The sequence below is a fragment of the Lewinellaceae bacterium genome (assembly GCA_020636105.1).
Lineage (GTDB): Bacteria > Bacteroidota > Bacteroidia > Chitinophagales > Saprospiraceae > BCD1.
Genome location: JACJYL010000002.1, coordinates 2,022,058 through 2,079,381 on the forward strand (window position 1 = coordinate 2,022,058; position 57,324 = coordinate 2,079,381).

Consider the following 57,324-nt stretch of genomic DNA (forward strand, 5'->3'; position numbering starts at 1 on the left):
TCGGTATCCATGACCCAGATGTTATCGCCGCCGCCGGCGTCGCTGGTAAACAATATTTTCTTACCATCCGGACTAAAACGGGGTTGGACTTCCCAGGCCAGGCCCTGTCGCAATACCGTCGCCTTCCCGCCAGCAACAGGCATTTTATAAATATCCCCCAGCAGATCAAAAACAATGGTTTTTCCGTCAGGGCTGACATCCAGGTTCATCCATGTACCCTCGTCAAGATCAAATTCCACCTCCTTGTAATTTCCTGGCGGATTGTTGACGTCCCACTTTTTTTTGTCTTTTTTGTCCTGGCTAAAGCCGAAAAAAACCATAAGCAATAATAATCCGGTAAGCAGTGTTCTGATCATGTTTCTTTTTTTTAATGGTTAAGTTGGTCTGGTTCAAAAAATGCTGATCAAAAATAATTAAGAATGGGATAGGGAGGTAACAGTGCGTGAATGAAATAATCCATAAAATTGGAAAGAAGGTTTTTTTGAAAATTTATGTTTCATCTATTTTTAATTTTAAATTAATTGTATTATTTTTGAAGCACTGAATATTTAACCCATAAAAATTCGAAATGGAAGAACAAAACAAATTAATCGTATTTCAAGAAAAAGGGATTCGTCGTGTATGGCATGAAGATGAGTGGTGGTTTGCGGTGGCAGATGTTATTGAAGCATTAACAGATTCGAACGATGTTAGACAATACATCAAAAAAATGCGAAAGAGGGATGACCAACTGAATACCAAATGGGGTACAATTTGTACCCCACTTGAAATGACTGCCAAAGACGGAAAAAAAAGAAAAATAAATGCCTCCAATATTGAAGGGCTTTTCCGCATCATTCAGTCTATCCCTTCTCCGAAAGCTGAACCTTTCAAACAATGGCTTGCCAAAGTTGGATATGAACGTATACAGGAGATAGAAAATCCTGAGTTAGCAGCCCAAAGAGCACGAAATTACTACAAGGAATTAGGATATAGTGAAGCATGGATTGAGACTCGCCTAAAGAGCATTGAAATAAGGAGCAAACTAACAGATGAATGGGACGAACGGGGAGTGAAAAAAGGCAGAGAGTATTCTATTTTAACGGCAGAAATTTCTAAAGCTACTTTTGGATTAACACCTTCGGAATACAAAAATCATAAAGATCTAACCAAGGAAAATCTTCGGGATCACATGACTGACCTCGAGTTAATTTTTACAATGCTAGGCGAAACAACTACTCGCGATAAAGCTATTGAAAAAGATGCCCAGGGATTTGATAAAAACAAAGATGCGGCAATTGAAGGAGGTACTGCTGCCGGTAAAGCCCTTGACGCCTATGAAAAAGAAACACAAAAAAAAGTTGTGACGGACAAAAACTTCAAACACCAAATTGCCGAAGCTAAAAATAAAAATTTACCTCCAAATAACAGTTAGCTCAACCGATAATACACACTTTTCAAATAAGCCCCTTCAGGGAAACCAACCGGATGATCGATATCATGATATGTTTTTTCGAGCTCTTCGAAACCGCGCCCAGAGTTTTGTATCTCCCGAAGCACCAGGTCGAAATATTCATCGGCCTTGATGCGGCTGGAGCAGGAAGCCATCAGGAGCACGCCGTTTGGGGCGACGAGATGAATGGCCAACTGGCACAATCGGCTGTAGGTGTTTAAAGCCCGAAGGCGTTCACTGTCTCTTTTGGCAAAAGAAGGCGGATCGACGATGACAATATCAAAGGTTTTGCCTTGCGAGTGCAACTGTTGCATCCCTTCAAAAGCGTCAACAGCCATGATTTGGTGGTTTACTTTTTTGAAATTTAAGGCCACATTGTCCTGGGCCATGGAAAGCGCCTGGGCACTGATATCCAGGCTGATGACCTCCCGGGCTCCGCCGCCTAATGCATGGACGGAGAATCCTCCCGCATAGGCAAATATATCCAGCACGCTTTTCCCTTCGGAAATTTGTCCGATCTTCTTTCGGTTGTTGCGATGATCGAGGAAAAACCCTGTTTTGTGCCCCTGGATGACGTTGGCGGAAAATTTCAGTCCATGCTCCCTGAAAATGACCGATTGATCAGACAAAGTTCCCATTAAAACCTGCCCGTCCTTTAGCCCGTAAATGGAATCTCCTGCCTGCTGCATGGCGCGGCTCAACCTCAAAACGAGTACTTTGCTTTGGCTGACTTCAACCAGTTTAGGCAATACTATTTTTAAATAAGGCAGCCAGATCTGGGAATACAATTTCACCACCAAAACGCCTGCATATACATCCGCAATGAGCCCCGGCAACCCGTCGTTTTCTCCGTGGATGAGGCGATAACTGTCTGTTTCCGTTTCCAACAGGGGCAGGCGGAGGGTATGGGCTGTTTTTATTCTGGCTTCAAACCAATCGGCATCGATTTGTGCAGAAGTATGAAAATGCAGCACCTTTATGCGAATGGGCGAAAAGGGATCGAATAATCCGGCAGCGAGGAATTTATTTTTTTTCTGATCGTAAATAATGGCAAGGTCACCAGGGTTCCCTTTTATACTTTGCTTCCGGATGGCTTCCTCAAATACCCAGGGATGCCCCTTATGGATGGCTTTCTCAGCAGCAGGTTTTACCTTTATGGCAATTCTTTGAATGGGAATATCCGGGAAATTTTCCAGCACTTTGATTTATTTTTTATTCCTTATGTTTTGCGAAAGCCCTTGCGATCATGAACTTACCCGACAAAAGTAACAAATTTACCCAAGTCGCTTTCCATTTTCACCCTACTTGAATCTGTGATCTTCATTTGAATTTCAAGTAAAAAAGATGTTCCCGACAGGCTAATTTCATAAATTCCTGTGAGGGAAAAAAATCAGAACTATTCCATTTCTTCCAATTCAATGTCTCAAAGGTGCCCTACAATTCAAAAGAAACCTTAATTTTGAGCCGTGAAACTTACTCAACAAGCATCGAGCAACCAGCATCAAGTAACCAGCAACGAGTATCAAGCAACCAGCAACAAGCAACAAGCAACGAGTATCAAGTAACCAGCAACAAGTAACCAGAAACAAGCAACAAGCAACCAGCAACAAGCAACGAGTATCAAGTAACCAGCAACCAGCACCATGTCAAAACAAAAAAAATTAGCACCTTCCATTTTATCTGCAGACTATGTCAACCTCGAAAGAGACATCACGATGATCCAGAAGGCAGGAGCAGACCTGTTGCACCTGGATGTAATGGACGGCCATTTTGTACCCAACCTGACGATCGGCCCACCCATCATTAAGGCCATCAAACGGATAGCTACGGTTCCCTGTGATGTGCACCTGATGATCACCAATCCCGGGGATTATGTGGATGCTTATTGTGATGCCGGAGCGGATTATCTTACCGTACATGTGGAAGCAGCAACGCATCTGCATCGCATCATCCAGCACATAAAATCGAGAGGGGTTAAAGCCGGAATTTCCCTAAATCCGCACACACCGCTCTCTTCCATTGAAGAAGTGCTCGGTGACCTGGACCTCATTCTCATCATGTCGGTCAACCCTGGTTTTGGTGGACAGTCTTTTATCCCCAACACCCTCGACAAGGTGCGTCGGTTAAACAAAATACTGGAGAAACGCGGGTTGCAACACATTGAAATAGAAATTGACGGAGGGGCCCATTACGACAACATGGCCGAAATCCTGGAGGCCGGAGCGGATATTATTGTCTCCGGATCTGCGGTTTTTAACGCGGAAAACCCGACAGAAATGGTGCATAAAATGAAGGCCTTATTGGCGAAATATTCTTAAATCAACCTTTCCATGGAAGAAAAACAGAAGCAGCCTTCACTGGTCAAATCATCCTTGTTTTTCGCAGGACTGATGTATTTGTGCTTGACGGTACTCTTTCCTTTGGCCATCGGAGACGAACTCACCATGCGCAACCTGCTCATCGGCATTCCCTTATGGACAGCCTTTGGTTTTGGACATGCATACCTAATGAAAAAATATCCTTATAAACCCCAATATCCACAGAAGAAAAAGTAGGGTTTCATCAAAATATCGGGACTGTCCAAGGTTTCATGTTCAAAGTTCAAGTTGAGCGAAGCGAAATCCCGTACCGCAGGTCGGGGTTGTTATAGATTATCAAGAATTTAGAGGCTCTAAGCATCAAATCATTTTAGCATTGCAGCATCAAACCATCGTTGCATTGTAGCATCTTACTATCAAACCATCGCAGCATCGCAGCATCGTAGCATTGTAGCATTGTAGCATCGTAGCATTGTAGCATCGTAGCATCGTAGCATTGTAGCATTATAGTATCAATACCCCATCGCCGCTCCATCCTTCCTCGACTCTGACGCCCCGTAATACACCTTATTCACCGGATCCCACTTGATGGCCTGATAGCCGCCATAACCTCCTATCGAAGATCCCAGTTTATGGCCTTTGCCCATCAATTCACGTCTGACGAGCGGACTAAACCCTTCCTCAAGATTTAGCACTCCTCCATCGGTCATGATCTCCCCGGTGGGTTGTGAAGAACCTTCATGGCGCATCCTCGGCGCATCCCCGGCTTCCTGGACATTCATTTCGAAATCTATGATATTGATGAGTACCTGGGCATGTCCCTGCGGCTGCATCGCACCTCCCATTACTCCGAAACTGAGGAAAGGTTGCCCGTCTTTGGTCACAAAACCCGGGATGATGGTATGAAATGGTCTTTTGCCCGGCGCGTATACATTATAATGGTTTTCATCCAGGCTGAAGAGTTCTCCACGGTCCTGGAGGATAAAGCCCAATCCCGTAGGCGTCATGCCTGACCCCATCCCGCGGTAGTTACTTTGGATCAGGGAAACCATATTGCCCCATTGGTCCGCCACGGTCAGGTAGATGGTATTGCTGGTTTCCAGGGCTCCGGCATCGTAGCGACGGGCCGCCCGGTTTGGATTGATCAGTTTTTGGCGTTCCTTGCCATATTCTTTGGAGAGGAGCACATTGTAATCGATGTCGTGAAAATCAGTATCCGCATAATATTTGGCCCGATCTTCAAAAGCCAGTTTCTTGGCCTCCGTCAACACATGAAGGTATTCGCTGCTGCCAAACCCCATAGCGGCAATATCGTATTGCTCCAGGATATTGAGCATCTCTAAAGTGGCAATGCCCTGTCCGTTGGGGGGAAGTTCCCATACATCGTACCCGCGGTAATTGGTGGCCATGGGTTCCACCCATTCCGATTTGTGAGAAGCAAGGTCTTCATACGACAAAAAGCCACCATTTTCCTTCATATACTGGTCGATGACACGAGCAATCTCTCCTTTATAAAACACATCACGCCCTCCTTTGGCAATTTTTTCCAGGGTATTGGCGAGGTAGGGATTTTTGAAAATTTCCCCCTTTTCAGGCCCTCTGCCGTCGATGGTGAAGATCTCTTTAAACCCCGGGTATTTCGATAAAAAGGGTGCCGATCTTGTCCAGTAATAAGAAATCAATTCGGACACGGGAAATCCTTCCCGGGCATACCTGATGGCCGGTGCCAGGATGTCTTCCATTTTCATGCTGCCGAATTTTCCATTCAGCTCAAACCATCCGTCCACACAGCCGGGAACCGACACGGGAAGCGGCCCGTAGGCAGGAATACTCTCGTAACCGTTGTCTTTGAACCATTGCAGGGTCAGGCTTTTTGGCGAGCGTCCGCTGGCATTCAGCCCGTACAGCTTTTTGGTTTTGGCATCCCAGACGATGGCAAAAAGATCACCCCCCATGCCGTTGCCGGTAGGTTCCATGAGGCCAAGTGTTGCATTGGCGGCAATAGCCGCATCAATGGCGTTGCCGCCCGCTTTTAAAATATCGATGGCTACCATACTCGCCAGTGGCTGGGAAGTACAGGCCATACCATGTTGGGCAATGACTTCCGAACGCGAAGCAAAAGGCAGTCCGGTGAGACGATCCTGGGCCATGAGGTTAAAATTTAAAATAAACAAAAAACTGGAAACGAAGAGGAAACGTGCCATGAGGGAAGTATTTTTCAGTGACTAATATCCAAATTAGGGAACCTCAAGGTAAGGAAAAAGCCCGAAATATAAAACAGATAATATTTCAGTCCATGCTGAGCATTAATGTCCATCCCCCAACACTTTAACCTTTAGTCTTTTTATTTTAGCCTTTACCGCCTAGTCTTTTCGGCTCACCAGCACAAAAGCCGGCGGGACATTGACGGGAATGAAATCAATCCTGACATTACCAAAAATGCTTTCGTAAGTCTTTTTGAGCATCAGGGAATATTGCATCTGGATAAAAAGCCCCCCTTTGACGAGGTTCTGGGCACACGTTTTTACAATGTTTTCGGTAACTTCCCTGGACATGGCCACAAAAGGGATGGCGGAAACAATAAAATCGGCTTTAGGCAAAGAGCGTTTTGTAAGATGTTCGGTAAGATGTTCGGCAGAGTCTTCGATCAGGATCATTCGATCATCCTCTATCTGGTCGCGTATCTTTTCGCAAAATTTCGGGTTGACTTCAAAAACGAGCAGTTTGGCATCCGGACGCATTTTCCTGAGAATGTGTTTGGTGATGACCCCGTCACCGGCCCCAAGTTCTACAAGGAGGGTGGCTTTTTCAAAATCCACGGGTTTGATCATGCCCCGGCACAAAAACTTGGAACTGTGGGTCACGGAACCTGTCGTTTTCATACTCCTGATACTCTCGCGTAAAAACTGAATCCTTCGCTTCATCGTCATTTTATTGTAAATGCAAATATAGTTTTTTTCTGGTTACTTGTTGCCGGATTGCCGGGTTTCCCAAGGTGACATCTAACCAGGAAAGGCATTCCAGACAGGGAAAAGTCGTCGGCTCTGGATGGCATGGTATGCGGTGTTCGTCACCGGACACCTGAAATTCACCTCCGTCAACGGTTCCTCTAAGGTACTCATAAATTTATTAAGGCGCTAATTAAAACAAGTAACCAGTAACAAGTAACAAGTAACCAGCAACAAGAAACCAGTAACCAGCAACCCAATCACCCCTTCAGATAATTATCCAGGTCAGGAAAGTTCCCGGCGTTGCGTTTGGCTTCGTTTTTATCGGCTCTTTTACCATTGATAAAAGGTACTACGTAGGCCCCGCTTTGCCCTTTTCGCTGCATTTCAAGGGCGAATGCTTTTGCAGCTTCGTATTGTTCAAAGGCGCCCAGGGTGTAACGATAATAAGCAAAATCAGGGGTTTTTTCGATCATGGGATAAGGCTGTTCATCTAAAACCGGTCGGGTCAGCTCCCTGGTGACGGAGGATATCTGTACTTTGTAAAAAAGGTCTTTCCCGGTGATCAACCCCGGTGCTTCGGAATGATAAGCCTCGCCGAGAACAGGAACCGTCCCATTTAAATCCGTGTTTTTTGTTCCCACAAAAGAAAATTCGATCACATAAGGTTTAGTATTTCCGACCTGGCTGCCGTCCAGCGCCCTCATGTAAATAGCCGTCGCAGGGACTCCTTTCGACTGGAGATAAGCTGCCGCCTCTTCCCCGTAATTGATCGCCCGGAATAATCGTTGGGGGACGACTCCCGGTTTCATCGTATAAGCTGTAATGATGACGGTTACCCCCGGATGATCCAGCAGTAAGGTGGCTATTGGATCAAGGTTTTGTTTTTGAGAATAATCAAGAGACGAACTTCCATCCAAATAAAGCGGGCCATAAGCGGCAACAGGTTTTTCTTCCGCTGCGGGACGTATTGAGGGGGACATTTGAGCAGGTGGAGGCTCAGGAGTGCTGAGCGGTTCCTCCTTCACAAAACCTGGTGACTGGCTTATGATTATTGGCTTATCGTACTCCCTGATCTTTTCCGCAGGAGGGGCATAAGCCACCACAGGGGCTTCGACTTCCGGCAGGTATTCCTGGAAATACGCAATATAAAGATCCCTCTTCCCAAAGCCATCTTTACGGGAAGAAGCCAGGAAAGCGGTAAACCCGTCACGGGTCAACCTGAAACCGGTATCATCCCCGGCGGAATTGAGAGGAATGCCCATATTGTAAAGCTCGCTCCATCTGGCGGCCTGCTGAACATAAACGGATTTAAAAATATCAAACCCGCCGATGCTCTTTCGGCTGTCGTTGGAACTGAAATAAAGTGTTTTTCCATCAGGAGCCAGGTAAGGACTCGTTTCATCATAAGCCGTATTGATCGCAGGGCCTAAATTCTGTGCATCACTCCAATACCCTTTCAGGAAAACGGACCGGTAAAGGTCATATCCACCATAACCGCCCTGCCGACGGCTGGCAAAGATGAGCAGTGTGTCATTGTATAAACAAAGTTCATTATCACCATTGGCAACATCCAAAGGAGCCAGAAAAGGGGTCGAATTCAAGGTGCGGTTATCGATGGTCTTAAAGGTGTCCGCAATGATTTCCCCACGACGCAAACTCCATCCTTTAAAGTAATACATGACAGAACCTTCTTTATCAAAATCGAGCAATACTTCATTCTGTGGGCTATTGAGCAAAAAGTGCATGGGAGCCGTATCCGACCATTGTCCGCCAGTCACACTGCAACTGAACATATCGCTCAAAAAGGATCCAAAACGTTCGTCAGCCCTGTTTTGCTCGTCCCTGGGGCCACCCGCATTGCCATAACGGGAAGAAGAAAAATACAACTTATTGGAAAGGTTTTTGCTGGGCACCGGAGCAAATTCATCCCCTACGGTATTTACATACATGCCCAGGTTTTCCACTATGGCCAGTGGTTGCCTGTATTGTACATCAATTCCATTCGCACAGCGCCGAATTTCCTCCCGCACCATTTGTCGGTGAGGGTGATCCGGCCGAATCGTCCGAAGGTAAAGTTTGTAATAATCGGCGGCTTCATCAAACTTGTGCATGGCATGTAAAACCTTGCCCAGGTAAAGCCAACATTCGGGGTAAGGTTCTTTTTTTTCAGCGGTGATCTCCAGTAAATTAGTCAGGGCTAGGTCCAGGTGATTGAGTTGATAATTGCATATAGCGATCAGCAACCTGGCTTCTTTATCCAGCCGTGATAACTTCCGGGAACTGTTGAGAATGGACAACGCCTCGGCATATTTTTCATGGTAGAAAAATTCTTTGGCCTCGTTTAATTTATGTTTGGTGTTTTGAGCATTGGAGACCGGGGGGGCGGCCATCAGCAAGACCAAAACACAGTATAATATTTTTTTCATGGGTCAATTACTTTTAAGGGGGCTTTTGAGGACGAACGGCCAACAGTAAACGGTTTGCCGGGGGTATTTTCATATACCGCCGGCCGAAATTGTTTAAAAATAACTATAACCCCTATCCAGGAAAGATATTAAACGGGTTGTCAATAGTTTGATTATATAGCCCTATTGGCCTCAAAAGCCTCAAGATAATCGCCCACCTTACGCAGAAAAGATCCGCCGAGGAATCCGTCGATCACCCTATGATCATAAGACAATGACAAAAACATCATTTGCCTGACCGCAATGAGGTCTCCGTAAGGCGTTTCTACCACTCCTGGTTTTTTACGGATTGCCCCTACTGCCAGGATTGCAGCCTGTGGCTGGTTGATGATGGGGGTACCCATCACGTTGCCAAAGGTGCCTACATTGGTAAGGGTAAAAGTACCGCCCTGGATCTCATCAGGCTGCAGTTTATTGATTCTGGCCCGGTTGGCGAGGTCATTGACTGCACGGGTGAGGCCCAGCAGGTTGAGGTTGTCGGCATTTTTGATCACGGGAACGATGAGGTTACCGGAAGGCAGTGCTGCCGCCATGCCTATGTTGATATTATTTTTACGAATGATATTGTTCCCGTCAACGGAAACATTGATCATAGGATAATCGCGAATGGCATTGACCACTGCCTCGATAAAGATAGGGGTGAAGGTGATTTTTTCCCCGTATTTAGCGGCAAATTCATCTTTGACCTTTTCCCTCCAGTTAACAATATCCGTCACATCTACCTCTACAAAGGAAGTAACGTGTGGAGAAGTATGTTTCGACATCACCATATGATCGGCGATCAGGCGGCGCATACGATCCATTTCGATGATCTCGTCCTGTCCTCCCATGGAAACGGCAGGAGGTGATTTTGAAGCGCCGTTGGTGGCAGGAACAGACTGAACCTGCGGAACTGCTGCGGGAGCCGTACGGTTTTCGAGATAGGCGATAATGTCTTTTTTAGTCACCCGGCCCTGGGCCCCCGTACCGTTGATCTGCTCCAGTTCTCCGGCACTGATTTTTTCTTCTTTGGCAATATTACGCACCAGGGGGGAATAAAAACGTCCGGAAGCGGGCGTTTCAGCAAATTCAGCCTTGGCCGTCATCTGTACCGGCTGAGGTTTAGCTTCCGGCTCTGGTTTAGCGACGGCGACAGCTTCAGCGGGTTGTGGCTTTTCTTCCACGGCCGGGCTTGCCGCAACATTTACGTCCTCCCCTTCTGTTGCTATAATGGCAATTACCTTTCCGATCTCCACCACATCCTCTACACTATAGAGAATTTCTGCAATGGTTCCACTAACCGGTGAAGGCACTTCAGAGTCAACTTTATCGGTTGCTATCTCAAGGATCGTCTCATCCTCTTCCACCTTATCTCCCACCTGCTTGACCCATTTGAGAATGGTAGCTTCCATGATACTTTCACCCATCTTGGGCATGATTAATTCAACCTTAGCCATAATTGATTTTATTTAGACTGCAAAAATACAGCTATAAACGCAGAAAATTGAATTTGAGGTTGGTAAACATTTTTCACCCAAATTAAATTTTCTGTTTTAATCTTCCTCTTCTTTCAATTTCCTGTCCTCCACATTCTCATCGAGAAATTTATTGATCTTGTCCATATCAAGGCTGGAGGTGATTTCCCCGAGTGCATTGATCTTTAGTTCAAGACCTTCCAGTTTTGATTTATTTTCGGTATTTTCTTCCTTATTCTCTTCGTTTTGTTTCTTTTCGTCCATCTTTTTTTTAGGATAAAGATAAAAAGGATTTGGTAAGTATCTCCATGAAAAAAAAATGGCTCTTTGACCATTTCCACGGGTTATGTACTAAATTCATGCTCTATTAAAATATATTTCAGCTAGTTGAAAATCGTTGCAAATCATTGTTTTTGAGCAACTTAAAACCATTTTGAAACCACGAACATTCAACGTAACGGAAAGATCAATGAGCGAAACATTTCCCCACAGGGTTTGTCTAAGAACCAAAAAATTCAATCCTCCACCTCCAGCACTCTGATTTCTACCCTTCGATTGGCTTCCTGTTCCTTTTCGGAGGTGGCCCGCGGAAAACGCATTTCCCAGTTGCCATAAGCATTATAAGACAAACGATCGGTGGAAATGCCGTTATCGATCAAATAATTATACACCAGTAAGGCGCGTCTTCTCGACAGGTCATAATCCCAGCTTTGAACAGATACCGGCGGTTCATTTGGACGATTGATATGGCCGGCAATTTCTATTTTAATATGGTCATTGATCTGGAGGAACTTGAGAATTTTTGGTAACTCCGGTTCGGATTTTTTCAAAAGAATGGCCTGGTTGCCCACAAAATAAAGGTTTTTGATATCTGCCTTTTCGCCTTCTTTGACAGGAGGCAGCTGTACATTCACCTCCACTTTTTTGCCCGGTGTCACGCGCATCATCTGTGATTCCAGGAAATAACCCTTCGCCCACACATCAATTCCGATAACCTCTCCTATAGGCACCAGCGATTCAAAATGTCCCATTTCGTCGGTACGCAGGGAGTCACTGCTATCCTTGCTGCGCACTACAATATCAGCTTCGACCGCTCCCCCCGTTTCTTTATCGACGATATCGCCTTCAAGGGGAATCATCTGTTTTATCTTGATGACCTCTATGGTTGCCCTTCTGTTTTTTTGCCGGCCTTCGTCCGTATTATTCCCGGCAACGGGGCGTTTTTCGCCAAAGACCGACACAATAAGGCTATCTGAAGTTATGCCTCCGGCTTTCAGGAAGGTTATGACGGCAGCGCCCCTCCTTTGAGATAAGGAAAGATTGTTCTCATCACTCCCTACAGCATCGGTGTGGGCGGTTATTTTGATGTAAAAAGAAGATTGTTCCCTGCAAAAGACAAGGAGTTCGTTCAAAACGGAGTCAGCGTCGGGGCGGATGTTGTCTTTTCCGAAATCGAAATAAATTTCCGAGGTGTGAATGGTCTGCTCGGTAATCCTTGGGGGCTGACCAAAAATCAGGCCCGCCATAAGCAAAGCAGCTACCAATAAAGGGATTTTTCTCATAGTATTGGGTTTCTAGTTCTATGAGTAATAACGGGAGAAAACAGGAAAGTAACTTAGTCAGAGCCTAAAAACAATGCTGCCAGCTTTGGCTCAAGTGAAGGGTTTACTACCTTCAAGCCATCACATGAGCGGACGATGTAACTCATAACGCCTGAATATCAAATTAACGACATTGGCCATACAACTCCCCCGAAGTTGTATGGCCAATACGATACTATTTTAAAAGCGGTTCTTTTACCATCTTATTGTACCACCAGCTTTTTAACCCAGACTGCTTTTTCTGTTCGGATACTCAACAGGTACAGTCCAGCGGGTAGTTGACTAACATCGATCTGGTGTTTGCTGTTTTCCAATTGGGAATAAAAGGAATTTTCTTCAAAAACCTGTCCTGAGATGCTGGTAAGCTGCATTTTAAAATTGCCTTTGAAAGGTACCTCTATGTCAACAAATTCTTTAGCAGGATTGGGGAACACCGAAAAATCGTTAAGCGAAATATCCGCTGTGGAAGATACGGTTTCTGGAGCCCAGTCCACCACAATATCCTTGTAATTGGTTTGGTCTGCCGGAGTGAGATGAACCATACTGGTTCCCTTGGTAAAGGTAAAAGAGGCCAGCGGCCCCTGGCCATGTTTTTCCGTAAATTCAACCCGTATGGTGTAATCTCCATCCGGGACAATACTTCCGGTTACATCCTTACCATTCCAATTGATGGTATGGGATTGGTGTGAGGAAATAGTGGCGCCCGTTATAGCATCCACTACGTTTTGGTTGGTCGCTGCTTTCCAGGTATAAAGGTATTGTTTCCTTGTCTGGGCTCTCAACAAATTGGTAATCACAAAACCATTGGCATCTTCGATCCATACTGCCAAAACATGTCTGGGTGCATAACTGCCGTTTGCAGTAACCGTTCTGACCTGAAAGGTGAGCGAACCGGCGGTGTATAAAACAGGGGGAGCATAATCCAGTTTATCAACCATTTGATCACTTGTTCCAAAATTGCTAAAACCAAGCAGACAAATCATTCCAAACAGGAATAGAATAATGTTTTTCATCATTAAAAAATTAAAATTAGGTGAAGTAGTTATTGTTTATTACAAACAATGTAGATGTTTTCTTCAATAATCCAAATTATTACCTTGTGAAAACACATTAGCTTACCCCAGGAAAGTCATACTAATGGGGCACTTTAACCCTATGCCACAAATCAACCGTTACAATTGTTTGAAACCGATATTGGGCATGCTTAAGTAGTGTGCAGCAAAAAATTAATTCTAATTTTTTGAATAGGTCGGCGTAGCTGAGTCTTCTGGTTTTAATCGTTTAAAATCGTCCTGTTACTACGCACTGGGCAAGCTTAATTTTATTTAAAGCGATAATTTTTGTTACTCAAAAAAAGGTGTGCAGGGGGGCATGGTTTTAATTGTTGCCTCGGAGGAAAATTTATTTTCCATCAATAATCCCCTTTTCCGATAGCAAAATAGCGATCCGCTTTGTCTGTTCAAACTGAGAAAATACAATGATCATAATTACCGTGATCGGCACACTCAGGATCATGCCCACTACCCCCCAGACTACTCCCCAGAAAGAAAGGGCCACAATGGTAACCAAAGGACTAATATTCATGGAACTTCCCATCAGGCGGGGTTCCAGGATATTACCCACAATGACCTGGATGAGTCCTACAAAAAGTAAAATCATCAGAAAAGGAGTGAGGGTTCCAAATTGCAGCAGGGAAAAAACAGCTGGAAATAATGTTCCAATCAGGGAACCAATAGTGGGTATGAAATTCAAAACAAAAATCAAAAAGGCCCAGAATTCAGGAGAGTCGACCCCAATAATTCGCAAAACAATATAACTCAATGTCCCGGTTATGACACTCACAAAAGTTTTGAGGCCCAGATAACTGGAAATAGATCTCTCTATTTTGTTGAGCATAACGTAAAGCTTCGAAAAATGTTCTTCATCGGGAAACAACATTTTTAGCTTATCTCTGAATTTAGCCTCTTCCAGCACCACAAACAAGGTGTAGATCAAAATCATAAAGGTATTGCCGATAATGCTTGAAAGAGAACTGAATATCGCTCCCAACAACGCTCCAAAATTAAAATCCCCAGCTTTGCCTTTTACATCTTCAATGATATTCAGATCGAATTTTTTGTTGATCAGCTGCACCACCGAATCGAAGTTGGCCCCATATTTTTGATAGGACAAGGACAATGCATTGATATTGGAAGAAAGTACCTCCACCAAAATGCCCGCGAGGATCAAAATTAAGGTCGAAGAAACAAGGGTTTTTAACCAGGAAGGGATTTTGTTTTTAATAAAAGGGACCATGTCAAGGACTGCTTTCATTTGTCTCATCACAAACCACAACAATAATCCCATCACAAAAGGAATGATTAGGTTTTGTCCGTAAATAAGGATGATTACGATGGAAATGGAAACGATAAAAAAATTGGCGGCCTTGTTGAGATTCATGCCTGAGTGGGTTTATTTAGGTGATTTTAAATAACTTCCTTCAAAATTGCCTGCTTATTGAAAGGTAAAACACCCCAACCAATGCCAAAGACATGGTTCTAAAGTATAAAGGTTCTTTTTTGAATACCTTCCTATTGCTCAATTACCTCCGTAATGAAATAATTGGTGTCGCCCTGCCAGGGCATAGATTTGTTGATCTCCTTGTATTTCAGGGTCACTTTTTTGCCTTCGAGGGTGCCCATTTTCTCATAAAGGTCCCTGTTTTTCAATGAAAACTCCCAGATATTGCCGATCACTCCGGTCTCGTCATCCGTTTTGAATCCCCCGAGGTTTAATTGTCCTTCATACGTTTTGAAGACATACCCTTTTTTGGAAATTTTGACCAGGTACCCCGTTCTCGATCCGGTGCTGTACGTCCAGTTGGAATAAACCATATACAACCCGCCGCCGACAACAAGTCCTAAGAAAAGAAAGATAAACAATTTGCGAAAAAACCTCTTTGTCTTTTTCATTCCTTTGTTGACGGATTCCTTAAACTGGTCTGTTTTCTCGTCAATGCTGTCGTTGATTTTTTTCTTTCCTTCTTCGAAATTTTCTTTGATGGAGCTCATGGTTGAATGTTTTGTTTTAGCGTAATCTTTGCTTTCTAACCGGATCGACGCAAAGGATTCATAAAATTAATAAATACCGGCTGAACGGATAATCAAAAATTCAGAATTATTCCCTGTTTACCCGCCAAAGACCTCCAATGATTTGCCTATCCTTTCAAAAACCTTTTCCTGCCCCAGCACGGCCAGCATATCAAATACGCCGGGACCGTGCATGGTACCCGACAGCGCAATACGCAACAATGGAAAAATATCCCCCATCTGCAGCTCATTGTCGGCCATGAAAGATTCCACCGTTTTTTCAATACTTGCCACATCGTATTTCGCCAATGCTTTTAATTGGTTATTGAGTTGACCGAACAAGGGGCCGAATTCAGGTTTCCACTTTTTCTCAAGGGTATTTTGATCGTATTCCAGGTGATCCTGGAGATAAGGTCCGGCCTGATGCACAAAATCCGTCAGGAAGGTGACCCGTTCCTTCAACAAGTCACAAACGCTTTCCAGGTAGGCCTGGTCCGGGTTAAGTCCTTCTTTTTCAATAAGCGGGCGAACGAGTTGCGCAAGCGTCGCCTTATCGGTGGACATGATGTATTGTTTGTTGTACCACTTGGCTTTGTCGAAGTCGAAGCGGGCACCGGATTTGCCTATTTTTTCGAGCGAAAAAGCCTCTGCCAATTCTTCAAGATTGAAAATTTCCTGTTCCGTGCCCGGATTCCATCCGAGGAAAGCAAGGAAATTATCGGTAGCTTCCGGCATAAACCCAAACTCGCGGAATCCGGAGAAAGCATCCGCAGGATTTTCCCCCTGCCAGTTCAGTGGAAAGACAGGGATACCCAGTCGGTCACCATCCCTTTTGCTTAACTTTCCGAACAAAACGCTTTTCATAAAGGTCTTGACGTCCTTTTGCAAATTGGATTCGTTGTCTTTGATCCTGAGTTTTTCGCCAAGGTTTTTGACATCCTGTAACAATTGATCGATCAGTCCGGTCACTTTACCTTCCTGGCCTTCATAGCCAGGCTGTGCCTTGACAAAACCAGCCGCGAATTGTTCGGTAAATTCCTGTTTGGTGCGTTTGTTGATATAAGAAGCCGGATTGGGTTTCAGGATCAGTGGCAAATGCGCAAACTGAGGAGCCTCCCATCCGAAAGCACGATATAACAAAATGTGCAGCGGCAGAGAGGGAAGCCATTCTTCGCCCCTGATCACGTGAGTGATCTCCATCAGGTGATCATCTACAATATTAGCCAGGTGATAGGTGGGCATCCCGTCAGATTTAAAAAGCACCTTGTCGTCAAGTTCCGAGGTTTGCACACTCATCTCTCCTCGAATAATATCTTCAAGCGGCAAGTCTTCATCATCAGGAATACGGAACCTGATCACATAATCTTCTCCTGCCGTTATCCTCTCCTTCACCGCCTCTGCCGATTCCGTAAAAGAGTTGTCCATTTCAAGCCTGGTAGAAGCATTGTAAGTAAAAGTCTTTCCTTCTGCTTCATAAGCCTGGCGTTTGGCATCCAGGCCTTCAGGCGTATCAAAGGCGACATAGGCATGACCGCTTTCGATCAACTGGTCGGCAAACTGCCGATAGAGATCTTTCCTTTCTGATTGACGGTAAGGTCCGTAATCCCCCCCGGCGGCAGGACTTTCATCAGGCGTCAGGCCACACCAATCGAGGGCCTCCATGATATAATCTTCCGCTCCGGGCACATAACGCGCCTGGTCGGTATCTTCAATTCTGAGAATAAAAGTCCCTCCCAGTTTTTTGGCAAATAAATAATTATACAATGCTGTCCTTACTCCCCCGATATGCAGAGCCCCCGTCGGGCTTGGCGCAAATCTTACTCTGGTCCTTTTTGTCATGATTGCTGTTTCTAGAATTGAAATCGATTAAATTTTGGGGGCAAAGGTAACGAGTAAAATGATAAATTTAAAATTTAAAAGAGCCATTCACCGGCATTTGGAACCGGGAAACATTCCGTTGAAGACTTCTTTTTGACGCCATCATGAAGTACTTGCTGTATCAAAAAAAAATATTTTGACATAAAATATCCCCAACGGCCAAAAACAAGTAAAAAAAGTCTCTATAAAACAATTTACTTACGTGAATTTAACCCCGAATTAGGGTCCAAAACACCCTTTTTGAAATAAAAATGAAAAAAAGTAAAAAAAAAAGCATTTAAACGCAGCATTTTCAAGGTTTTAAGCGTTGATATATAAACTAACATTCCAGCCAAAGTATCTCCTTTCAAAAGCCGGTTTTTATTACCTCTTTGAAGCAGGGAATTTGGGAAAACCTGTACGGCATTTATTTGAACAAAATAAATGCTATGGAAGCAAAACAGCTACCCGGAAATTAAAAAATCCGGCACAAAAAATAAACCTTCGAATGCGGGAACATTTACCTGTATTTAGTGATTAGTATAAGTATTATTTAATTTTTATCCATGAACATAAAAGAATACGCCAAAAACGTACTCTGATTTAAACCAGAAAACATGTATTTAGTAAAGACTCCTAATTTTATTCAAAGTCTGTTTCCCAATTTTACCTGGAAGATCCCTACAAACGAAAAAAGTATTTACCTGACCTTCGATGACGGCCCTATTCCGGAAGTAACTCCCTGGGTTTTGGAACAGTTGGAAAAATACGATGCCAAGGCTACTTTCTTTTGTGTCGGAGACAACATTCGTAAACATCCGGAAGTTTTCCGCATGGTCAAGGAACAGGGACATGTTACGGGCAACCACACGATAAACCACCTTGACGGCTGGACTACCGAAAACATTCCCTATTTCCACAATGTGCGCCGTTGTGCCCGTCAAGTGGACACAGACTTGTTCCGCCCGCCCTATGGCCGGCTTAAGCCACAGCAGGCATTATTTTTACAAAGACACTATCGGGTGGTGATGTGGGATGTACTGAGCGGCGATTTTGATCCTAATATTTCTGCTGAGCAATGTTACAAAAATGTCATTCGCAATTGCAGTCCCGGATCCATAGTGGTATTCCACGACAGCATCAAATCCTGGGATACACTGAAGCAGGTATTGCCTAAAGTATTGGAATACTTCACCGCTGCAGGTTATTCCTTTGAAGCGCTCCACGAGAAAAAACTCGTACAGCCACAATTGGTGAAAAGTATTGCCTAAGTCTTCAAAAAGTATTGCAATGTTATCCAACATAAAAAGCCGCTTACGTTTGTAAGGGGCTTTTGTTTTTTGGCTATTTATTTACTGATGTTAGGCCAACAAACAAAACAGGGGGTCAATTTGCCTGCTTGCAGATAATTGACCATTCTCTCCTACTTCACCATGATTTTTTTAACGTCCCCCAACAACCCATTTGCTAAAAACAGGTAATAGATCCCCGGCGACAGTCCTTGCATATCCAATTCAGTGGGAAGCCCTTCCCACTGATGGCAAAATTTTCCGGCAGCATCCAACAATACGATTTCAGTCGGTTGATTGCCCCCCTTAAAATCAACGTAAAGTCGTTCTCCGGAACCCACAGGATTTGGAAAAACATTTATGGCTGCGGCCTCAAAATCCGGTACAGACAGGCCTACTTCCACATTCTGGTGGATCACCCCGACGGCATCCAGGTCAAATCCTCCGACCGGAAAGGGGGTCGGAAAAGGATCGTTAATCAGATTTCCCGAAGCATCCCTGCTGCCCAACACAGGATCGACAGTGCCAATGACATCCACCACACGGACATGAGTGATATGATCAAGATCGAGCTGGCCGGCAAAGTCACTCAGCTCTTCCAGGTCAAAAGGAGTACCGAAACCGGCCCGGTATTTTCCGGCGAGGTTATTGATCATCGTCGCATCGGTTGTGCCAAAAGAAAGTGTCTGTTCGGAAGTATCGGTCAGGGAAGTGGCCGGGAATCGAAAGAAATCCGTGCCGTTGCTGCTGACTTCCACAAAGGCGAGTTCCAGGAAAAGATCATCAAACCCATTTTCAAAAACGACAAAGTCCCAGCCATCCCCGTTGCGCACCGGATGGTCAAAAATAACAGTGGCCATTCCGCCGTCGCCCAGACTTATCACCAGGTTATCTGCCGCTCCTGGAACGTTTTCGGCATCGCCATTGGTCGTAAGCCCCAGTTCCTCCATGAGGATATTTTGAAGCCCGCGGTCCGCTTCACAAGCTACCGCCCAGGCGATGATTTGGGGATCATCGGCAGGGATAGCCGTACTCCCCTCCTGTCCGGCAGGAGGAGCAAACTGGGCCGTAAGCCCTTGTCCCAAAAAGAACCAATAAAACAATAAAACCAATATCTTTTTAAACATAGTGGAAAATTTGGCTTCAAAATTAGCACTACCTTTCGACCGGAAAAATTAAATCCCCGCAAACTTTGAACTTTAACCCTCTTATTTTTGAATCATCCTAACCAGGACGCAACTCTGATTCAATAATTTCGTATCATTGCAGTAATATTTCATTCCCTGTATTTTGCCCGTTGAACTATTAAATGTGCACTATATCAGGAGTGATGATTTTCCTCCTTTTTCCACCCGGCTTATTTCCCTGACAAACAGGGAGAGGAGTTTTTCCCAGACCCATATTATCAAACATCCCGGATGTATCATTATTGATGTCATTAAATTTGTCAATTTTTTTTCAATGAAAAAATCAATTAAAGGCCTTGGTCTTCTGGTGATTTTGGGGCTGAGCAGTGTCGGTTATTTCTTTTATTACGATACGAGGGATCCGTATGTAAAGGACGTTGACCACAATGTGCCGGAGGATTTGATCCCCACTTTCAAGGAAATTCCGTTCAATTTTTTTCACAGCTTTGATCATAAAAAATCCCTGCCGCTGCTCGGAAGTTGCCTGATTGATATTGACGAGGATGGTACCGATGAGGTTTTTATAGGGGGCGGTTCCGAACAAAGTGATGTCCTATTTAAGTACAGTAACGGATATTTCGAAGACATCTCCGATTTGGTCAATCTTCCCGAAAAATCAACTGCCGTAACCCTGGGAGCCGTTTCATTTGATATGGATGATGATGGGTTTAATGATCTGTTGCTTGCCCGGGATGACGGAGTCTGGTTTTTGAAGAATAAAAACGGGAAATTTATCGCCAAGCGACTCAACATTCCACTCAGTGAAAGTTCGACCCCTATTGCTTTTGCCCTGGGAGATGTCAATAAAGACGGATTCATCGATATTTTTGTGTGCAATTATTTTCCACTCCAAGAGAAAAAAAGACAAAGGGTTTTCAACGAAAAAAATTATGGTGCTTCCAGTTTGCTGCTATTAAACAAGGGCAATGTCACCTTTTACGATGCCACCCGGGAGTACGGCCTGGATTACATTCACAATACCTTCCAGGCGGTGATGGCCGACCTCAACGAAGATGGATGGCTGGACCTCGTGGTGGCCTACGACACCGGAGAAACCAGGATATACAAAAACCGCGAAGGCACCTTTTTTGACCCTATGCCCAATCCGCTCTCAGGCAGATATGCTTATCCCAAGGGCATTGCAGTCGGAGATTTTAACAATGATACCAGGATCGACCTCTTTTTTTCCAATACGGGCTCTACGATTCCTAAATCGATTGCCCGGGGAGATCTTGAAGACGACCAGGAACTCGTAGTTCACTGGCTATTATACCGGAACGAAGGAGATTTCAATTTCACGGATATTTCCGAAGAAGCCAAAGTATCTGATTTTGAATTTGCCTGGGGTTGTGTGTTTGAAGATTTTAACCTCGATGGTCTGCAGGATCTGGCTGTAGCCGAAAACTCCATCAACTTTGCCCCGCATAAAGCCTTTAAACTGCCTTGTCGGCTACTGCTCCAGAGAAGCGACGGCACTTTTTCCGCCGTGGAAGAACAGGCCGGGGTAGTCAACAAGAATTATACCCTCACTCCGCTCACCAGTGATTTCAATGACGACGGTTATCCTGACCTTGTTTACATCAACCTCGATGGCCCCGTCAGGGCTTTCCTCAACGAGGGCGGTTCACATAATTACCTCAAGGTCAAAATACTCGAAACCAGCGCCAATGCAGGCACCAAGGCCACCGTTTATCTCAAAAACGGGATGACTCTTTCCGACATGTACATCATCGGCGAAGGCCTCACCGGCGACCAGAGCAACACCATGACCTTCGGCCTGGGCGACGAAACAGACGTCAATGCGCTCGTCATCAAATATCCTTCCGGTCAGCGTGATACTTTATTAAGTCCCGAAATCAACCACACCTATTTCTTTCCGGCAAGTGAGTTTTCTATTTTGGATTAGCCTTTTTAAGGAGGGTGAATGGGTATTGGTCGAAATTCTGAAAGTTGTTTCAAATCGTTTGAGATGGTTTCAAATTGTTTCACGTTTCAGTTTGTTAGCTGGGGAATGGTAATGTTTCCCAAAAACTTCGACATTCGGGGTTCTGGGTTATGAATATTCACGCTAATTTTAAATTCTAACCCCTTCAAAAAATGATTTTTTTAACCGCAAGGAACGCGGAGTAGGCGCGAATCTGTACCGCCAAAAGTCTGCATCGTACGCAAAGTGTTAGTGGGGAAACGCCAGGCCGGGAGGGCGCAGTACATTTTTCGATAATTCAAGGCTTATTATGGATTATCTTTTTGACAATTGTCTTTTCATTTCCTTTAAACAGCAGGATCAACAAACCATTTGGGAGTTCTTCTATATTTATGGAAGTATTGGCGGAAATTATCGATTGCTTAAACAATAATTGACCTGTTAAGGAATGGCATTCCAGCTCAAGAGGAAAAGATTTATCCTCTTTCCCAAAAGTAATATTTAATTGATCGCTTACCGGATTGGGAAAAATTCTTAAAGCTTCAGATGCTGCCTCCTCTTCTATTCCCAGAATTTCATCACAGTCTAGCATTTCAACATATAAAGGTTCTGCCCATCCTTCAGTGCATCTTGGAACAGGCCCTGAGTTAGCCTGACCATAGCCTTCGATCCAACCATCACAGGCACACGAAAGCGCAATGATCTTAGCCAGTACCCCATTGAATTGTGAGTAGTGCACCGAAGTTACTACAGGATTTATCCAATTGTGATACACAAAGGCTGTATCCCCCACTTCAAGGGTATAATCGATAAACAGGACCTCTTCCTGGCTACCATCAAGTTCCGGTAAATAGTAAAGTTTTCGTTCCGTAGTATCCTCCCGAACGTAATTAACTTCTCCACAACCTCCATATTGAGATAACTGTTTTAAAACTGTATAAAATTTTCCATTTACCTCAACCGTATCACACGTTTCCTGTACGGTAACGCCTATTTCACCCCAAATGGTCATAACCCATTTTTTCCCGGCTGCTAAAGTAGGGTGATAGGTGTTGTCCTGGCCAAACATGTCCATGAAAATAAAAAGGGCAAAAAGAATCGATAAGAATATTTTACGATAGGATGTTTTCATTTTCATATTGTTTTCATTAAAAAAATCAGCAAGAGAAAATAATGGTTTGGTCAGGATGTGAACGTAATGTACAAAAAAATGACAATAAATTATTAAGCCCTGCTGCTTAATACCGTGTAACAAATGTTTTTTTATTTTTTAATAAGAGTCCTCCAACAGAAATTTTTTTCGCGCAGATGGAACAAAGTGACATACCGTACCTCTGGTCGGTATTCCGGAGTTGGAACACCCCGTACCAACAGTCGGGGCAAAGCGCAGAATAAAAGGATTTTTCCTAAATATTTCAGCGATAATCTGCGAAATCAGCGTGACAAAAAAGTATCGGAATAGAACATTTAAACTATATAAATAAACTTTCGTTACAGTGTACTTAATTTTCCAACGCATGGAAATTGAAAACAGAAAAGAAACATTAAAAAAATGGTAAATTGAAGTTCCGGAGTAGAAAATTAATCCAATTTTTAAGTTACCTGATGGGGATAAACCCTAAACCCCCATCCTCCGCCCAACCTCCTCGCGAAAGGCGGCCCCCACCGGCACCCATTGCCCGGCAACCCGAACGCGTCCGGATTCCATGGCCTCGATGCGGGATATGGGTACCAGGTAGGACTTGTGCACCTGCATAAAATCGTTGGGCAGGTTCTCGAGCGCCTGGGTAACATTTTCTCTGACCAGTATCTTTTTGGCTTTGGTATAGTACACCATGTAGTTGCCGTCTTTTTGCAGGTAGAGGATGTCCTGAACGGCCACTTTCAGGAGCTGATAACCGCTTTTGAGGAGGAGGAAGATCTCCTGCTGGGCAGGCTTCTTTTCCTGTGATTCCAGCTTTTTGATGCGGTTGACAGCCTTCAGGAATCGCTCGAAGGTGATGGGTTTGAGCAGGTAATCGTCTACAGCAAAATCATAACTTTTGACGGCGTATTCTGCATAGGCGGTGGTCAGCACTACATGGGGGCGATCCTCCAGGGTTTCGAGGAAAGAGATGCCCGAGAGCTGGGGCATGTTGATGTCGAGGAAGATGATGTCTACGGGGTTCTGGTGGAGGAATTCCAGGGCCTGAAGCGGGTTGCGGAAGGCGGCAACACAATCGACAAACGGGATCCTGCCGATGTAAAGCTCCAGCAGTTCCAGGGCATTGGGCTCGTCGTCCACAAGAATGGCTCGTATCATGACAGTTTCAGTTTTAATGTCACCTTAAACAGGCCGCTTTCCTCCCCCACCACCAGCGTGTACCGATGGGCGTAGATCAGCTTCAGCCTTTTGCGGACATTCTCCAGTCCCACCCCGCTGTACTGACCAGGCATGGCCACACGCTGCTGTTCATGTATGGAATTGGTGATGTTGAAGGTGAGGGCGTTATCTTTAATATCCAGCGCCATCCGTACAAATGATTTTTTGTCCGCATCCAGGCCGTGTTTAAAGGCGTTTTCCACAAAAGGGATGAGTAGCGCCGGAGCGATCATTTGGTCTTCCATGGCTCCATTCACGTCAAAGCGAACCTCAATCGGATCCTCCTTACTGTACCGCAGCCCATTCAGCCGGATGTAATCGCGGATGAATTCCACCTCCTGCTCCAGGGGAATGAAATCGGACTGTGTATCGTAAATGATGAACCTCAGCAGATGCGACAGCCGGGAGATGCCCTCGGAAATGTCGGACTGATCGTGCCGCTCCGCAATGGCAAGCAGGTTATTAAGGGCATTGAACAAAAAATGCGGATTGATCTGTGAACGCATCAGCTGCAGTTCCGCCGACAGTTTTTCCCTGACCAGAAATTGCTGTCTTCGGTCCAGTTTTAGTTGTTGACGGATGGTGCCGTAAGCAATGGACACCGCGAGATAAAAGCCGTAAATGATGGAGATCAGTCTCAGATAAAGCCCGTCGAACAGTTGACCCGAAAAATGCAACACAAACAGTTCTATCCCTACGCAAAATGCGACAGCCACCGCAAGCATGACCAGATAACGGACCAGGCTGCGCCTCTGATAGAACAATGGAATGAGCCAAAAAGTATTGATATAAAACAAGATCGCACGTGGCGGTATCCCGGCAAAGGAGATGACCTGTATCGGTCCGTGGGTACGCGTTTCCCGATACAGATCGTTTTCTGTGATGATTTCTACCTCCGTCAGGTTAAAGCCTACCATGGTGGAGATGACCCAGGCGGTGACGAGCCAGAAAAGGATGTTCAGGAAGATTTCGGAGTATTTACCCACCGTTGATTATTAATTAAAATTAATCCCATTGAAACCATGGAGAGTCGCATACAAAGGATACATCACACCAAAAAACAGTGGCTATCAGCGTAATCGACGCCAAAAAGGTTTCCGATTAAGGAATAAAATTAATCAAATTTCATCACCGGTACTAAAACTTGTGATGAACGGGCGTTTTCGGGTATGAAATGGGATGGGAAGCTATTCAAACAGGAACAATCATCCTAAAGGGAACTTTTAGCAGTTAAACACAAGGACCACAAAGCAATCATAGCCTCATCTGCGATAAAATAGAAAAAAAACATCACAATCCAAAGCATTAATCTTTTCGGAAACGCCAGCATAGTCGGGAAAAAATACAGTATCTACCGTAACTTTAGGATTCATAACTCTTTTCGGGTGGTTCGTAACATTTTCTTGTTCGGTAATCATGCTTACTTTAAACTTGCAAAAAAAAAGATCATGCAAAAATTAAAAACTTCACTCATCGTGCTACTCGGGTGCCTCATTTTTCAACATTGCACTCCCTCGGCTGGCCCTGCCGAAGAAAAGGATACCGCAGACAAAATATCGGAATACCTCACCACCATTGAATCCCAGGGTTTTGACGGGGCCGTATTGGTCGCACAGAAAGGAGAAATACTGGTTTCGGACGGGTATGGTTTGAGCGATGTGGAGAAAAACATCCGCAATACGGACTCCACTATTTTTGACATCGGTTCCATCACCAAACAGTTCACGGCGGCGGGCATTCTGAAATTGGAAATGGCCGGAAAACTATCAGTCAACGACCTCATGTCCAAATATTTCGCCAATGTACCGGACGATAAAAAGGGCATTACCTTACATCAACTGCTGACGCACAGCGCCGGCTTCCCGGGAGCCATCGGGGATGATTATGAAGACATTACCACCGCTGACTTCATTTCCCTGGCCATGTCCAAACCCCTGATGTTTAATCCCGGAAGTGGGTATGAATACTCCAATGTGGGGTACTCCTTACTCGCCATGATCATTGAAAAGGTGAGTGGCAAGCCTTATGAAACCTACCTCCACGACAACCTATTTCAACCCGCGGGCATGAATAATACCGGTTACCTTTTACCAAAATGGAATGGCAGCCTTATCGCTACCGGTTACCGTAACGATATTCGTTGGGGCAAACCCACAGAAAAGTGGACTTCGGGCCATATTTCCTGGCACCTCAAGGGCAATGGCGGCATTCTATCCACCGTGAAGGATATGTATAAATGGCACCAGGCTTTGTTGACGGACGATATCCTTTCTGCAGAAGCCAAAGAAAAATATTACACCCCTTTTGTTCGGGAAGGCGAAGGTGCCAATTCCTTTTACGCTTACGGGTGGGCCATTTTCCCCACGCCGAGAAATACCAACCTGGTCGCCCATAATGGCGGCAACGGGATTTTCTTTGCCGATTTCCTGCGCTACCTCGATGAAAAAGTGACCATCATCGTGATGTGCAACCGTTCCACCCGTTATGCCAACCGCATCGCTTCTCAGATAGCCGGGATCATTTTTACGCCCGACTTCGTGCCTACTTATCCAGAGGGCAGCGGAGTAGAGCTGAATCAGGAAGAGACACTGGCCATCGGCAATGGATTTGTCGAAGCCATCGCCCAACCGGATTCAGCAAAATGGGAATCGTTCATTCGCGATAATTTTTCTGAAGAATTGTTCGGTTTTGTATCCATGGATGAGCACCTGAAATTCTTCCGGTCTTTCCACGATGATCTGAAGGATGCCAAAATGGCCACCATGGATATTTCTAACAATATCATACAGATCACCTACGATACCGGAAAGGAGGTGGTGCTGATCACACTGGAACTGGATCAGATGCCTTCAGGAGAAATCAAATTGGGAGGAATAATGGTGGATTAGGGAAATGGTAAATTCAATAGGAATGATTTTCCGGAGGCTATGAAAGCCCCCTTTAGCCTTTAAAATTTATCATTTTAAATTTTAAATTTTTTTAGATCACCATACCCGCGCCTACCGTTTCATGGGTGGCTTCGTCAATGAAGATGAGGCTACCCGTGATGCGATTCCTATTGTAGGTATCTACGAAAAGTGGTTGGGTGGTGCGGAGTTGGAGGCGGCAGATATCATTCATCCCGATCATTTTATCTTCCTGGTTGCGGTGAAGCGTATTGATATCCAGCTTATACAGAATGTTTTGGACCATGCAACGCACCTCGCGGGTCGTATGCTGGAGGGTGTATTTTCCGCGCTCCTGCAGCGGTTTTGAGCTGAACCAGCACACCATCACATCAATGTCCTGGGTCACTTGGGGCTGGTTGTTTTCCCGCACCAGCATATCCCCGCGGCTGAGGTCAAGATCATCTTCCAATTGAATGGAAACGGACATTGGGGGGAAAGCTTCTCTGACTTCTCCGTCATAAGTTTCGATGGCAGAAATGACAGAAGAAAATCCGGAAGGCAATAAGGTGACTTTATCCCCTTTTTTAAAAACGCCCCCGGCGATCCGTCCGGCATAAGCGCGGTAATCATGGTAAGCATCGGAGTTGGGCCGGATGACCATTTGAATCGGGAACCGGCAATCAATAAGGTTATGATCGCTGCCAACATGCACATGCTCAAGGTAATAAAGTAAGGTACCTCCGTCGTACCAGGGCATGTGTTCACTTTTTTTAACCACGTTATCTCCATTCAACGCGGAGATGGGAATAAACTGTAAGTCTTTTACATTGAGTTTACCAGCAAAGTCCGCAAAATCCTCCCGGATGGCTTCAAAGGCCGATTCATCGTAATCCACCAGGTCCATTTTGTTGATGCAAATGAGGAGATGGGGAATTTGCAGGAGGGAAGCGATAAAGGCATGGCGGCGGGTTTGTTCCACAATGCCCTGGCGGGCATCCACGAGAATGAGGGCCACATTGGCGGTGGAAGCCCCGGTAACCATGTTTCTTGTATATTGAATGTGCCCGGGAGAGTCTGCAATGATAAATTTTCGTTTGGGGGTGGAAAAGTAGCGATAAGCGACATCGATGGTAATGCCTTGCTCGCGTTCGGCCTTCAGCCCGTCGGTCAGCAACGCCAGGTTGACGTGGTCTTCGCCTTTGCGCTCACTGGCCGCTTTTATCGCATCGTACTGATCATCAAAAACAGATTTTGTATCATACAACAGCCGGCCGATGAGGGTGCTTTTTCCATCATCGACGCTACCGGCGGTGGTAAATCGGATGAGTGCTGTTTTTGATGATTCCATGACGGATGCTTTTTCTGTTTGTTACGAGATGACATTTTTTCACACGAGACGACACCTTTTATCCTGCACTAAGGCTGTGCACGAAGATGTCACATCGCCTTTTCGTGTACGAGATGACACCTTTTTGCATGCCCTCAAAGCTATACACGAAGATGTCACCTCGTGTTTTTTCACCTCGTATTTTTTGTTTTTTTGATCCATTGCTGCACGGCCCATTTGTGGCTGTCCAGGTGGAGCACTTCAATGGCTTCTTTGTCTGACAAAAAAACAATTTCGTGATCTTCCTCCACGATGAGGGTGTGATCCTGATCGGTAATCCGGGCGGAATAAAACATGCCCAGCTTATTGATGTAGGTCCCTGCCACGGGAGAAAAAATGTATTCTGCTGCTTCGCCAATTTTTTCCAGGTCAGTCACTTTATAACCCGTTTCTTCGATCACTTCCCGCTTCAGGGCCTGCTCCGGGTGTTCCCCTTCATCGATACCGCCGCCAGGCAGAAAATATTCTCCCCATCCTCTTATCCGCACCAATACGAGTTCGGTCGCCTGGGTGATGATGCCGTAACTGCCGGGGCGATCGATACATTTTTTCCCTTCGGGTAAATTTTTGAATTGAAGCATGGCTGGTGGCTGGTTACTTGGTGCTGGTTACTTGCTTGTTGCTGGTTACTTGGTGCTGGTTACTTGTTACTGGTTACTTGGTGCTGGTTACTTGGTGCTGGTTACTTGGTGCCTGTGGCTAACGGTGAATCTGACGGTTTAACGGATCACGGATTCACTACGGCCCGGCCTACGCTATCGTAATAGTATCCGCGTTCTTTCATCATTTCCAGGTCGTATAAATTCCGGCCGTCAAAGATGACCTTGTTGTGCATCAATTTATCCATGGCGGTGAAACTTGGGGTTCGAAAAACGCTCCACTCTGTCAGTATTGCCAAAGCGTCTGAACCTTCCAGGGCATCGTATTGATCTTCGGCAAACTGAATCTTATCCCCGAGCAATTCCCTCACATTATCCATAGCTTCGGGATCGTAGGTTTTAATTTTTGCTCCTGCAGCCAATAATTTTTCAATGGTATACAATGCCGGGGCTTCCCGAATATCATCGGTATTGGGTTTGAAGGCCAATCCCCATAAAGCGATGGTTTTGCCTTTCAGATCGCCTCCGAAATATTTGATGATTTTTTCGGCTACCAAAAGCCTTTGCCGGTCATTTACATTCAGTACAGCATTCAATATTTTAAAATCATACCCATTGTCTGTAGCTGTTTTGAAAAGTGCCTGAACATCTTTGGGAAAACAACTGCCCCCGAAGCCTACTCCCGGAAAAAGAAACCTTTTGCCAATCCGGGAATCACTTCCCACGCCCATGCGAACCATGTCCACATCGGCCCCCAAAATCTCGCATAGGTTGGCAATTTCATTCATAAAAGTAATGCGGGTAGCCAGGTAAGCATTGGCGGTATATTTGGTCATTTCCGCGGAGCGTTCATCCATGAAATAAATGGGGTTGCCCTGGCGTAAAAATGGTTTATACAATTGCTCCATCACTTTTTTTGCCCGTGCAGAACTGGTTCCGATGACCACCCGATCCGGTTTCATAAAATCATCCACGGCTACGCCCTCTCTTAAAAATTCAGGATTACTCACTACATCAAAAAGCGATTCGTCGAGCCCTTCAGCAAGAGCCTTATGCACAATTTCGGCCGTCCCCACCGGAACCGTACTTTTATCGACAATGACCTTGTAGTCGGTAATGATCTTCGACAAGTCTTTGGCCACACCTAAAACATAAGACAGATCCGCAGCACCATCGCCCCCGGGAGGAGTGGGCAGGGCCAGGAAAATGATCTGTGCGTCCTTTATTCCTTCTTCCAGGTCAGTGGTAAATTTCAACCTTCCTTGCCTGGAATTTCTTTCGAACAAAAGTTCCAGTCCCGGTTCGTAAATGGGGACAATGCCGTTTTGCATTTTTTCCACCTTGGCTTTATCGATGTCCACGCAGGTTACCGTATTTCCTGTTTCCGCAAAACAAGTTCCTGTGACAAGTCCTACGTATCCCGTTCCGACCACTGTTATATTCATGGGTTCAAATATTTTGATAGTTTTACCGGAATGCGATTATTTTTGATTAAAACTAATATCATTCAATCACAATCTGTCCGGCAGTTATCTTTTTTCTTAATTAAGCCTGCAAAGTTAAGGCTTTTGTCGGGGATATTAATTTTCTGAAGTTGTTGTTTTTGTATATTACGGGATGAAACTATTTTTTGGATTTTTTTAAACCAGTAAATTAAAAAAAGCCTTCATGAAACAATGGTTGAACGATATATACCACTCTTTTCCGGTGCAACTGACCATAATGCACCTGCGGAGTAATTTAATCCTTGTGACTATATGGGTTTCCCTTGTACTTTTTATTACAGGAATCCTTGGAGGAAACCTCGGCTTTCCCAGTTTGTTCCTTGATCCTGAATATTTTGGTCGAGTTGGTTTTGTCAGTTTTTTTATCGTAGGGGCAGCTTACGGGCTTTTTTTTATGAGCTGGAATCTGGCGACCTATCTTTTAACAGTCCATCAATTCCCTTTTCTCGCTTCCCTGGCGCGGCCGTTTACCAAATTTTGCATCAACAATTTCATTATACCTGCTACCTTCGTCCTTTTTTACCTGACCCGGGTCACCTACTTTCAGTCCACCTTCGGACGGTTACCCCCCTCTGATATCATGCTTTACACCCTGGGGTTCATGCTGGGCATATTAACCTCACTGATATTGTATGCCCTTTATTTCCAGTTTACCAATAAAGATATTTCTTCTTACAAAAAGCGAAACCGGCTACTCCCCCACCTCATCCCTGGACTAGCCCCCAGCCGTCCCAATATAGACATTGATTACATCAAGCAGCCTGAGCAAAATAAAAGGGTGAAAATTTATCTCAATGAATTTATGCGCCCGAAGATCGTCAGGAGCGTAGCGCATTATGAATCGAGTTTCCTCAGGAGCATTTTCAAACAAAACCACCTGAATGCACTCCTTTTTCAATTGCTGACAGTTTTCATTCTTATCCTGCTGGGGTTACTGATCGATTATCCTGCATCCCGAATCCCTGCAGGAGCCAGTATCCTGATCCTGCTGAGTATCCTGATCGCCTTTATCGGAGCGATAAGCTACTGGTTCGGCGAATGGAACGTAATCGTTTTTATTGTTGTGCTTCTTCTCATCAACCATCTTACGAGTTTTGATTTTTTCCACCGGGACAATCTCGTTTATGGCTTGGATTATTCGGTGCCGGCGACGAAATACAACGCTAAAAAACTCAAAAGAATATCCGATACCGGGATCATTGAGGAAGATATTGCCGCAACACAAACAATCCTGGATAACTGGCGAAAAATCAACGACCCCGGCAACGGGGAAAAACCAAAACTCACGATACTCTGTGTCAGCGGCGGCGGTTTAAAAGCTGCCGCCTGGGCCTTTAGGAACATACAGCTGGCCGACAGTCTCACCCAGGGTAGATTTTTGCATAGCAATGTACTCATCACCGGCGCTTCCGGAGGCATGCTGGGAGCGGCGTACCTCAGGGAACTCTATCTCCGAAAACAAAAAGGAGACCTGCTGGATCTATATAGTCAGGCGTACCTGGATAATATTACCAAAGACCTGCTCAACTCCGTCTCCTTTACCTGGGTGGCCAACGACCTGTTCCTTCCTTTTGCCAAATTCAAATCCGGGGAACAAACCTATTACAAGGACCGGGGTTATATTTTTGAAAGGCAATTCAATGAAAATACGGATTTTGTGTTACAAAAAAAACTCGCAGATTATCAACAACCCGAAGCGGAAGGCATTATCCCCATGATGTACATCACCCCTTCCATCATCAATGATGCTCGTCGGTTGATCATATCACCACAGGGCGTATCGTTTATGATGCTCGCTCCGGCAGGGCTTCAACTTCACGGGGAGGTGGATATAGATGCGGTAGATTTTGGCTGGCTGTTTGCAGCCCACAATCCTGGGGCGCTGCACTTCACATCTGCCCTTAGAATGAACGCCACTTATCCTTATGTTTTACCTAATGCACACCTTCCAAGTTCTCCGGAAATACAGGTCATAGATGCCGGCTTTCGCGACAATTTCGGGGTCCTGTCAGCTACCCGATTCCTGCAAACTTTTAAAGCCTGGATATTGGAAAATACAAGTGGGGTAGTTCTTGTTCAGATCAACAGTGCTGAAAAAACGGGATCGATCCTTCCCAACAGGAACCAGGGAACTATTGAAAGACTCATTGAACCACTCGGACTCATGGGACTCATGTTTACCGTTCAGGGTTTTGAACAGGACAATAACCTCGGATTTGTGATGGATCTTCTGGGCAGGGACCATTTTGAGCTGGTACGATTCAATTATACTCCTTTGGATGCGGAAACTCCATCACCGCCCGTATCCTTCCACATTAGCGCACTTGAAAAAAAGAATTTACTGGATGCCATACAATCGGAAGAGAATCAACGAGCCATGCAACGACTCATGGAACTGCTTTCCCATGAAAAAATTCCAGCAGCGGGCAAATAAATGCTGTATGATGAAGGCTAAAACTTAACCACATACTCGGTCACCTGGGAGGTGCCAGTATTATTTTCCCATAAGGGACCGTTGGTGATTAGGCGAATGGCTTCTGCTTCCATCACTTTTACAGAATATTGAAGGGCTTTGATATGGGTAAGCTTACCATTGGGTTCCACGACAAATTGTAAGAGAACTTCTCCTGTCATGACCGAATCTGGAAGGACTTTGTTTTGCTCCAGGTATTGCTCGAATTTTTGGAAGCCACCCGCAGGTTTCACATCGGGTTGCGCGGTAAAAATATTTTTCGTGTTGACTCCTGAGGCCGCAGCAGGTGCCTTGGCCATTCCCGCTTTATTAATAGAATCTTGCTGAAATTCGTCCTCAATATCCGCCATATTAACAACATCAGCATCCATTACCGTAGTTTTTGCTTCCGTGCTTTCTTCTGCAAGGACGATTGTTTCCTTCAATTGATCCTCCCTTGTATCAGGCAAATCATCGGACACCACAGCTGGTGAGGTAGGGATAGGGGATTCCTTAGGTGCCTGAGCATTGGGCTCTTTAATATTAACTCCTCCTGGAGCCGGTTTATTCAGATTTCCGGGGTCTTTTTTCGCCTTGCGCACCTGGGCAATTTGCGACTCCGGTTCATTCGTTTCATGGTAAAATGCAGTATCAGCCCGGGAACCTTCTTCTTGTTTCCCGGGAAGTGATTTTGTTTCGGCGGGTGGTTTATTTTCTGACCGGGTGTCCGAAGGTTCATAAGCCATATTTGAATCTTTCCAGCCAAAATTATCGTTTACCATCCAAAATACGCCCCCTGCCAGGAGGAGCAGAGCCACTGCCGCAGCGATGCGCCAAAGAACAAATCCTCCTTTGCGATTTCCGCTACGGTGCAGCAATTTATCCTTCAAGCGAGCCAGCGCTGCTTCGTGGTCCCCTTCAGGAAACTGACGATATCCCTCCATGGCATCCGCCAGGAAAGGATCGCTCACGGCTGCCTTTTCAAGCAGCTGCTCGTCTTTTTTCCGTGCATCTCCCCGCAACCATTTGCGGAAGGCGTCGATTAAGTGATATTTTGTTTCTTTTTTCGTGATGGTACTGGTTACTTACTGGTTACTGGTTACTTGTTACTTGTTACTTGTTACTTGTTACTTGTTACTTGTTACTTGTTACTTGTTGCTGGTGCTGGTTGCTAACTCTTTACTCTCCACTCTGGTTATATTTATTCTCAATACATATTTTCAAATTTCGTCGGCCATTCTGAATATGGGAACGGATTTTTCCGATTTCCTCGTCTTTCATTTCTGCGATCTCTTTGTAAGAATACCCCTGGTAATAAAACATATCGACACACTCCTTTTGTAGTGCCGTGAGCGTTTCAAGGCAATCTATCAAATGTTTTTCTCTTTCTTCTGCTTCGGAGGGTTCATCCAGAGGATGCATTTCTTCTGCAGAATACATATTTTCAGGCGTAATATTTACACTCAAATGTTTTTTATCCTTCCTGAGTTTCATCAGGCAATGATTTTTACTCAATACATAGAGCCATCCCCTGAATGCTGCAATTTCGTGTTTTTTTACCTTTTGTGCCACCTCTTCAAATATATTCATCACCGCATCTTCCGCAAGGGCCTCATCCTTCAGATACTTAAGACAAACTCCGAAAGTCAATTCCATATACCGCTGAAATAATACGCCCAAATGCGACAGGTCGTCACTTTTAAGGTAAAGATTCAGCAATTCCTCATCGCTGTAATCATCATTATTTCGGCTCCAGAGTTTAAGCATTCCTGAGAAAATTCAAAATAAAATTCCTGCTCGTGTGTAATTTGACAAGACGGTGCATCCTTCGGGTAACTAAAACTTAAAATTGTAAAGCTATGAAAAATTTGTTCTATTTTATTACAGCTGCCGTGGTGTTGTTCGCGGCAGCTGCTTTTGTAACACCGCAAACTTCAACGTACAAAGGATCCTTTTTTGTACAAGACAAAGACATTACGATTACAGGAACGGTCAGGGATAATAATGGAAACCCTTTAATGGGTGCCTCTGTCCTGGAAAAAGGAACCCAAAGAGGTGCTATGACAGATATTGACGGCAAATACAGCCTGAATGTTACCAATGACAAAGCCATTATTGTTTTCAGTTACATCGGATTTACCCCCCGGGAAATTCAATTGGGTAAAAGTCAAATACTGGATGTAATCATGACCGTCAGTACAACCCTTGAAGAATGTATAGTCGTGGGTTATACTAAGGAAACAGCATCAAAAGAGTACCCGGTAACCACCACGGCTGAAAAGTTTCAAAAAAATCGCAGGCAAAACAAAAAAATTTTTGATGCGCTGAGTGGAAAAGTAACAGGAGTCAGGATACAAAAAGATGATGAGGTCATACAAGACTCCCGTTCCGAAACCAAAAACTATGATGTTGACGGGAAAAAAAATCAAAAAAGCCCCACTCCCCCGGCTCCACAAACACTCCAGGTAGCGCCACCGCCGCCGCCAAACACCACAACTCCGAAACAAATGGTAAAAGCCGATGAACCCAAGCCTGCACCGGCTCCCCAGCCAACCCCTCCGGTTTCCATGGCCAGTGGCGATGTAAAAAAACCAAAAACTGCCATTGAAACAGGGGCTACTACCATAAAAATGGATACCCTCCTGGATTATGCTGCTGAGCGGTATGAGGAAATTTATGAAAACCCGTTTTTAGCCGCCACCAAAACGCCGCTCTCCACCTTTTCCATAGATGTGGATGCTGCGGCCTACAGCAATATGCGCCGTTTTGTGAACAATGGCGCCCTGCCTCCAAAAGATGCCGTGCGCATTGAGGAAATGATCAATTATTTCAACTACGACTACCCTGAACCAAAAGGGGAACACCCTTTTGAGATCATCACGGAAATTGCTGATTGTCCATGGCAAAAAGGCCATAAGTTACTGCACATTGGCCTGCAGGGAAAACGCATTGCCAAGGCAGATCTTCCCGCTACCAACCTCGTATTTTTGATCGATGTATCGGGCAGTATGAACAGCTCCAATAAACTTCCCTTATTGCAACAATCCCTCAACCTGCTCATCGACAACCTCCGGCAGAATGATTTTGTCTCCATCGTCGTTTACGCCGGTGCGGCTGGCGTGGTGCTGAATCCTACCAATGGCTCGGACAAACCAGGCATTAAAGCGGCCATCAACCGTTTGCAGGCCGGAGGTTCCACCGCCGGAGGTGCAGGGATTGAACTGGCTTACAATATGGCCCGGAAAAATTTCATCCGGGGAGGCAATAACCGGGTTATCCTGGCTACGGATGGCGATTTTAACGTAGGCGTCAGCAATGACGATGCCCTGGTAAAGCTGATCGAAAAGGAAAGAGAAAGTGGCGTATTCCTGACGGTCCTCGGTTTCGGAATGGGCAATTACCAGGACGCAAAAATGCAAAAACTGGCCGACAAAGGCAATGGCAACCATGCTTACATCGACAATATTGATGAAGCCAAAAAAGTGCTGATCAATGAATTTGGCGGAACGATCTTCGCCATTGCCAAGGATGTTAAATTACAATTGGAATTCAACCAGGAACAGGTAAAAGGTTACCGCCTCATCGGATACGAAAACCGCCTGTTGGCCGATAAGGATTTTGACGACGACACCAAGGACGCCGGAGAATTGGGCGCCGGACATACGGTGACCGCTCTTTATGAAATCATCCCCGCTAATTACCAGACGCCCTATATTGTAGATACGGATCAATCCAGGGTTGACCTTGAGCCGGCAACCGCATTTTCAGGTCAGTCCAATGAATTGGTGCATATCAAATTCCGATACAAGGAACCAGATGGCAAAAAAAGTAAATTACTTGAAAAAGGAGCGGTGGATATGAATATTCCATGGGAGAAAAGTTCGGATAATTTTAGATGGTCAGCCGCTGTAGCCGAATTCGGATTGTTGCTCCGCGATTCTAAATATCAAGGGGCCTCCAGTTGGAACGGTTTGAAAAAAATGGCCGAAAATGCGAAAGGAAAAGATACCAATGGATACCGGGCTGAAATGATCCGGTTGGTTGAGGACGCGACCATCCTGGCGAAAAAACCCATGGCCGGTAAATAGCAGGCTTAACTTACAAGCACCTATGAAATAAAAAAATGCCCTCCCGTTCGTTGATTCGGGAGGGCATCGTTATTTTTTTCACAATTCCACCACCTTGAGTTTGATCACATAATCATTATCATTAGCAGTTGGCGGCTCTACAGGGTAAGGCAATACTTCTTCCAGGGTATAAATATAATTGCCCAGGGTATCGATGGCGAGTGCTTCGTATCCTGCTCTCAGGATTAATTTGAGATCAAGGGATTCTTCTCCCAATGCAGCAACCTTTAACGTCACCTCTGCCTGCCCTTCCCAAAAGCAGTCTAACTCCAACGGGCAGCGGGAATCATCAATTTTTGAAAAAAGGACAGACAAAGCGCCGTCATCAGACGTTTTTTGTGCTGCAAAGTTCAATTCAAAAACTTCGCCAAAGGCAAATCCGGTGTTTTCAAGATTCTTTGTACAAGACCATAAGGTACAAGCACAAGCAGTCCCCAGCATTAAAATAAAAAAACGATTTTTCATAGCTTAAAATTTTAGTTGATCAATATTTTGGGGTTAGAACCATTTGTCCAAACGCCCTTTATTCATCAAGACTCAAACTCCAACGATCCCCGTTGGGGGGAATGACGAATTTAAATCCTTCTTAACATTTTATGATAATGACCCACCGATTAAAAATTTTCTTTTATCTTTAACATAACAATTTGGTGCCGGTATATCGCGCTTTTACATCCATTCGATCAAGACCTTAAATTTCAAATTTCATGAAAAGATTCTTACTCCCCGTTTTCATTCTTGGAATATTTCTTTCTACTTCGAGGCTATTTGCCCAGGCAGGGGATTGCCCCTACCCGATCATTTTTTTGCACGGCTGGACCGGGTCAGAGAGCTCCTTCAGCTCCGTTTACAACAATGGCGATTTCCAGTCCGTCTGGGGTGGTTTGGCGGATGTCTTCCATGCCGTAGTCAACGCGCAGGAAGGGACTTATATCTGGGGAAATGACGGGATTCCCCATACCAATGATGATGATGTTTTGATCACGTTCACCAACGAGACCAATGACCTGGCTCCGGGTTGTCTTTATGCCATTAATCTCGATAACTACTGGAACGAAAATACCTCCAACCCTCAAATTCTGATCCACGATGGCGGCAGCCCGAGTTTCTGGGCCTCCGACAGCAATGAATCCGCCATTTACAAACAAGGGTATGCGCTGGGCGAAATGATCAAAAAAGTGCTGGCCGCCAACCCCGGGAAAGAAAAAGTCATCCTCATGGCTCATTCCATGGGAGGATTGGAATCCAGGGAATATTTGCAGCGTACCGATGCCAGTGGCAACCACATTTGGTGGGTGGATCCCAACAGTTCAGACGGGCACAAAGTAGCCAAACTGGTCACCACAAGCACCCCGCACCGCGGTAGTAATACGATGGGCAACATCAGCGGTTTTGCGGATCATGAGGAAGACTCCACCAGGGACGGTCTCCCCGATCTTACCTCTGAAGCTGTGCGTGATCTGAGATACAGCTACGGATGCGGATTCCTAGACCTGGATGATTGTCCGGGCAATTACCTGTTCGGGGGAGACGAAGACGATATCGGCACCTGGTTTTATGCCAATGCCGACGTGGATTGCGACGGAGATGAAACCAGTCCCAATATCATAGGCATCAATATCAATGGGCAACAACAAGGATTTTCCAACCCATGGGACGGCACTTACGACAATCCGTCAATGCCGCTGCCCACGGATATCCGCTACACCTGGATCACTTCCGACATATCTGTTGACAACGGGGACGGCGTAGTCGCCTGGTCACGACAGTGGCTTTACGCCAACAATATCCCCAAACCCAACGACGGGGTGGCCTTCCGTCTGTCGGATTCCCTGCTGACCGACCAATCTCACCTGACGGTCAATAGTGATGTCAATACGGTTTTGAGGGGGTTGGACGAAGGCGATTATCCTCAGTTTGCCTGGGATGTGGCGCCGGAAATTGAATTTGCAGGCATGCCCCAAAGAAGAAGTATTAGCACCCCCGAGGGACCTTTTAATACAGATCCTGACTGGTTTAAATTTACGTTGGGCACAATTTCAACAGCCGGGTTGGAGGTTGCATTCATCCCCAATCCCAACCTGGGCGGGAGGATAGACTTTTTCACCTCCACTCCGGGAAGTTATACGCCCATGTCCACCACAGGCCAGTATGGGTCCACTTTTTCTCCCGGCGCCAATGCGATCCTCCTGAATATTCCAAAGGCAGATCTGAATCCGGGAAACGTTTACTATCTAAGGGTCATTCACAATAATGTAGGAGGCAATAGCTGGAGAGTCCCCTATCGTTTCCACTTCACTCCGGCCACTCCCTTACCGCTTGAACTGTTGACCTTCAGCGGCCAGGCCAATCAAAAGGAGGTCGATCTGTTCTGGACCACCATGAATGAATCAGGAACGGCCAATTTTGACATAGAAAGATCAGACAATGCCTTTCATTTTCACAAAATAGGCAGCATCCCGGCCAAGGCTCAAAATGCGAACACTAACAGTTATGCTTTTACGGACAGGAATGCGCTGCCCGGCATGAATTACTACCGTTTGAAAATGATCGATCAGGATGGAAGTTTTACGTACAGCAAACAAATCAGCATCGTCTTAAAAAGGGAAGTTGCTGCCATCAGCCTTTTCCCCAATCCGGCCAGCACGGAATTAACCCTGCAATTTGAAAGTGCGACCAAAGAGGAGCTATCGGTTATGATCTATAACGCCATTGGTCAACAATTACTTCAACAGGCTTTCCTGCCCGAATCCGGATTTAATCAAATTAAACTGGATGTTTCTTCCCTGAGCCAGGGACTCTATTTTATGGAAATACAACAAGGCGGAGTGGCAGAAAAAGTTAAGTTTGCAGTTGAAAACGACTAAAAGGCTAAAGATTAAAGATTAAAGGCTAAAGTAACTCCTTTAACCCTTGGAACAACTGAACAACTTTGAACAATTTGAACAACTTGAACCAGTTAGCCCTTAGCCGTTAAAAGAAAAAACGCTTTGAATAACAAGAACATTGCCATTATAGGAGGTGGAGCGGCGGGTTTTTTCTCAGCCATTGCGGTCAAGGAAAATTATCCTGATGCCCGGGTGGTCATTTTTGAAAAATCCCCAAAGCTGCTGTCGAAGGTAAAAGTCTCCGGCGGAGGCAGGTGTAATGTCACCAATGGCTGTACTTCCATCAGTGAATTGTCGGAAGCCTATCCAAGGGGAGGGAAAAAATTAAAAAAAGCCTTCCGTATTTTTAATACCCGGCACACCATGGAATGGTTTGAATCGCGGGGCGTGCCCCTTGTAACCCAGGAGGACAACTGTGTATTTCCGGTTTCCCAGGATTCCCAGAGCATCATCGATTGTTTTATGAAGGAAGCCAAAAAAAAAGGCATCCAAATCGTTACGGGCGTTGGCATAAAAAGCATCAAGCCGGCCGGCGGAAAGTTGGAGCTTTCCTTTGCCGAGGAAATTTCTAGCACAAATGTCTTCGACAAAGTCATTGTTGCTACAGGAGGTTCTCCAAAAAGGAAAGGCCTGGAATGGCTGGAATCGTTGGGACATAAGATCGAAGAACCTGTTCCGTCCCTGTTTACCTTTAATATGCCCAAAGAACCCATTACTGCTTTGATGGGCATCGTAGTGGAGCACTCACAAGTGAGCATTCAGGGGACCGGGCTTCATGCCGGGGGGCCGCTGCTCATTACCCATTGGGGCATGAGCGGACCCGCCATTTTGAAATTATCGGCTTTTGGGGCAAGGTTGCTGAGCGAGATGAACTACAGGTTCAATGTCCAGGTAAATTGGGTCAATGAGAAAAACTTTGAGCGGGTCAGCGAAGCCTTGAATCAAATTGTACATTCCCATCCCAATAAAATACTTTCGAATGTTCGTCCCTATTTTTTACCGGAGCGGTTATGGCTTTACCTGTTGGGAAAATGCGATTTTCCCGAAAACAAAAGGTGGAGCGAATTGGGCAAAAAAGGCATCAACAAACTCGTAACAGTGCTCACTAATGACGTTTATGCCGTCAGTGGAAAAACGACCTTCAAAGAAGAATTTGTCACCTGTGGAGGCATCAGCCTGGAAAGTGTGGACTTCAATACCATGCAGAGCCTGGTTTGCCCAAACCTCTATTTCGCCGGGGAGCTTTTAGACATCGATGGCATCACCGGAGGCTACAATTTCCAGGCGGCATGGACGACAGGGTTCATTGCAGGAAAGCTGGGATGATCCTTTTGTCCATAGCCTTAGGCGTTCCGCTCTTTTTCTTCACTTTTTGAATAATGTTTCTAATGAAGGCGTTCGAATCACTTTTTAGCGACCTTTTTGCCTTTTTTTGCGGGTTCATTTTTAAAAACAACTATACTCAATGCCGGCAGAGTCACCTCTATCGAAAAAGGTCTGCCGTGATGCCCTTCCTCTGAAGCAGTCAGGGTGCTATTAGCATCCATTCCATCTCCTGCATAATCTTCATCGGTACTGTTGAGTACTTCTTTCCATTTTCCTTCCATGGGTACGCCAATCCTGTATCCCTGGCGCACTACAGGTGTGAAATTGCATACAATAACGAGGGTATCTTTTTCATCTTCCGATTTTCTCAGGAAAGCAACGACACTTTGATTGCTGTCGGTGCCATCGATCCATTCGAAACTTCGGTAATCGAACTGGTATTCAGACAGGGCGGGTTCTTTTTTATAAAAATCATTGAGTTTTTGCACCCATTTTTGCACCCCTTTATGATTATCGTATTGGAGCAGGTGCCATTCCAGTCCCACCTCGATGTTCCATTCGGTCGTTTGTCCGAATTCACCTCCCATAAACAGCAGGTTGGACCCCGGGTGCATCCACTGCATCCCGAAAAGCAGCCTTAGGTTGGCAAACCGTTGGGCTTCATCGCCCGGCATTCTCGTGAAGAGTGTACCCTTTCCATGCACCACCTCATCATGTGAAAGCGGAAGCATATATTTCTCAGCGAAGGCATAGGTGAAACTAAAAGTGATTTTATTTTGGTGGAATTTCCTGAATAATGGATCGATTTTAAAATACTCCAGCGTGTCATTCATCCAGCCCATCATCCACTTCTGGTCAAACCCAAGACCATCCCATTCCACGTCCCGGGTCACGCCGGGCCAATCCGTTGATTCTTCTGCAATAACGACCGTCCCCGGGTATTCCCGATGAATGGCCATATTTAATTCTTTGACAAAATCAATGGCTTCCAGGTAACCGTTGCCGCCGTATTTATTCGGGGTCCACTGGCCTTCCTCCCGGGAATAGTCCAGATGAATCATGGAGGCCACAGCATCCACCCTGATGCCATCGGCATGGTAATATTCCAGCCAGAACATGGCATTGGAGAAAAGGAAATTCCTCACTTCCTTACGCCCATAATCAAAAATAAAACTCTGCCAGTCGGGATGAAATCCCTTCTGGGGATCAGCATGTTCATAGAGGTGTGTGCCGTCAAACCATCCCGGACCGTGCGCATCTGTAGGGAAATGCGAAGGCACCCAGTCAAGGATCACCCCGATGCCGGCCTGGTGGAATTTATCGATGAGAAACATCAGGTCTTCCGGTTTGCCAAAGCGGCTGCTTGGTGCGTAATACCCGGTGATCTGGTATCCCCATGAATGAAAATAGGGGTGCTCCATCACAGGCATGAGCTCCACATGTGTAAAGCCCATTTTTTTAACATAAGGCACGAGTTCACGGGCCATCTCCTGGTAGGTCAGCGATTCGTCGCCGTTATTTTTCTTTTTCCAGGAACCAATATGCACTTCATAAACCGAAAAACCGGTATCGGCCTTGCGATTTTTCATCCATTCATCGTCTTTCCACTTGTAATTCAGGTCCCAGACGACAGAAGCTGTATTGGAAGGCACTTCCCAAAGCCGAGCATAAGGGTCCCCTTTATCGAGTAATTGTCCTGTATTGGATTGGATGCGATATTTGTAAACGGTCCCTTTATTGAGCCCGGGAATAAACCCTTCCCAAATGCCTGATTGATCCAGCCGGGGAAAAAGTTTATGGGTCTGATCGTCCCATTCATTGAAGTCCCCAATAACGGAAACATAACGCGCATGGGGTGCCCATACGGCAAAATGAGTACCTTGCTCACCATCCAGTTTGAGGGGATGGCTTCCTAAATTCTGATAGGCACGAAAATGATTGCCCGACCGGAAAAGGTAAAGATCGTAATCGGAAAAAAGCGAATGTGGTTTGACGTTTGACATGGTGTAAACTTACGGAATTTTTTCGATTAAATAATCTATAAAAAATGAATAAAAGCCCGGTTAGTTGTTATACTAACCGGGCTCCTTCAATGAGTAAAAATCGATTTTTACTTTTTAATCATACCTAGCAACCAAACCAGCAAACCGCCGCCGACGACTGCTGTAATGATTGAACCCAGGAGCCCACCATTGGTGGAAATACCCAAAAGACCAAAAACCCAGCCACCGAGAATTCCTCCGATGATACCGACAACGATATTACCCAAAATCCCGAATCCGCCGCCTTTAAAAAGGGTGCCCACCAGCCAGCCGGCTAATGCACCTACTAAAATGAAGTAAATAAAACCTCCCATAATGAATTGATTTGGTGAATAATTCGATTTTCTGTCCCTGCAATATAATAAATTTTATTGTAGAAATGAGTAAAAATTACCCAATCTAATGTTCCGGCAGGTAAGCATCAATAAAAACATCTGTCGTTGTTACCCGGGTGCACAGGCTGTCGACAGCCGTCTGTGGCAGGAAAATGCGGCCGACTGATTTGGCTAAAATGGTAAAACCGCTCTCACGGGAATGTGCCGTTTCAAGGATGGCTACACTTTTGGCAATGGGTCCTTAGGGCATAAAGATTGAATGATTTCACAGATCGTTTGATTTTCAAAATTCTAATGGGAACCAATTTCGCAAAATATACTAACTTTACCCATAAAAATAAGATCATGCTGAGAATATTCAACACCATTCTATTCGCTGCAATCCTTTGGGTGCCCGTTGAAGCCCAATTGCCCAAATCCAATATTTATCTTTTTGAAGTTAAGCAGGTTTCGGATAGTGCCTACAATTTCAATAATGCCAAGTGGTTGACTTATTTCAACGAAAGCGGCTACAACAATCAACCGGCCTTTTTCAGCCCGACCCAGCTTTACATCAGCGTACAAACGCCCAAGGATTCTCAGACGGATCTTTACATGCTTGACCTCAGTACCAATACCAAGGTAAAAGTAACCGAAACTCCCGAAGGGGAATTTTCTGCTCAGCGCATGCTCGATTATTACAGCTTTTCCGCCATCCGGCAGGAATATACCGGGCGAGACACCCTGCTCCGGTTATGGCAGTTCCCTATTGACCGGCTAAGCAAGGGGCAGCCTGTTTTCAAATACCTGACCAATGTAGGTTATTATTACTGGCTCAATGGCACCGAGGTGGCTGTTTGTATCGTGGATAATCCCAATTACCTCGCCATCGCCAATACCCGTACCGACGAGGTGACGCCCCTGGCGACAAACGTGGGCCGCTGCTTTCAAAAATTACCCAACGGAAACCTGGTGTATGTCCAAAAAGGAGAATACAGCGATAATTGGTACCTACTGGAAAAAAATCTCTACCACCCGGAGCAACAGCCGAGGACCATCATTGAAACCCTCAAAGGGTGCGAGGATTTTGCGTTGTTCCCCGACGGTACTTTTGTGATGGGACGTGGCAGTAAACTTTTTAAATTCAACCAGTTTACGGATGAGGACTGGGTGGAAATTGCCGACTTGCGTTATTACGATATTCGCAATATTTCAAGGCTGGCGATCAGCCCGGATTTCAAGATCGCCATCGTAGCAGACTAAATCTCCCGGTGGACTATCAACAAATTTTAGCGGACATTAAAAAGGAAATCGCTCCTTTTGCCGGTCAAGGGAAAGTGGCGGACTATATCCCGGAACTGAACAATGTAGATCCTGATAAATTCGGGATACATCTCACCTTTCTGGACGGAACTTCCTTCTCCCTTGGGGACAGCGATGAGCGATTTTCCATTCAAAGTATTTCGAAAGTCCTTTCGGTAGCGCTGGCCATTTCCATTATTGGGAAGGATATTTGGAAACGTGTGGGAGTCGAACCTTCCGGGCATCCGTTCAACAGCCTGGCCCTGCTTGAATATGAAAAAGGCATCCCGAGAAACCCCCTCATCAATTCCGGTGCCATTGTCGTGGCCGATATCCTTTATTCCCTCTTAAGGGATCCGAAAAAAGATTTCCTGGACTTCGTCCGGAAAATGGCGAAAACGGATAGCATCAATTACAACCTGGATGTAGCGGCTTCTGAAAAAAAATGGGGCCACAGGAACGCTTCCCTGGCCTACCTGCTCAAATCTTTTGGCAATATTCATAATGAGGTGGACGCGGTACTCGATTTTTATTTTCACATTTGTGCCATTGAAATGTCGTGTAAGGAGCTGGCCCAGGCTTACCTGCCCTTTGCCGATCATGGGAGAGAACTGAGCATTACCGGAGAATTTCTCACTTCCAGCCAGATCAAGCGCATCAATGCCCTGATGCAGACCTGTGGTTTTTACGATGAAGCGGGAGAATTTACTTTTAAGGTAGGATTGCCGGGGAAAAGCGGCGTTGGCGGTGGTATCGTGGCGGTTTATCCGGAAACTTACAGCGTGGCTGTATGGAGTCCGAGACTCAATAAAAAAGGAAATTCCGTGTTGGGCATGAAAACCCTTGAACTACTGACAACCAAAACAGGGATGTCTATTTTTTAAGCAAAAAAAGATGGCCCCACACTGGAGCCATCCGTAAACAAATTTAAAACTTAAATCATCAATATTTTAACAGTTAAACAGCTATTTCGGTGTCATTAACCGCCCCGGCGTCCGTTACCGCCGCTTGAGCGAGTGCCTCTGTTCAATTGCTGGCCACTACCACTACCATCCCTGAGGCGCTGAGGAGTGCCTGTACCGGAACCATCTCTTAGTCGTTGTCCGTTACCTGAGCCATTTTTCATGCCTTTTCCTTGTCCTTTTTGACCTTTATTGCCATTGCCATTGCCCATTTGATTCTTTTTTTGTGACTTTTTCATTTTTTGGTATTCTTTTCGGTTAAGCATACCATCTCCGTTCTGGTCAAAATTACCCATTTGAGTATTTTGACATTCTCCGGCACTTACGAATCCATCCCCATTCTTATCACATTGTGTGAATTTTTGGGCTTTTCCGTTTCCCTGCCCGCCTTGGGCGTAAGTTACTCCCATACCAATAAACATCATCATGGAGAGGAGCAACAGGTTGTTGTACCATCTTAACTTCGCTTGCATTTTCATAACTTTAAATTTTAATGAACTAATAAATACTTATACATGTAATTAGTTAGCCATATTTTTATTTTTGTTTTTTATAAGAAAGGCTTAATTCAAATTGCCTTTCAATCTGTACTACGCAGCTGTTTTTATTTTCTTTCGTTTTACGGAATTTTTTTTTCGAAAAAAAAACCGGACTGCTTTACAAAATTCAAAAAGAATAGAAAGAGGATCTGAAACTGGTAAATTGTATTGAATTGCCTTATCTTCGGCTATTCAAAACAATAAACATATGTTCATATCAAACATTGTCAAAAATCTGGATGATTTTACAGATTTTGGAGAAACGAAAAAGGTAGAAAAAATTTTCGAAAACGAAAATACCACCATATTGCACCTGGTAATGAAAGAAGGTCAGGGGCTGCCCGAACATTCCACCCCCATCGACGCATTCCTGATACTGATCAGTGGATTTGTTGTCTTGACAATGGATGGTAAGGAACACGCTTTGGATCCCAATGATACCATTGTACTTCCGGCCGGCATGAAACATGCACTTTGGGCCAAAGAGCATTCAAAACTGCTCTTGATCAGGTAATCGCCGGAAGACAATCAAAAATTAAGCCGATTAACACCTCTCTTCATGCATGTAACGGAAAAAAATTGTAATGAGCTCAGTGACCTGGAAGTCGTCCGAAAGTCCCTCCAGGAGGTGGATTATTTTATGTGCCTTTACAAAAGGTACGAGCCGAAGTTGCTTCGTTATATCAAACGTATTTCCTTCTCATCTCCTGAAGAAGCCGAGGATATCCTTCAGGAAGCCTATATAAAAATATGGCGTAACCTCCATGATTTTGATCAAACCATGAAATTTTCCAGCTGGATTTACCGGGTTGTTCACAATGAAACGGTCTCCTTTTGGCGCAAAAAAAAGTCTTATGGCAAGGATCAGGTTCAGGAACTGGATGAAAATCTTTTTGAAACTCAGGCGGAAACCTTAGATGACGAGGACGATCAAGAAAATAAAGCATTGATGATCCAGGAAATCCTTCAATTATTGCCCATAAAATACAGAGAAATATTAGTGCTCAAATTTTTCGAAATGATGAGTTATGAAGAAATATCCGACGTATTGAAAATACCGGAAGGCACCGTTGCCACGAGAATCAACCGGGCGAAAAAAGCTTTTATTGAAATAGGAGGCAACAAATTTTTTTTATAGGTCCGCCCGTAACAGTGGAATAATTGTTTTCAATTTAAAATTTGAACCATGGATAATTCAAAAAAAATAATCGACAAAATAAAATCAGAAAAAATCCAACCCATACCACGTTGGCGTTTTATCTTAAAAAATACAGCTGTATGGGCGGCATTTATCCTTGCCGTAGCATTAGGCTCGATCTCATTTTCCATCGTATTATTCAGCATTCAGCAAACCGATTTCGACCTGATCTCCCACATGTCGCATTCAAAACTGGAATTCTTCCTCGGGCTGTTACCATTTTTCTGGATCCTTTCCCTGATCATTTTTCTGTTGCTGGCCATTTACAGCATACAATATTCAAAAAAAGGGTACAAGCTTACCATATCCAGGCTGGTGGGCGCCTCAGCAGCGTTGAGTATACTGGCAGGCACCTTGTTTTTTATCGGTGGCGGGGCAGGAAAACTGGAAAATGCCTTTGCCAACAAGATAAGCCTTTATGAAAGCCTGCAGGAAAAGAAAATGAAAATATGGATGAACCCTCAGGAAGGTTTCCTGTCCGGAACCATTTCAGATACTGGAATTGACCTGATGCATATTGAAGATTTTGAAGGCAAAATATGGGAAGTTCATTATGAAGGTGCTTTTATCCCACCCGTAGTGCTTTTGGAACAAGGTGAAAAAGTAAAAATCATAGGAAAATTGTTGGATAAAAAAACATTCCAGGCAGAAGAAATTCGTCCGTGGGGTGGTCCTGAAAACCGGGTCAGAAGGCAGGGCAGACAAGGCAATTGACGTAAGGGTTGAACCATTTATTAAATGTAAAATGTAGAATATTAAATGTAAAATGTAAAAATATTTTCCAAAAATGAAAGAAGTCGTAACCTGTTGCGTAGTAGTAAATGAACACAAAAAAATATTCATTTTAATCACGCAAAAAAATATAGGTTATGAAAAATTATTTTTGGAAAAGTCTGGGTGGCCTGATCGTCTTAGCAGTCATTGCTTTATTTACCACCCAATGTCAAACAGAAGTTGCCGGCATCGATAATAATGCCTTTAGTGATGAAATAACGGATTCGAGAAGTGCCACCGCCGTTACCAATTTGACCCTTGATTTATGTGGCTGCATCACTACTAATTATCCCTTAGAAACATTATCTGCTGAAGAAATAAACGGATTGCTCCTGATGCGGGAAGAAGAAAAAATGGCGAGAGACGTCTATTTGGGATTAAACGCATTGTGGAACAGCAGGGTATTTGCCAATATTGCCAAATCCGAACAACAACACATGGATGTCATGTTGTGTCTGCTTCAAAAGTATGAGCTTACCGATCCCGTCGGGGCTAATGAAGCCGGGGTTTTCGTCAATAGCGAACTTCAGGCGTTGTATAACAATTTGATGGAACAGGGAAGTCAGAGCCTCATCGCTGCTTTTCAGGTGGGAGCAACCATTGAAGATGTGGATATTTTCGATTTAATGAATCTCTCAGCAGTGGTGGACAATGAAGATTTGCTCGCCGCATTCAATGAATTGACCAAAGGTTCACGCAATCACCTCCGCGCATTCACCAGACAACTCACTGCACTTGACGTTGTTTATGCGCCTCAATACATCACCCCTGAATTATTCAATGAAATACTTGATTCTCCAAGAGAACGTGGAGGTGAAATGTGTTTCACAGGCGGTACTCCGGGCAGCAGTGGAATAGATTGTCCGAACAACCATACAGGCATGGGATCTCATGGCAATGGTGGAAACGGCACAGGAGTTTGTCCTAATGGAAATGACGGAACGGGAACGGGAACAGGTATATGTCCTAATGGAAATGACGGAACAGGTAACGGAGGAAGTGGTAACAATGGCGATTGTCCTTATAATAATGACGGAACTGGGAATAACAACGGTGGAAACGGTACTGGAAATGGAAACGGTACTGGAAATGGAAACGGTACTGGAAACGGTACTGGTAGCGGAAACGGAAATGGTGGTAGCGGCGGTGGAAATGGAAATGGTGGCGGCCACTAACAAAAAAATGGCACAATAGGGGCTTATTTAATGATCATTTAAAAATGCATTGCTTAGGCCCCGTGCAGTTCTGAAATATGCTCGTATTTTGAGAGGCAGGCGAATCGTCTGCCTCTCTTTTTATTTTTGATTTCAAAACCTTTAAAACAGCCCCTTGTTTCCCCAAATAACAAATCCCGACGGAAAAGATTCCGCCGGGATTGTTTAATTCGAAAAGGGACATAACCTGCAGGGACAACTTTATGTTTCTTTTGATGATTTTGGGAGAAAAAAGAGGATCAAAATAATTAGATAAACTTTTACATTAGAAATCCCGACAATTCATGTTACACAATGCAGGGAACCTGTCCCCGGCACAAAGTACCTGGATCGGCCTTCAATTGATTGGAGATTCTACTTTCTGCTGTTCCATAAATACTGAGCCAGAACCGAAGCATATCGAATATCGATTAACGAATTTAGAAGCATTCGAAGATGCCAATCTCAAAATTCACCGTTTAAAATGATTCACTAATTAAAAAGGATACCGTACTATGACAAAAAACTTCATTCGATTTTTAGAAAAACATGGGGAATAGCCTCAAAAAGGGATTACCCTTCCAGGCCTTCATTTTTTCACACAGGGTAGAATCGACAAGGTTTAAAGAAAAAGAGGGAAAAAGAAAGTAAAAAACGGGACGAAGCAGAAAAAAACTGCTCCGCCCCTTCTTCACATGAAACAAATTTACGCGTTAAATATCTTTAGATCACTTTTTAAAAGGATCATTGCTGTACAATCATTTTCCTGGAAGCGGTAAACTCACCCGTAGTCAGCGTGTAATAATAAACGCCTGAGGTTAAGGTTCCTTTTTCAAGGGTGATCTCATTGTAACCTTTTTCAAAGTTGCCGGAGATCTTTTTCACTTCTCTTCCCGAAACATCTCTGATGATCAGCGTTGTGGCTGCATCGTGTGGCAGTTCAAAACCGATCACGGTACTATGGGTAAACGGGTTCGGTACGTTTTGATACAATTCAAAATTGTAACCGACTGCTGCTACCGGTTCGCTCTGGAGGTAATATTGAATGTCAACACCAAGTTGTTCGCCGTTTTTACCGTAAGCTTCTTCCGGCGTAAAGGCAGAGCCGATACTCAGGACTTCGCTCAGGCTGGAAACGTGTTCCCTGGCGCGGAATTTCAATTTAAACATCTGTGGAACATCTTCCTTACTAACAAAGATAGTATTTCCATTTGGATTATGCCAACTTGTGGTGATAAGTCCTCTGTCCAAAAAGTCCAAACCGAAGTTATCCTGATTGGCTATACCATCCACAACTTCAACAAAATCAAGGAATTGTTGGTCAAAATTCAAGGTAAACTGGTATCCTCTAATTTTTGCCAGATCGGGAGCCGTAAAGGTGATGTTATACTCCTGCCCCTGCTCAAGTTCCTGATCGAGCACTCCAAATTTGAATTGACCTTCTTCATTCCTGAAGTCGAGTCCGCCAAAGTCTGAAGGCGATGCGGTCATGTTGACATCTCCCATCTTAATACCGATGAAATCCAGGTGGTACTCACATCCCGACAGGTCACCCAGGGTGATCGTCTGCGGACGGCTTTCATACCATGGGTTCGCCGGCTCAGGGAATACATAAGATTTGTCGATGAATATCCAGCTTGGCACCTGGGAGAATTCAGAAATCTGTCCGAGGATCAGTTTCTTGATCTCTATCAGGTCCAGTACGGTCACCGCTCCCGAGTTGTTCACATCCGCTGCAAGCAGCAGGTATGGAGAAACGATCGGGTTGGTGCCCAGTAAGTGCTGTTGTATCACGATCAAATCCATTGTCGTCACACCATTGAGGTAGTCATAATCCTTTTCAGGCGTGATGGTATAATCCTCTCCAAGAGTAACATCCCAGAAGTCATACAATCCGTCTTCTTCCGTTACATCCTCATCGAGGAGATCTGTAGTATTCGTATTGGTCAACGTAACATCTACCCCTTCGATAGGTTTGTTCAGGATGGTAGCGATTCTGCCGTGCAGATCAGCTTCTGAAGTACAGGTAGGACAAACTCCCAACGGATCCTGTACAAAGACCAGCACTTCACATTGATCGTAATTCGGACCGCCGATGCTTCCATCAGGCTGGACGGAATACGGGTTGAACGCACTATCCCACATATAAACCTCAAGCGTAATACTGTACCTGTCTTTACAAGTCAGGATGATGCTTGTAGAATCCGGATTCGGTACTTCGCCAATCCTGTTGACAGAGAACCTGAGTGGCGCAGAACAATCGCTGACGAGGCAGTTGGCCAATTGTGTAGCCAGTACTTCGGCAAAGCCGTCATCTGCAAGGCCGTCCCCATCTACATCAACGCCTGGTTCTACTGCCTGTAGGTTTACCATCAGGCCACTGTAACAAACGATCTGCGGTATGTAACAATCCACCACTTCAAATGGCAGTATAGCTGTTGTCGTGTTGCCACAACCGTCGTCGATGGCCAGCTCGAAGTTATGTGTACCAATCGGGTAAACACCTGTCAACACATAATCAGGGTAACTTCCTTCAAGGATTCCGGAATCTGTCAGATCCAAATCAATGGTTCCGTCTGCTCCGGCATCGAGGAAGATACGAATACTCAGATTATCGGCAATACAGTTCTCCGTGACAGTGAAAGGATAAACGATCTCCGTTTCACAGGCAGCTGTATGCGTACAGAAGGCATCCGGCATCTCAAAGACCACCACCGGAGCAATTGTATCGTGGATCACTACATGCTGGGTATAAGTCCAGTATCCTGTTGATTCCGTAATCCTCCAGTATCCTTCCGGATTCGTTTCACCGTCACAGGCAGTACCTTTGGTTCCTGCTGCAGGAACCATGTTATACTGTTCGTTGTCATAATCGACGAAAGTCGTATCCTGGGTTCTGATTATCCAGACATCTTCTTCTCCTTCGATACCGTCGCAATCTTCATCGCGGCTGATATTGACCGGAGCGGAGATGCCGTCCCATTCGCAGTAATTGATGATGTGATAAGTCCGAAGTACGTTGTAGCACTCCTCACCTTCTATCGGTAAGAACTCATCTTCATAAGTCACCACGATGGAATCACAACCTGTATGGAAGAGCTCTACAGTGTAGGCATTATCGATACAATCTGTTTCTGTATCCTGCGGCAACTTGATCTCGTAGTTCGCGGTTCCGGTTATGGTGACTACCTGCTGGAAGATATCCATTGACAGGTTACCCACCACATCAATTGCCTGGAAGCGACGGATAATGGTTCCGTATCCACAATCAGACAAGTTAACGATCGGAGCGAACTCAATGGCTTCCGCTGAACAGTTATCCACAACATCCGGCATTCCGAACAATTGGCTCAAATGGCCCAGGTTGTAAGCATCAAACTCATACGGCAGTTCGTCACATCCAACGGTCACATTCTCAAGTCCGTAACACAACGGAAGCGTATTGTCTTCCACAAGGATCTCTGACCAACAGAAGTTTTCATTTCCATTAACGTCAACGACTCTCATTTCAACGGTTACGTACAACCCTGCATCACAGCAACTGAACTCAACGTATGGTCCCCATGCTGAATACAATGGTTCGAGTAATGTATCACAGGTCATCGGATCGCGGGTGTAAATTCTGCGAACCAAAATGCTGTCGATTCCACAGTTATCATAACTTCCGTTATCGATCTGGAAGGTATATACCCTGGCAAGTCCGAATCCGCCAAGAGAAATATTCATTCCATCGTCACATACGGCCACCGGATTGTCCAGGTCAGCCACGCGGAAATAACAATCCTGTGTAGTGCTCACCCCGCAATCATCTGTGACGATGTAACGGACGATATAATCACCCACCGGCACGTCAAAAAGTGTCCTGTCATCCCCCGGAAGGATCAATGCAATCATTTCGGTTCCATCCATGGTCCATATCTGTGTGATCGCGGTCCAGGTGAAATCAGGGGAAGAACAAACGCCTCCTGAAACGATCGGCATCGGTACCTCAACGGTTCCGGTACATTCAAACGGATCTGTGGTAAAGAGCATTATATTCTCTTCCAGTATCGGACAGAAGTGCGTGCTCAACGGACACTCGACCACGAGGCCTCCTCCATTTGCTGCACTTACCGTGATCAACTGGGTAAATACTACCTGAGTTCCCGTACAAGGATCCTCAATGGTCCATGTCCTGGTGATGACATAAGAACTTGAACAATCAGAGGTGATCTCATCGACATAAGTCGCTGAAAGCCCACAGAATTCAAGGTCAACATCCTCTACACCAAAATATGTTGCGTAGGTCGGATATCCTGTGAGGGATGGAGCCGGATGTCCGTTCTCATCGGTCTCAAAGGCTTCCGTACAATCGATATTAACATCTTCCAGTCCGATCACTTCGTTTACATCAGGCAGGCTGATGATAATCTGCTGAACGCCCTGGAGGGTTACATTTCCTATTCCATATACTGTAAATGTTCTGATGATCATGCTTTCCTCACAATCTCCGCCATCGAAGTATTCGTCAGAGAAGTCGAAAGTAATAAATCCGCACTCATCGAGCATTTCAGGTATTCCTGTAATTTCAAGGCTTGCTTCACTGTTCATGATCAGATTGACGTCAGAACAGTAGAGCAGGTATTCATCTCCGTCGAGGTTGACGACTACGTTAATATCATCCGGGAACTCAACTTCAAGTTCAGGAGGGGTCACGGTAACCACATCACTGCAATCGTCGAGATTGCTGTCCGTAATGGTTACTGCTGTTTCTCCCAGGAATGGTCCGATCTGAACCGGATCACCGTAAGTTCCACTGGCTGTTCCGCCGTTCCAAGTGGCCACCCAGGTATTATCCATTCCCGGGTTTTCAGCGGTTACGAGGATCGTTGCCGTATAATAATCGTCTGCACCTTGTCCAGGTGTACCGTTATCATTACAAACGACATCAGTAACCACGATGGATTCGATCACACAAGGTTCAGGTTCACATGGAGCCGGTGACTGCACGAATACAGACATAGCGCAGTTCGGATCTTCATTGTCGTAAACGTTGAAGTTCATGTTCGCACTGTTGCCAGAAGTGAAAGTATAGGTTACCCCATAATCACCACTTCCAATCACTGAGTTCCATCCCGATCCTGTTCCACCTGTTATCATCAGGTCAAACGTATAGTAATCATCATCAGGATTAAACGGCGTTCCGTTGTCCTGGCAGGTGACATTGGTTATCGTCGGCCAGATATTACATTCGGTACAATAATCTGCCGGATCAATGACCACGAATTCGCTACAATTTTCGTTTCCGAAGTCGTAAATTTCGATGGTCGTTTCTCCGGTAAATGGTCCGAAGGTTTGGGTTGTTCCGTAGAATCCAAATCCAACGGATTGTCCGCCCACTTCAGCAAACCAGCCATTACTTGGCCCGTCATCTATGGTCAAAGAGACTGTAAATGATCCATCATCCAGACAATCCACTTCTCCGATCTCCGCAGTAAGTCCGCATGAGCAGGTTACCGGAGGCGTAATGAATACGACCATCGGGCAATCATCTGTCAGGTCGCTGATGATATCGAAGTTTGCCGGTCCGTTGGAAATCAGGAATGGTCCGAAGGTCACCACGTTCTCAAAGCTGTAAACTCCTGAAGTTTCGGTTGACAACCCTTCCGTATGCCAGGTTGGTCCCTGGTTGCCAAGGCTATCCACAATAATCAGCGTGAAGTAGAATACATCATCCGTCTGATCGCTTGCGGTTCCCTGGTTATCACACCATACTTCTAACAGATCAACCCCTGTCTGGCAAACATTACATGGTTCGATGAAGGTCTGTGCTGACAAAGTCGTTGAACAGGTCTCATCGTCGCAAGCCGTAAATTCGAAGTTGATGAAATCTCCATTTGATTCATATTCGAATATCTGGAGGATTCCTGAACTAAACGTTCCGCTTCCACCCAAACCATCCGTCCAGCAAATCGTCTGTGAGGTACTGGTGACAAGGATCGTAAATACAGTGCTGTCATCCTCAGGATCTTCCATGGTATTCAGCTCGCAATGTTTTTCAAGCAGTACCGCCGCAATTTGGCAGTCGCCGCCCTCTGAACAAGGCATGGTTGATTGCAACTCGAGTATGGTCTGGCAATCTTCTGAATCACAATCTGTGATCACGACAGTATGCATCTGACCATCAGCAGGATAGGTGAAGGTATGCTGTCCGTAAAGACCGCTTTCTCCATTGTCTGCCGTCCAGCAGTTGGATGCTTCCGCATTTCCGCTAAGGGAAACAGTGAAAACGTTGAAATCGTCAGTCGGATCATTGCTCGTTCCATTATCGTTACAAAGCACGTTCGTCACTTCAGCATAGATCTGGCATTCCTCCGTCGGACAAGGATCCGTTGATTGCAATGTAATTGTGGCCTGACATTCCTGGTTATAACAATCTGTAATAACCAATGGATGTTGCTGACCGTCAGCAGGGAAATAGAAGGTGTACTGTCCGTAAGCACCCGTTGTTCCATTATCTGCTGTCCAGCAATCACTGATACCATTGCCACTGATCCATACCATAAACTCGTTATAGTCATCTGACAGATCAGCAGGCGTACCGTTGTCGCTGCAACGAATATTCATTAAGTCAATAGTAATGTCACACTCTTCCTGCTCGGAACATGGTCCCGGAGACTGGAGGGTTACCTGGTCTCTACAACTGAGGAAGGTCGTTTTATCGGCTATCTCAATGGTCGGTTCATCAAAAACTGAGAATGGACCAAAAGTTACGGTTTGTCCAAATTGTCCTTGCAGCCCTTGTCCGCCGATCTGAGTCCAGCCAAATACGCTGCAATTGTTCAGACAAACTACGGTCACCTCAACCGTATAAGTATCGTCAGCCGGATTGGCTGTTCCATTATCATCACATACGGTATCTCCCAACACTATTTCAATACCACACTGATCACAAGGACCGGGTGAAGTAACGAAAGTCGAAGCACTGCAAGAAGGATCACTGACATCGTGTACCGAAATGGCTACAGGCACATCTGTGTTGGAATTACCCATTGCAAGAATAGCCGTGCCGTTTGGTCCGTAAGAATACTGCGTGTTAGAGCCTGAAACCACCCACTTGCTACCTGTATTGTAACCGGTCACATAGATGATCGCGTAGTACTGATCGTCGGCGCCGTTGTATGGGGTGCCCTGATCATCGCAATAAACATCCACGACGGTGATATTGATCGCACATTCTTCTGAACATGGCATTTCCGGTGCAGCAATCGTAATGCTGGTGGTACAATCAGGATTTTCGGCATCGGTAATGTTCAACGTTACGGAGGTCACCTGCGCGCCAAAGTTACCGATCGGCGTACTTTGATTGTAAGCTCCACCATAAATATTGCCGAAGTTATCTGTAGCCGACCATCCTCCTGACGTATTATTTCCTGCCACTTCGATGGCAAAAGACCAATAGTCGTCAGTTGGGTTGGCCTCTGTTCCGTTATCGTTACATGCCGGAGCAGTGGTCTGAACTACTGAAATGGCACATTCTGTTGAACAATTTGTCGGTGGCGTAACCGTGATCTGATCCACACAATCCGGATCGCTGTCGGCTGTTACAAATATGGTAACCGGGTTGCCGTTTCCAATATTGTATGGGCCGAAGTTCACATTGCTTCCATAAGTTCCGCTGCCTAAAACCGTTCCATTAACCAACCTTGCTGTCCAGGTGTTTCCTGCATTATTGAGGTTGGTCACATTCAATGTAAAGGTGTATTGATCATCAGCAGGATCCGATGGCGTATCATTGTCATCACATACAGGCTGACCTACCAGTGACACAGAAACTTCACATTCATCAGAACAGGTCTCTGTCGGAGGATCTACATTTACATAAGCCACAGCACAGCCCTGGAAAACATTCACAGGATCGTAGATGATAATATTCACTGG

At 45.1% G+C, this 57,324-nt stretch carries 41 protein-coding genes and 1 pseudogene (1 of these 42 only partly in view); 16 read left to right on the forward strand and 26 right to left on the reverse strand.

Annotated features, from left to right (window positions below):
* On the reverse strand, positions 1 to 356 hold the start of the coding sequence (locus H6571_25030; protein MCB9327015.1) for a PD40 domain-containing protein. 2,923 nt of this gene lie to the left of the window's left edge; only the first 356 of its 3,279 coding nucleotides appear in the window; the start codon lies at positions 354 to 356; its stop codon lies beyond the left edge, outside the window.
* A gap of 212 nt (positions 357 to 568) precedes the next feature.
* On the opposite strand from H6571_25030, the gene H6571_25035 reads away from it, so the two are divergent.
* A complete protein-coding gene (locus tag H6571_25035) occupies positions 569 to 1,414 on the forward strand; it encodes a Bro-N domain-containing protein (GenBank protein MCB9327016.1) in 846 nt (281 codons plus the stop codon).
* Here H6571_25035 and H6571_25040 read toward each other — a convergent pair.
* Positions 1,411 to 2,628 (reverse strand): class I SAM-dependent methyltransferase, encoded by a 1,218-nt coding sequence (locus H6571_25040; GenBank protein MCB9327017.1) that lies wholly within the window; start codon positions 2,626 to 2,628, stop codon positions 1,411 to 1,413. The genes H6571_25035 and H6571_25040 overlap by 4 nt on opposite strands.
* 447 nt (positions 2,629 to 3,075) lie before the next feature.
* Between H6571_25040 and H6571_25045 the strand changes: the two genes are divergently transcribed.
* Complete coding sequence (locus H6571_25045; GenBank protein ID MCB9327018.1) at positions 3,076 to 3,750, forward strand: ribulose-phosphate 3-epimerase; 675 nt, start codon at positions 3,076 to 3,078, stop codon at positions 3,748 to 3,750.
* 12 nt (positions 3,751 to 3,762) lie between these two features.
* Positions 3,763 to 3,987 (forward strand): hypothetical protein, encoded by a 225-nt coding sequence (locus H6571_25050; protein ID MCB9327019.1) that lies wholly within the window; start codon positions 3,763 to 3,765, stop codon positions 3,985 to 3,987.
* Positions 3,988 to 4,262: 275 nt separating this feature from the next.
* On the opposite strand, the gene ggt is transcribed toward H6571_25050, so the two are convergent.
* The 10 genes from ggt to H6571_25100 all read right to left on the reverse strand — a co-directional run bounded on the left by ggt (position 4,263) and on the right by H6571_25100 (position 17,128).
* Positions 4,263 to 5,954, reverse strand: coding sequence for a gamma-glutamyltransferase (gene ggt / locus H6571_25055; GenBank protein MCB9327020.1), 1,692 nt, complete (start codon positions 5,952 to 5,954; stop codon positions 4,263 to 4,265).
* 159 nt (positions 5,955 to 6,113) lie between these two features.
* Positions 6,114 to 6,674 (reverse strand): methyltransferase, encoded by a 561-nt coding sequence (locus tag H6571_25060; GenBank protein MCB9327021.1) that lies wholly within the window; start codon positions 6,672 to 6,674, stop codon positions 6,114 to 6,116.
* Positions 6,675 to 6,958: 284 nt separating this feature from the next.
* The gene (locus H6571_25065) at positions 6,959 to 9,127 is read right to left on the reverse strand and encodes a PD40 domain-containing protein (protein ID MCB9327022.1); all 2,169 of its coding nucleotides are present in this window, start codon (positions 9,125 to 9,127) and stop codon (positions 6,959 to 6,961) included.
* 152 nt (positions 9,128 to 9,279) lie between these two features.
* The gene (locus H6571_25070) at positions 9,280 to 10,602 is read right to left on the reverse strand and encodes a 2-oxo acid dehydrogenase subunit E2 (protein MCB9327023.1); all 1,323 of its coding nucleotides are present in this window, start codon (positions 10,600 to 10,602) and stop codon (positions 9,280 to 9,282) included.
* A 96-nt stretch (positions 10,603 to 10,698) separates the two neighbouring features.
* Entirely contained in the window at positions 10,699 to 10,884 is a 186-nt protein-coding gene (locus H6571_25075) for a hypothetical protein (GenBank protein MCB9327024.1), read from the reverse strand.
* 251 nt (positions 10,885 to 11,135) lie between these two features.
* On the reverse strand, positions 11,136 to 12,182 hold the full coding sequence (locus tag H6571_25080; protein MCB9327025.1) for an OmpA family protein: 1,047 nt from the start codon (positions 12,180 to 12,182) through the stop codon (positions 11,136 to 11,138).
* A gap of 242 nt (positions 12,183 to 12,424) precedes the next feature.
* Positions 12,425 to 13,237: a DUF2271 domain-containing protein gene (locus H6571_25085; GenBank protein ID MCB9327026.1), complete on the reverse strand. Its 813-nt coding sequence runs from the start codon at positions 13,235 to 13,237 to the stop codon at positions 12,425 to 12,427.
* 385 nt (positions 13,238 to 13,622) lie between these two features.
* The gene (locus tag H6571_25090; GenBank protein ID MCB9327027.1) at positions 13,623 to 14,660 is read right to left on the reverse strand and encodes an AI-2E family transporter; all 1,038 of its coding nucleotides are present in this window, start codon (positions 14,658 to 14,660) and stop codon (positions 13,623 to 13,625) included.
* 131 nt (positions 14,661 to 14,791) lie between these two features.
* Positions 14,792 to 15,271 carry a hypothetical protein gene (locus H6571_25095; GenBank protein ID MCB9327028.1) on the reverse strand — a complete coding sequence of 160 codons (480 nt, stop codon included), beginning with the start codon at positions 15,269 to 15,271 and terminating at the stop codon, positions 14,792 to 14,794.
* Between the two features lie 117 nt (positions 15,272 to 15,388).
* Complete coding sequence (locus H6571_25100) at positions 15,389 to 17,128, reverse strand: glutamate--tRNA ligase (GenBank protein ID MCB9327029.1); 1,740 nt, start codon at positions 17,126 to 17,128, stop codon at positions 15,389 to 15,391.
* A 635-nt stretch (positions 17,129 to 17,763) separates the two neighbouring features.
* Between H6571_25100 and H6571_25105 the strand changes: the two genes are divergently transcribed.
* The gene (locus H6571_25105) at positions 17,764 to 18,417 is read left to right on the forward strand and encodes a polysaccharide deacetylase family protein (protein MCB9327030.1); all 654 of its coding nucleotides are present in this window, start codon (positions 17,764 to 17,766) and stop codon (positions 18,415 to 18,417) included.
* Between the two features lie 152 nt (positions 18,418 to 18,569).
* Here H6571_25105 and H6571_25110 read toward each other — a convergent pair whose 3' ends face one another.
* A complete protein-coding gene (locus H6571_25110; protein ID MCB9327031.1) occupies positions 18,570 to 19,562 on the reverse strand; it encodes a T9SS C-terminal target domain-containing protein in 993 nt (330 codons plus the stop codon).
* 334 nt (positions 19,563 to 19,896) lie between these two features.
* Between H6571_25110 and H6571_25115 the strand changes: the two genes are divergently transcribed.
* Positions 19,897 to 21,528 carry a CRTAC1 family protein gene (locus tag H6571_25115; protein MCB9327032.1) on the forward strand — a complete coding sequence of 544 codons (1,632 nt, stop codon included), beginning with the start codon at positions 19,897 to 19,899 and terminating at the stop codon, positions 21,526 to 21,528.
* A gap of 316 nt (positions 21,529 to 21,844) precedes the next feature.
* On the opposite strand, the gene H6571_25120 is transcribed toward H6571_25115, so the two are convergent.
* The 3 genes from H6571_25120 to H6571_25130 form a co-directional block, all read right to left on the reverse strand.
* On the reverse strand, positions 21,845 to 22,678 hold the full coding sequence (locus tag H6571_25120) for a T9SS type A sorting domain-containing protein (GenBank protein ID MCB9327033.1): 834 nt from the start codon (positions 22,676 to 22,678) through the stop codon (positions 21,845 to 21,847).
* A 486-nt stretch (positions 22,679 to 23,164) separates the two neighbouring features.
* Positions 23,165 to 23,848 carry a response regulator transcription factor gene (locus tag H6571_25125; protein ID MCB9327034.1) on the reverse strand — a complete coding sequence of 228 codons (684 nt, stop codon included), beginning with the start codon at positions 23,846 to 23,848 and terminating at the stop codon, positions 23,165 to 23,167.
* The gene (locus H6571_25130) at positions 23,845 to 24,894 is read right to left on the reverse strand and encodes a histidine kinase (GenBank protein MCB9327035.1); all 1,050 of its coding nucleotides are present in this window, start codon (positions 24,892 to 24,894) and stop codon (positions 23,845 to 23,847) included. Before H6571_25130 ends, H6571_25125 begins: the two co-directional genes overlap by 4 nt.
* A gap of 462 nt (positions 24,895 to 25,356) precedes the next feature.
* On the opposite strand from H6571_25130, the gene H6571_25135 reads away from it, so the two are divergent.
* Positions 25,357 to 26,796: a serine hydrolase gene (locus H6571_25135; GenBank protein ID MCB9327036.1), complete on the forward strand. Its 1,440-nt coding sequence runs from the start codon at positions 25,357 to 25,359 to the stop codon at positions 26,794 to 26,796.
* Between the two features lie 91 nt (positions 26,797 to 26,887).
* Here H6571_25135 and H6571_25140 read toward each other — a convergent pair whose 3' ends face one another.
* The 3 genes from H6571_25140 to H6571_25150 all read right to left on the reverse strand — a co-directional run bounded on the left by H6571_25140 (position 26,888) and on the right by H6571_25150 (position 30,227).
* Entirely contained in the window at positions 26,888 to 28,144 is a 1,257-nt protein-coding gene (locus tag H6571_25140; protein ID MCB9327037.1) for a 50S ribosome-binding GTPase, read from the reverse strand.
* A 170-nt stretch (positions 28,145 to 28,314) separates the two neighbouring features.
* Complete coding sequence (locus H6571_25145) at positions 28,315 to 28,764, reverse strand: NUDIX domain-containing protein (GenBank protein MCB9327038.1); 450 nt, start codon at positions 28,762 to 28,764, stop codon at positions 28,315 to 28,317.
* Positions 28,765 to 28,910: 146 nt separating this feature from the next.
* A complete protein-coding gene (locus H6571_25150; protein ID MCB9327039.1) occupies positions 28,911 to 30,227 on the reverse strand; it encodes a UDP-glucose/GDP-mannose dehydrogenase family protein in 1,317 nt (438 codons plus the stop codon).
* A gap of 223 nt (positions 30,228 to 30,450) precedes the next feature.
* On the opposite strand from H6571_25150, the gene H6571_25155 reads away from it, so the two are divergent.
* On the forward strand, positions 30,451 to 32,721 hold the full coding sequence (locus H6571_25155; protein ID MCB9327040.1) for a patatin-like phospholipase family protein: 2,271 nt from the start codon (positions 30,451 to 30,453) through the stop codon (positions 32,719 to 32,721).
* Between the two features lie 17 nt (positions 32,722 to 32,738).
* Here H6571_25155 and H6571_25160 read toward each other — a convergent pair whose 3' ends face one another.
* Positions 32,739 to 33,761, reverse strand: a complete 1,023-nt coding sequence (locus H6571_25160; protein ID MCB9327041.1) for a hypothetical protein — start codon at positions 33,759 to 33,761, stop codon at positions 32,739 to 32,741.
* Positions 33,762 to 33,918: 157 nt separating this feature from the next.
* Entirely contained in the window at positions 33,919 to 34,506 is a 588-nt protein-coding gene (locus H6571_25165; GenBank protein MCB9327042.1) for a sigma-70 family RNA polymerase sigma factor, read from the reverse strand.
* 92 nt (positions 34,507 to 34,598) lie between these two features.
* On the opposite strand from H6571_25165, the gene H6571_25170 reads away from it, so the two are divergent.
* The gene (locus H6571_25170) at positions 34,599 to 36,827 is read left to right on the forward strand and encodes a von Willebrand factor type A domain-containing protein (protein MCB9327043.1); all 2,229 of its coding nucleotides are present in this window, start codon (positions 34,599 to 34,601) and stop codon (positions 36,825 to 36,827) included.
* A gap of 78 nt (positions 36,828 to 36,905) precedes the next feature.
* Here the strand turns inward: H6571_25170 and H6571_25175 are convergent, their stop codons facing one another.
* Positions 36,906 to 37,331: a hypothetical protein gene (locus tag H6571_25175; GenBank protein ID MCB9327044.1), complete on the reverse strand. Its 426-nt coding sequence runs from the start codon at positions 37,329 to 37,331 to the stop codon at positions 36,906 to 36,908.
* A gap of 242 nt (positions 37,332 to 37,573) precedes the next feature.
* Between H6571_25175 and H6571_25180 the strand changes: the two genes are divergently transcribed.
* Positions 37,574 to 39,733, forward strand: coding sequence for a T9SS type A sorting domain-containing protein (locus tag H6571_25180; protein ID MCB9327045.1), 2,160 nt, complete (start codon positions 37,574 to 37,576; stop codon positions 39,731 to 39,733).
* A gap of 123 nt (positions 39,734 to 39,856) precedes the next feature.
* Entirely contained in the window at positions 39,857 to 41,080 is a 1,224-nt protein-coding gene (locus H6571_25185; protein ID MCB9327046.1) for an NAD(P)/FAD-dependent oxidoreductase, read from the forward strand.
* Positions 41,081 to 41,157: 77 nt separating this feature from the next.
* Here the strand turns inward: H6571_25185 and glgB are convergent, their stop codons facing one another.
* A complete protein-coding gene (gene glgB, locus H6571_25190) occupies positions 41,158 to 43,083 on the reverse strand; it encodes a 1,4-alpha-glucan branching protein GlgB (GenBank protein ID MCB9327047.1) in 1,926 nt (641 codons plus the stop codon).
* A 107-nt stretch (positions 43,084 to 43,190) separates the two neighbouring features.
* A complete protein-coding gene (locus H6571_25195; protein MCB9327048.1) occupies positions 43,191 to 43,436 on the reverse strand; it encodes a GlsB/YeaQ/YmgE family stress response membrane protein in 246 nt (81 codons plus the stop codon).
* 366 nt (positions 43,437 to 43,802) lie between these two features.
* On the opposite strand from H6571_25195, the gene H6571_25200 reads away from it, so the two are divergent.
* Complete coding sequence (locus H6571_25200; protein ID MCB9327049.1) at positions 43,803 to 44,699, forward strand: hypothetical protein; 897 nt, start codon at positions 43,803 to 43,805, stop codon at positions 44,697 to 44,699.
* A gap of 8 nt (positions 44,700 to 44,707) precedes the next feature.
* A complete protein-coding gene (locus H6571_25205) occupies positions 44,708 to 45,622 on the forward strand; it encodes a glutaminase (protein ID MCB9327050.1) in 915 nt (304 codons plus the stop codon).
* 95 nt (positions 45,623 to 45,717) lie between these two features.
* Here H6571_25205 and H6571_25210 read toward each other — a convergent pair whose 3' ends face one another.
* Positions 45,718 to 46,179: a hypothetical protein gene (locus H6571_25210; GenBank protein ID MCB9327051.1), complete on the reverse strand. Its 462-nt coding sequence runs from the start codon at positions 46,177 to 46,179 to the stop codon at positions 45,718 to 45,720.
* A gap of 268 nt (positions 46,180 to 46,447) precedes the next feature.
* Between H6571_25210 and H6571_25215 the strand changes: the two genes are divergently transcribed.
* The 4 genes and pseudogenes from H6571_25215 (at position 46,448) to H6571_25230 (ending at position 49,002) form a co-directional block, all read left to right on the forward strand.
* Positions 46,448 to 46,753, forward strand: a complete 306-nt coding sequence (locus tag H6571_25215; GenBank protein MCB9327052.1) for a cupin domain-containing protein — start codon at positions 46,448 to 46,450, stop codon at positions 46,751 to 46,753.
* A 45-nt stretch (positions 46,754 to 46,798) separates the two neighbouring features.
* Positions 46,799 to 47,377, forward strand: coding sequence for an RNA polymerase sigma factor (locus H6571_25220; protein ID MCB9327053.1), 579 nt, complete (start codon positions 46,799 to 46,801; stop codon positions 47,375 to 47,377).
* A 48-nt stretch (positions 47,378 to 47,425) separates the two neighbouring features.
* Complete coding sequence (locus H6571_25225) at positions 47,426 to 48,151, forward strand: hypothetical protein (GenBank protein ID MCB9327054.1); 726 nt, start codon at positions 47,426 to 47,428, stop codon at positions 48,149 to 48,151.
* Positions 48,152 to 48,306: 155 nt separating this feature from the next.
* Positions 48,307 to 49,002 (forward strand): annotated as a pseudogene (locus tag H6571_25230) (DUF2202 domain-containing protein).
* Between the two features lie 1,146 nt (positions 49,003 to 50,148).
* On the opposite strand, the gene H6571_25235 reads toward H6571_25230, so the two are convergent.
* A partial coding sequence (locus H6571_25235; protein MCB9327055.1) for a T9SS type A sorting domain-containing protein occupies positions 50,149 to 57,324 on the reverse strand: 7,176 nt, incomplete at its 5' end.

Bases quoted from the DNA above. Each gene is read 5' to 3' on its own strand.
- H6571_25075 (MCB9327024.1), bottom strand. From the start codon at position 10,884: ATGGACGAAAAGAAACAAAACGAAGAGAATAAGGAAGAAAATACCGAA.
- H6571_25100 (MCB9327029.1), bottom strand. From the start codon at position 17,128: ATGACAAAAAGGACCAGAGTAAGATTTGCGCCAAGCCCGACGGGGGCT.
- H6571_25150 (MCB9327039.1), bottom strand. From the start codon at position 30,227: ATGAATATAACAGTGGTCGGAACGGGATACGTAGGACTTGTCACAGGA.
- H6571_25060 (MCB9327021.1), bottom strand. From the start codon at position 6,674: ATGAAGCGAAGGATTCAGTTTTTACGCGAGAGTATCAGGAGTATGAAA.
- H6571_25035 (MCB9327016.1), top strand. From the start codon at position 569: ATGGAAGAACAAAACAAATTAATCGTATTTCAAGAAAAAGGGATTCGT.
- H6571_25110 (MCB9327031.1), bottom strand. From the start codon at position 19,562: ATGTTTAAAAAGATATTGGTTTTATTGTTTTATTGGTTCTTTTTGGGA.
- H6571_25165 (MCB9327042.1), bottom strand. From the start codon at position 34,506: ATGCTTAAACTCTGGAGCCGAAATAATGATGATTACAGCGATGAGGAA.
- H6571_25170 (MCB9327043.1), top strand. From the start codon at position 34,599: ATGAAAAATTTGTTCTATTTTATTACAGCTGCCGTGGTGTTGTTCGCG.
- H6571_25090 (MCB9327027.1), bottom strand. From the start codon at position 14,660: ATGAATCTCAACAAGGCCGCCAATTTTTTTATCGTTTCCATTTCCATC.
- ggt (MCB9327020.1), bottom strand. From the start codon at position 5,954: ATGGCACGTTTCCTCTTCGTTTCCAGTTTTTTGTTTATTTTAAATTTT.
- H6571_25070 (MCB9327023.1), bottom strand. From the start codon at position 10,602: ATGGCTAAGGTTGAATTAATCATGCCCAAGATGGGTGAAAGTATCATG.
- H6571_25105 (MCB9327030.1), top strand. From the start codon at position 17,764: ATGTATTTAGTAAAGACTCCTAATTTTATTCAAAGTCTGTTTCCCAAT.
- H6571_25080 (MCB9327025.1), bottom strand. From the start codon at position 12,182: ATGAGAAAAATCCCTTTATTGGTAGCTGCTTTGCTTATGGCGGGCCTG.
- H6571_25095 (MCB9327028.1), bottom strand. From the start codon at position 15,271: ATGAGCTCCATCAAAGAAAATTTCGAAGAAGGAAAGAAAAAAATCAAC.
- H6571_25145 (MCB9327038.1), bottom strand. From the start codon at position 28,764: ATGCTTCAATTCAAAAATTTACCCGAAGGGAAAAAATGTATCGATCGC.
- H6571_25065 (MCB9327022.1), bottom strand. From the start codon at position 9,127: ATGAAAAAAATATTATACTGTGTTTTGGTCTTGCTGATGGCCGCCCCC.
- H6571_25135 (MCB9327036.1), top strand. From the start codon at position 25,357: ATGCAAAAATTAAAAACTTCACTCATCGTGCTACTCGGGTGCCTCATT.
- H6571_25200 (MCB9327049.1), top strand. From the start codon at position 43,803: ATGCTGAGAATATTCAACACCATTCTATTCGCTGCAATCCTTTGGGTG.
- H6571_25045 (MCB9327018.1), top strand. From the start codon at position 3,076: ATGTCAAAACAAAAAAAATTAGCACCTTCCATTTTATCTGCAGACTAT.
- H6571_25225 (MCB9327054.1), top strand. From the start codon at position 47,426: ATGGATAATTCAAAAAAAATAATCGACAAAATAAAATCAGAAAAAATC.
- H6571_25050 (MCB9327019.1), top strand. From the start codon at position 3,763: ATGGAAGAAAAACAGAAGCAGCCTTCACTGGTCAAATCATCCTTGTTT.
- H6571_25140 (MCB9327037.1), bottom strand. From the start codon at position 28,144: ATGGAATCATCAAAAACAGCACTCATCCGATTTACCACCGCCGGTAGC.
- H6571_25155 (MCB9327040.1), top strand. From the start codon at position 30,451: ATGAAACAATGGTTGAACGATATATACCACTCTTTTCCGGTGCAACTG.
- H6571_25125 (MCB9327034.1), bottom strand. From the start codon at position 23,848: ATGATACGAGCCATTCTTGTGGACGACGAGCCCAATGCCCTGGAACTG.
- H6571_25195 (MCB9327048.1), bottom strand. From the start codon at position 43,436: ATGGGAGGTTTTATTTACTTCATTTTAGTAGGTGCATTAGCCGGCTGG.
- H6571_25210 (MCB9327051.1), bottom strand. From the start codon at position 46,179: ATGAAAATGCAAGCGAAGTTAAGATGGTACAACAACCTGTTGCTCCTC.
- H6571_25180 (MCB9327045.1), top strand. From the start codon at position 37,574: ATGAAAAGATTCTTACTCCCCGTTTTCATTCTTGGAATATTTCTTTCT.
- H6571_25115 (MCB9327032.1), top strand. From the start codon at position 19,897: ATGAAAAAATCAATTAAAGGCCTTGGTCTTCTGGTGATTTTGGGGCTG.
- H6571_25215 (MCB9327052.1), top strand. From the start codon at position 46,448: ATGTTCATATCAAACATTGTCAAAAATCTGGATGATTTTACAGATTTT.
- H6571_25220 (MCB9327053.1), top strand. From the start codon at position 46,799: ATGCATGTAACGGAAAAAAATTGTAATGAGCTCAGTGACCTGGAAGTC.
- H6571_25085 (MCB9327026.1), bottom strand. From the start codon at position 13,237: ATGATGAAAAACATTATTCTATTCCTGTTTGGAATGATTTGTCTGCTT.
- H6571_25120 (MCB9327033.1), bottom strand. From the start codon at position 22,678: ATGAAAACATCCTATCGTAAAATATTCTTATCGATTCTTTTTGCCCTT.
- glgB (MCB9327047.1), bottom strand. From the start codon at position 43,083: ATGTCAAACGTCAAACCACATTCGCTTTTTTCCGATTACGATCTTTAC.
- H6571_25175 (MCB9327044.1), bottom strand. From the start codon at position 37,331: ATGAAAAATCGTTTTTTTATTTTAATGCTGGGGACTGCTTGTGCTTGT.